Here is a 57393-nt window from a genome sequence, read left to right as displayed (position 1 = left end):
CACCGGTATCACCAATAGCGTATGATTGCTATTACAAAAAGCTTCACACTTAATTGTGTGAAGCTTTTTTGTGTTCATGACACTACAAGATCAAATAATTTTCCATTACTCAAGAATGAAGGAAAAGTGAAACGAAGGAGCAAACAAAAAATCATGGGAGTGATTAAGGGTATTAGGATATCATGTGATACACTGTGACAGACGCCTATTGAAGCTACAAAACGATACATGAATTATCCATTAAGGAACATGTTTGTTACTACGATTAAAAAAAAGAAACGAATGGTCAAAGAGTATTAACTCTGCCATTCGTTTCGTTAACTTTGATAAATGATTTAGAATTCAATATTCATAGCATTCAAGTCTGCTTCGGTATAGCCAGAAGCGGAGAGTGCGATTTCAATTCTTTCAGCAGCCTTATAATCAAATAATTTGAATTTAGACATTAATGCGAAAGCATTTTGATTTTCGATCGCCAAGGCAACAGCCTCCACGTCTTGCAGTAACTTCAGGTCTTCAATATAGAATTGAGCGGTTCTCATAGCTAAATACTCATTCGTTGTAGTCGAACTGTAGAAAAGCCTTGTTAAAGTGGCGATTGCGTTAGGAACGAAAATCTTATTCATAATTACCCCTCCACTATTCATAATATTCTGTCACCCGAGTCATTACTAGTATGAGTCACTCTAAAAATGTTGTCAATCTTTATCTTTTGAGCATTTTTACTCACCAGTTGAAAGTAGGTATATATTGAAATTGAGTAATAAAATATCTGAGACTTTTCCAAAGGCAAAAATCATTGCACCGGGTGCACGACGTAGGCGAAAGAATGAAGTTTGTTTACGAAACGAACCAAATTATATGTACCATGTTGATTCAAGCTTGATCGTTATGTCTCATGTTCGATCATAACCAGTTGGATTATATACTTCATCCATTTACTTTATTCAACAAATGGGCCATTTTTTTTTAGAAATTCTTTCAATGATGGGATCGTTTCTGTGCTCGAAAATTTTAAAGGGCTTATGAAACAACAGATCCTTATAAACTGTAAAGAAGGCGGGCTTCCACATTACGCAGTTCTCCAGATGAAACACTATCAGCCACAATTATTTGCATTGTTCTCGTGGTTGTCATTCGTTTGTCTGGATATTTCATTTGTAGCTGCTGTTGTATCGCTCGGAAAAGTTCATTATTTTCTGGACGGTTGGCGTTATAGATTTCTTGTAAACTTTTTGATTTTCCCATGACTTTTCCTACTTTCCATCAAGTGTGAAATACATATAAAAGATAATATTCGTATGGTCTATATTTCCGTCTGATCGCTTCTAATTCCTTCTTTTTTCAATTAAATCTTTAAAGAACAGAGAAGTTGCCCCTGTTTTTCTACAAGGCGTTAGCTCACCAGTCTTACAGCTTGACTATTGTTATATATGTTGTTGTTTTTCTTTATTCTTTAAAAAAGAACCTTTGCATTAAACAGGAGGGAGGACTAGGAAGAAATCCAAGACCAGGAAAGTAGCCGTTTCGCAGTTTTATAAATAATATCGATGGAATATGGCAATAAATAAAAAAACACTATCTAGGAACGCTTCACAAAAACATATTTTCTAAGGGGCGGAAAATTGTGAACAATATGGGATGTCAATGCAGGTCCAATGACGAATTACAGCAACTGGTTGATGAGGCAAAAAAATATACGAGTGACGGGACAGTGGCAGACTATATACCGGCTCTTGAAAAGGCTAATCCTGGGGATTTGTCTGTTGCTATTTACTATCCTGACGGGAAAGGATATTGTGCGGGGGATGTAAGCGGTAAAATGACCCTTCAAAGCATATCAAAAGTTTTGACACTTGCTCTTGTGTTAATGGAAAAAGGGGAGGATCATGTTTTTTCCTATGTAGGAAAAGAACCCACTGGCGATCCTTTTAATTCGATTGCCAAGCTAGAGACAAACAAGCCATCCAAGCCGTTAAACCCCATGATCAATGCAGGAGCATTGACTGTGACCCACATGATTGAGGGGGCCAGTGTAACCGAGCGATTTGAACGTATTTTACATTTTATCCGGGAATTGACGCAAAATCCGAATATCGGCTTTAATGAAGATGTTGCCCGGTCAGAATATAATACAGCAGACTTGAATAGGTCGTTAAGTTATTTTTTAAAACAGCATCAAGTAATAAATGAGGATGTGGAGGATTTAATCGAATTGTATTCTAAGCAGTGTGCCATTGAAATGGACAGTCAGGATTTAGCGAGGATAGGCTGTGTGCTGGCCATGAATGGTAAAGATTTGCTGACGGGAAAGCAAATCATCCCAGGGGACATTGCCCGTATTTGCAAGACATTCATGGTTACCTGTGGCATGTATAACGCATCAGGTGAATTTGCCATTAATGTTGGCATACCGGCTAAAAGCGGTGTGTCAGGGGGAATCATGGGGGCCGTCCCCGGAAAATGCGGGATTGGAATTTATGGTGCAGCGCTGGATGAGAAGGGGAACAGCGTTGCCGGGATAAAAATCTTGGAAATGATGGCGAAAAAGTATTCCTTAAGTATGTTTAATTTGTAAACATGGAAACCAGTACCGAGTCAGTCGGATGTTAATTGAGTTCAGTGTAAAGCCTTAAGGAAACAAATCATTTACCTTCAAGGCAAAAAAAAGACCTCTGCACATAAGGGCAAGGTCTTAGGACTATTTCATAACAAGTTGGAGAAAAGGGATACTTTTTTATATAAAGCATTTACCTCTTTATTTCGATGTTCCCCGATTTCATTTTTTAGCTGGCCTTCCATATCGGTCATTAGATCAGCTAACTTCAATGCCTTTTGTCTGTCGGAAATATTGCTGCGAATGATAGATTCATATTTTGCATTGTATTCAGTCAGTGACATTTCTTCCGTCCTCCCATAGTGTAAAGTCATATAAGCTGCCCTCTGTTCCTTCATCAGCAACCCCAATGTACTTAAGTGTAATTACAGGGTGTGAATGGTTAAGGATCATTTGTAACTCAGCGAGGTTCTTACTTCGTTTATAGTGCCAGTACCCGAATGTTTTCCGCATGGTATGTGTACCGACGCCCTCGATGTCCACCATGTCAGCCGCTTTATTAAGCTGTCTGTAAGCTTGTATCATACTTATTGGCTTATCTCCCTTGCGTGAGGGGAATAGCCATTCACCATCAATGGTGGCTATATAGGCGGCCAATTCATTACATATAGTATTGAGCTGTATCATTCTTGGCTTTTTTGTTTTCCCTTCCTTGATGATGACCTCCATCTTGCCTTCAATGTCCTTTATCTTCAGCGATAATAGATCAGTCACCCGTAAGCCGGTATTGATGCCTAACAAGAATAATATGTAGTCTCTCTCGCTGCAATGTCTTTTCAATGACCATTTCATATCATCTAATTTTTCCGAAGATCTGATTGGTTGAACGTCAATTAAATGTTCTTTTGGCAAAAGTGATCACCCTTATTTCACGCCAATGGAATCAGTATTTTGAATGTATACTTTTAAGAGTAACACTGAAAAAGGAGGGAAGTCAATTTGAGGGTATATTGATATTTTTTGGACTGTCCATTTTATAGGGTTCGGAGTATTTTTAGTTGTTTATTGAATAATGGCAATAAAAACTTCTGGAACTTGATATAATGAAAATAGTAATATTTTTCTAAACTAGTGTTATTGATGGATATTTAATAGATGAATTAATTCATTCTGAATGTAATATGCTTTAGCAGGATTGGGGAAACCACCATGAAGAGAGTTTTGGCTATATTGAAAAAATTACACCCTATAATGTCAAGGGTGATAACCATGGCAATTATGGTTTTGGTTTTTTACTGCATGTTCATGTTCGCAGACCTGGATAATGATAGTTCAGACAGCGAGCGTCATAACGAGCGGTCGGTGAATTTTGAAGAGATGAGCGATCAAGAGTCTGAATCTGAAGAAAAGCCAGCAGGGTCTATGGTGAACTATTGTAAAGATAGCGCTAATGAGAGTCGCTCCTCCAGTTGGTTTGGTATGGAAGTAAACGAAATGGAACCTAGCGAATACACGGTCGAATGCATTGAACACTTAGAATAGCAGCAGAGTTCCTATGGATCGAATTCAGGATTCACACCATGGACATCAGGTACGTTACATCCAAGCTTCTGGCTGGCTTATTGGAATGAAGCGGAATGCACGGGAGTAATGGTCTACACTGAAATGATTGGTGATGAACCGGGTACACAGCGGGGGAGGCCTATATTAGCCTGTTTGGATCTTAACCAAACAGGTTTTTAGTATGAAAGGAAATCCAATGGAAAAAATGGAATAGAATATAATGAAGCATGAAGGAAAATTTTTCACCCCCATATCTTTTTCTCTTTCTGAAACGTTTAGAGGATAGAGGGTGTTGAAGGAGTGAGAAAAATGATAAATAAATTGAGGGAAGATATTTCTGAAGAAAAGGATAACGGTACAATTTTGCGTGAAGTTTATCCTGAATTGATTCGGTTTTGCCGATTTCTGACCCAAAATAATTGGGATGGGGATGATTTGGCTCAGGAAACGATATTGAAGGCAATGCAGGGCTATGGGAAAAAAACGGTGATAACCACAGCTTTATTGAAGACGATAGCCCGACATTCCTGGATTGATACGATACGAAAAAGGAAAAAAGAATCTTTAGACGATCTGTTGGATACCGAACAACTGGGGGCAGTTGGGGGAAATGTCTTTGAAACGGTTGAATATATAATAAAATCCCTTACCCCGAAACAAGCGGTAGTGTTCATATTAAAGGAAGGATTCCTCTACCGGTCAAAAGAAATCTCAGATTACTTGAACACCACGGAAACGGCTGTAAAGGCAATCTTGAACCGTGTGAAGAAGCGTTTTGAGAATGACGTGGAAGATCGTAGGTTGTCTTGCGTGGAAGTTTGGCAGGATGAGGAGGAGCAGCGTCTCATGTCCCTGATGACACAGGCTTTAAAAGCCCAAAATCCTGATATCCTCATTAGAAGCATCCCATCTTTCAAATCCCTGAACAGTGAGTCGATGATTCCAAAACTGATGAATCGTTCGAATCTTTCCAAATCAAGCTTCACTCCTTCAAACACACTCTCAATGGCTGCATAGCCAATATTATTGTTAGGAGGAAGAAGAGATATGACCACCATTCCATATGTAATTGAGCAATCCAGCAAGGGTGAGCGCTCGTACGATATTTATTCCAGACTTCTAAAAGACCGTATCATCATGATTGGGGAAGAAATCACCGATCATTTAGCCAATAGTGTGGTTGCCCAATTGTTATTCTTGGCAGCAGATGCACCTGATAAAGAAATTACCATCTTCATAAACAGTCCGGGGGGATCGACCAGTGCCGGTTTCGCCATTTATGATACAATGCAATATATTAAGCCTGATATTCGGACTGTATGTACGGGGATGGCCGCATCATTCGGTGCCATGCTTTTATTGGCGGGTACGAAAGGGAAAAGGTGCGCTTTGCCAAATAGTGAAATCATGCTTCATCAACCGCTTGGTGGGGCGAGGGGGCAAGCAACGGAAATCGAAATTTCTGCCCGAAGGATTTTGAAGCTAAAGGATCATATCAATCAAATCATCTCCGAAAGGACCGGTCAGCCTATCGAAAAGGTGGCGAAGGATACAGATCGCGATTACTTCTTAAGTGCAAATGAGGCGAAGGATTACGGTATAATCGATGAAATAATCGTTCAGGATAATTAATTCCGATAAAGACGCTGGCTGTACGAAAACGAAAAGAAACTGCTGTTAGATTGGCAGTTTCTTTTACCTTTTTACATTACTCCATATATTTATCCACCCCCCCCCCTACCTTGTTCCAATACTAATCCAAATCCACTAACTCCGCTTCACAATGCCCGGCACCCGGTATTATCAATTTGTCTTTGTCTACTGTTGCTGCATTATATGTGTCACCAAGTATGCAATGAGTGACGAATGAATCTTCTTAAAAAAATGGAATGGTATGTTGGGTAATTATCGATATCTGGGTTGGATGTCTTCCTTTTCTGGATAGTCCATCCATTTAATATGTTAAAATAAATAGTATCTGACATTATCAATCTTGGAGGAAGTTTTTATGAAGAAACCGCAAAAGGTTTTACTTATTAGTGGAATCTCTGCTGTTGCATTATTCGGGGTGGGGGTTGCTTCCTTTAAAATCATGGAGAACTCCAATGAGTACGAAAAAGCTCAACTCGTAATGGAAGCCAGGGAAGCCAAAGAACAAATTGAAAGAGAAAGAGAAGATGAAAAAATCGAAGCCAAAAGAGAAGCGAAAGCTAAAGCTGCGGAACTTGAAGCGAAAACGGCGATATATGATGGGATTGAATTTGAAACAGGACTTGATGAGGGCTCAACCGAAACGGAAGTCATGGACGTCATGCATAAAATGACTCATCAAAAGGTTCGTTCGCAAGATAAATGGGGAGCTATACCGATATCCCCTAAGAATATAGAAGAAGTTTATAAAATAGTGGATTCAAGTGATTTTCAGCATAGAGATAGATTGCTGTCCATCGCTGCCCGGTGGCGAGATTTTGATTTTAGCACGATCGTTCAGGACCATAACTTCTTTTGGGAAGACAAAGCAGGCACCGTTGGAAAAGCCCATGGAACATTAAGTCGGGCAGAAGAGGCTGAATTCATTGAAGTTAATTTTAAATGAGGGGACAAAGTACTGAAAATGCCAAAGGGCGAGTTGGCTAGTCCTACTCAATAAAGAAAACACTCAAACTTCCTGCAATAAGGCCGTTTGAATGTTTTCATTCGCTTATGGGGCAGTCAAGTAATGGAAGCTTACCTTCGATACAGGAGTTTTATTTCTTAATAATTAGTCTGCTGGACTCGTTCTCCTTGTTTACGGGAACGTCTTTTCCTACAGTGACCCTGCGAACGACGCGGTGCTGGTTCCCGTAATCGGCAATAGCGTAATGCTGCGTGGCTAGGTTATCCCAAATGGCCACGTCGCCTTCACTCCATTGCCAACGCACGGTATTTTCTAAGCGCGTGACGTATGAATCGAAGATGCTTAATAATCTTTCGGATTCACTTGTTGTATAGCCTTCCACTCTACCAGCAAAGCCACCTAATAACAAATGCCTTTTTCCGGTTTCGGCGTGTACGTGGACGACTGGGTGCCTTGTTTTATAAATGGTCGATTCGAATATATCACGATACTTCTTTTTAACCTTATCATCAATGTTTTCGGCTGGTTTAAATTGAGCATAATCATATTCATTTGTATGGATAGCCCATAGTCCGTCCGCTAATTTCTTCAATCCATCCGGCAGGTCCTCATATGCTTCATTCGTATTGGCCCAAACTGTATCTCCGCCGACATCAGGGATGGTCACCCCTCTTAAAACAGAGTATTTAGGAACCTCTGGAACGAAAGTGACATCAGTGTGCCAATGGTTTGCTTTAGCACCGCGTTCGGAGTCAAGCTCGAAAATATAATTAGTATTGTCTTTGACCGGTACTGTAGGATGTGCATAAGGTTCACCCAATAGTTTGGCAAATGCTTCTTGGCTGGCATCGTCCAAATGATTTTGACCTTTGAAGAATATGACTTTATGATCGTTTAACGCTTGTTTGATTTCATTGAAAATAGTTAAATCCAAGTCTCCGCTTAATTGCACTCCTTGAATTTCCGCTCCAATCCTTCCTGCTACCGGTACCACTTTCAATTGTTGTGTTTTAGTTTCCGTCATAATCAATCTCCTCCTGTAAGGTTAGTTTTTTATTTTTTAAAGGCTTTCTCAATGTATTCATTGTTGATGTGATTTTTAAAATTAAATGATTTCTTGATATAACCCACACCAGCTAAAGTATCGATGGATTCTTGTTGTGCTTTGATGGCATCTTCGGTAAAGAAGATATTTGGTTCTTCGGCCGTTATTATTGTCTTGACCGTACCGACTGGCAATTTAGTTTCTTTGGAATAAATTTCAGATGCTTCATCTGGATTTTCAATTTGCCAGTCGGCTGCTTTTTTATAAACCTTTAAATAGGCCTCGACAATTTCAGGATGCTCTTCGGCAAAGCCCTTACGTGCAATGATTGCACCAGGAGCTAATATTTTTCCTTTTACTTTAAGTGCGACAGCATTCCCTTTTTCAATATTATTAAGGTAATAAGGGTTCCATATTGCCCAGGCGTCCAATTTTTTGGTTTCAAAAGCCGCCTGAGCATCATCTGGTTGCAAATTGATGAGTTTAATGTCATCAGTCGTTAAGCCATGGGCTTTCAATGCCTTGATTAAATACACATGACCCGTTGTCCCCGAGGCAACACCGACCGTTTTTCCTTTTAAGTCTTCAATCTTCTTTATGTTACCTTCTGCTTGAGCCAGGATCCGGACAGATGACTCACCCCGTCCTGTTTGTGCAATCACTTCGAATGGCAGATTCTTATCAATGCCGGCAATCAGTGCACCATCCCCTAAAAAAGACAGGTCAACCCGATTGGAAGCGAGGGATTCCAAAAGCGGGGGACCACTCTGGAATTCACTCCATTCGATTTGGGCATCCAGTTTAGAAAACTCTTCGTTGAACAATCCCTTTTCCTTTGCAATGACCAATGGTCCCATCTTGCCATTTAAGGCAATATGAACTTTCAGTGAATCACTTTTCCCGGAAGCTTTGCCGGCATCGGAATTACAGCCTGCCAATACAGCGATGCTAATGATGGCAAGTAGTACTGCGGTTAGATATTTACGATATTCCTTCATGAATTCCCTCCTTTTATACAGCTATACACATCTGGATAGTCAGACTAATGACGAAAAAGAGATTCAACGAAGAGTTTGCTTGGTTACTCTTCATTGAATCTCCGGTAGTCCAGTTGATTCACATGACCTTTATTTAATTGGCTCCAGTGTGAAGCGGATTTGTGTATGAATGCATCTTAACAGCTGTTAGAATTATCTGTCAATTATTTTTTTGCGACTAATCCGATAAAATAAATTGGTATTAGGTGTTGATTATAAATAATCGATAAGTTAATATAAAATGAAATATTGAATCGACTAGTTAACTAGAGATTCAGCAAAGGGACAATATGTGCCTTATTGCTGGATCTCTATTTTTTTAATTAAGAAAGGGTGAGGGGATTGGTTGCGACGTTAGAAATTAATCAAGTAAGCAAAACATTTAAGAATGAAAATGAAAGTGTCCATGTTTTGGATCATTTAAATCTGACCGTCAACAATGGTGAGTTCGTAACCATCATTGGTCCGAGCGGCTGCGGGAAAAGCACATTATTAAAGTTGATCGCAGGACTTGATTCAGACTTTGATGGCACGATCATGGCAGGGAATCTTAAGGTTAGCGCCCCATCTAAAGACCGTGGTTTCATTTTTCAGGAGCACCGATTATTTCCATGGCTAAACGTGGAGAAGAATATTGCAGGTAACCTTCCATTAAAGAAACCGGACATTCGAAAAAGGGTGGATGATTTGATATCACTTGTTAAACTAAAAGGTTTTGAGAAGGCGTATCCACGCCAATTATCCGGAGGAATGTCGCAGCGTGTGGCCATTGCCAGGGCCTTATTGCGAAATCCTGAAGTTTTATTGCTGGATGAGCCATTCGGTGCATTGGATGCATTCACGCGAACGCATCTTCAAGAGGCTTTACTGGAAATATGGGAGAGGAATAAGACAACGATGGTGCTAGTCACCCATGATATTGATGAATCCATCTTTTTATCGAGGAAGGTGGTCGTCATGGATGCAAAGCCTGGACGGATTAAAGCTATCGTTCCGATTGATTTGCCATACCCAAGAACCCGAACAAGCAAAGCGTTCCAGGAATTCAGGTCCGTCATATTAACCCAACTTGAACATCATCCAGCAGAGGTGGAAGATTGGAGCATTTAATTGAATTTTTGAAAAAGGAAGGATGAAAATTATGTCTACACAGACCGTTGCACAAAACAAGCACCTTGTCATAAGGGAAACGACAAAACAATCCAAACTTGCCAAATCGGCATTGCGGGGTTCGGTCCTTCCCGTTGTCGTGCTGATTGCATGGCAAGCATTAGGTTCGGTTGGCATCCTGCCTGCCCAATTGTTCTCATCCCCTTTATTGATCGTCATGACGTTCATTGATCTCGTCCAGTCGGGGGAAATGGGCATGCATTTACAGATCAGTTTAACGCGGGCTTTTCTTGGCTTTGCCTTAGGAGGGTTTTTAGGCTTATTGTTTGGAGTCATCGTTGGGATGCAAAAAAAATCCGAAGAGTATCTTAACCCAAGCATTCAAATGTTACGAACGGTTCCTTTACTCGCGATCACGCCTTTATTCATTATGTGGTTCGGGTTTGGTGAACTATCAAAAGTGCTGCTTATTGCTTTAGGTGCTTTTTTTCCTCTATATCTACAAACTTTTTTGGGTCTTCGGAATGTGGATAAAAAACTCTACGATGTTGCCCTAATCTTGGAGTTTAGCCGTCGGGAACAAATAACGAAGCTCATGATCCCGGCAGCATTGCCTAACATATTACTTGGTATCCGTTTAGCCTTAAGTGCGGCTTGGATGTGCCTGGTCGTCGCTGAATTGCTTGGTGCGGATAGAGGGGTGGGCTTCATGATCCAGGATGCCCGTTCATTCATGCAAACGGACGTCGTATTCGTAGGCATCATCATTTTTGCCCTCGCTGGTAAAATCTCAGACTCGTTAGTCCGCCTTTTAGAAAATCATTTGCTGAAATGGCAAGATAGTTTTAAAGCCTAATTGAAAAAGGATGACCGCCCGGTGATGGGTGGTCATCCTTTTTCTTATTAGGTATGTATGTTTAATCTATTTCTTTATATAAGGGCAAATAAATGGTGAACGATGTTCCTTTGTTCACTTCGCTCTGTACCGCGATTTTCCCTTTGTATTTTTGAACGATGGAATAACAAACGGTCAGACCGATACCGGTTCCCCTATCTTTAAGCGAGTAAAATGGGGTGCCGAGTATTTCAAGCTGTTCTTTTGATAAGCCTATTCCTGTATCCGTTATTCGTATTTTTGCCATAGTGCGTTCCTGCTCTGTTTCCACCTTGATGAATCCGGGTTTGTTCATTGACTCAATTCCATTTTTCATGATATTGACCAGTATCTGTTTAAGCTCGATGGGATTCATGTTAATGTGCAGGTCGTCACGGAAATCGAGAAGAAAGCCGATGTTGCGATTATTGGCAAAACTGGTCAATAGGTCGGAAATCTTTTGGATTTCATCATTTAAAGGAATGACCTGTACATTATCCGTTTGCGGTTTAGCTAAAGACAAATAGTCATTGATAATCACTTGTGTATATTCAAGTTCCGTAAGCATGGTCTGTACATAAAATTTTTCCGTTTCATTCAGTTCTTTCTCTTGATCTAATAGCTGGGCAAACCCTTTAACGACCGTAATCGGATTACGTATCTCATGTGCAATGGTGGCAGCTAGCTGTCCGACTGAGTTCAATTGCTTGGCCTGCTGTATTTCCTTATGAAATGCATTATTGGACTCCATCCTATTGTTGGTTCCTATGAATACGAATACCAATATGATTTGAATAGCGATGAAATTAAGCGTGTTGCCGAAACTGTCCAAAGCGACATATTCATAAGTGTGTTGAAGATCCGTTTTTGAAATGATCAATATGGAAGCGGGACCTAATATGATATTTAAAGTGGCCACAATATAAAACCCGATCTTATCAAAGAGAAAAATGGGAAACAAGGGTGCTATAGCAAATAAGGCCAGCATGATGGCAGTATCCGGGAATATCCAAAACTTGCTATAAAAATAAACAGTAATTAAGAAAATGAATAGGGTTTTATAAAAATTGACTTCTGTTTTTAAGAAAAATAACAGAGAAATTATCATCCCCGATATTAAAATGACCTGTAATGTCATCTCGTAGGGATTATCTTTCCAACTTATAGGTGATACAGAAATCCCAACTAATAGTAAAAAGGATATCATTGCCATGAAAGCCTTCAGTATAAATCGGTGTTTGTTTTGATAATATTGATAATTTTTTAACATAATTCCCCTTAGTATTAATATTCTGTTTGCTTAATAGTAATATGATACTAGTTTTTTGTAAATCAGAAAAAGATAGATTTTGTCATCGATAACCTTTATATCTATATTTTGGAAAGGTAAAGGATTTAAGGAAAACATCCTGTCCGGGCCACAAAGGTGTGTCAACATCGGTACATCCTATCTAATATCTGGAATTTAGCGCCTATAAGTTTGGTTTTATTATAGGCATGGAAGACTTAAATTGTTTGAATAAGAAGCATGACTTGCATAAAAGCGGAGTAAGGAGTTAAGAAATGCGGAGGGTTTGGAAATATTTAGTTATAATCATTTGGACGATCGTTTTTTTCTACCATTTCAATATGTACATGCCAAGAAACATTTTATATTTTTTTAGAAAAAGAGGCTTTTAGGAGGCTTCTTCCCATTAATCAAACAATAAAGTTTTCATTCAACTTTTTGGTTGGGTAGAACGAACTGCATGAATGCCCTGCTTTTGATAGGTTATTTTAACCATTTTAACTACTATATTATTTCTTTACATTATATTCGCTGTAGATTCACATTCCCCTTTTAAAATAATGGTAATAATAGGAGGGAGAGAGGGAAATGAAAACGAATCTAAAGAAATTCGGTTTTTGTATGATGAGTGCGGCCTTTATATTGCAGGCTACTTCAATGGGGGCCTCCGCTGCAAATGGAAGTCATTCCAATTCATCTATTCATGAGAAAAAAATTGTGAATGTCGCACATAGGGGAGCTTCTGGTTATGCACCTGAACATACCATTCCCGCTTATCAAATGGGAGAACAAATGAAAGGCGACTACATAGAAATCGATCTTCAAATGACCAAGGATGGTAGATTGGTAGCAATGCATGATGAAAAAGTGGATCGTACAACGAATGGTACTGGGCTTGTGAAGGATTTAACGCTGGCAGAAATCAAGAAACTGGATGCCGGTACTTGGTTCAATGAAAAATATCCACAATTGGCAAAAGAGGGATATGAAGGGTTAAAGGTCCCTACTCTTGAAGAAGTCTTTAAGAAGTTTGGAAAGAAGGCCAATTACTATATCGAAACAAAGTCCCCTGATGTGTATCCAGGGATGGAAGAAGAACTTCTGCAGGTTCTCGAAGAATATAAAATGGTGGATTCGAAGGGCCGTACAAAGAATGTATTAATACAATCGTTCAGTAAAGAAAGCCTTATGAAGGTTCATGACTTGAATCCAAGGTTACCTCTTGTGCAACTTTTTTCTTACAAGAACCAAGCAACCATTTCCGATGAAGAATTGGAATCCATAAAGGAATATGCAGTTGGCGTTGGCCCGAACTTCAGTAAAGTTGACGGACAATATGTGAAGATGGTTCGAAACCATGACCTCCAATTCCATCCATATACAGTAAATGAAAGAGCCGATATGAAAAAGGCGCTTGAGTGGGGTGCAACGGGGCTGTTTACGAATTATCCCGATGTGTTCAACGAGGTACTAAGTGAGTATAAGCACAAAGATAATGGAAATAAAGTTACTAAATAAATGGTTTCAAATGTGAGTTCCGGTTTCCGGGGCTTTTTTTTTGTCATCCAGGTGCAGCATAATGGGCGATTAATTCTTGCGAAAATTAGATGTCCATAGGCTTAGTAGTCTTTCGGACGGGTATATAAAATAAATCAAGAAAATTTTAGGAGGTTGATTATGAAGGCTGTAACTTTTCAAGGAGCAAAAGATATACAGGTAAAACAGGTTGAAGATCCGAAACTTCAGGAAAAGGATGATATTATCGTCCGAGTGACTTCAACAGCTATATGCGGGTCCGACCTTCATATATATCAGGGGGCTTTGCCGACGCATAAAGATTATGTCATTGGCCATGAACCGATGGGCATCGTCGAAGAAGTGGGTCCGGAAGTGACAAAGGTGAAAAAAGGGGACAGGGTTGTCCTGCCTTTCAACATTTCTTGCGGGCACTGTTATTATTGTGAACATGATATGGAGAGTCAATGTGATAATTCCAACCCTAATGAAGCGGTGGATACAGGCGGGTACTTTGGTTTTACGGAACGATATGGGAACTATCCAGGCGGGCAGGCAGAATATTTAAGGGTACCATATGGAAACTTCATGCCGTTTGTCATCCCAGAGTCATGTGAACTAGAAGATGAGTCGCTTTTGTTCATGTCCGATGTGCTGCCAACCGCATATTGGAGTGTAGAGAACGCTGGCGTCAATAAAGATGATACGGTAGCGATATTGGGCTGTGGACCGATTGGCTTGATGGCTCAGAAGTTCGCTTGGATGAAAGGAGCAAAAAGGGTCATTGCCATCGACAATCTACCTTATAGACTCAATAAGGCTAAACGGATGAATAAGGTAGAGGCGTATAACTTCGATGAATATAACGATATGGGCATCTACATTAAGGAAATCACTTCAGGCGGGGCCGATGTAGTCATAGATTGTGTGGGAATGGATGGGAAGAAATCGACGATAGAGGCGATTGAGCAAAAGCTGAAACTTCAGGGTGGAACGTTAAGTGCGATCGAGATTGCCCTTAACGCCGTACGTAAATTCGGCACGATCCAACTGACTGGCGTATACGGTTCGAAATATAATATGTTCCCATTAGGCAATATATTTGAGCGGAACATTAACCTGAAAATGGGACAAGCACCGGTCATTCACTACATGCCAAAGCTTTTTGATGAAATCACGGCTGGAAAGTTCGACCCCACGGAAATCATATCCCATAAAGTCCCTCTCGAAAAAGCGAGTGAAGCTTATCAAATCTTTAACGATCACGAAGATGAATGCATTAAAGTGGTGCTAAAGCCATAATGTGATGGCATACTTACAATAAGGCAGTTCACGTTTGAAATGAAAAATATTCACAGTTAGCTGTCTTATTTTCCTTGTTCTTGTTCTTTGCTCTTCCCCCAATAACCGTCAATGATGATAACTAAAATATTAAATGAATGGATAGAATTAATATACCTATAAACTTCAAAAAGGCTCTTAACTAATAAGAGCCTTTTTCCATGCATAATTACTCTATATTCAAGTAAGGCTGATTCTTCCTTTTTTGAATCGATTGAGACCGGGCTAGATAATCCCATAGGTGTTAACCTTAATAATTAATTTTATGGTAACTCAAATGCTTAAAAGATACTATAAAAATAGACCAACAATAATAACTCAATCAATTATTTTGAAAAGATTTCTTTTGCATTGTCCAAGGCCATTTTATTTCCTAGTGCTGAATAGTCAAGCCATGGCTGGTCCGGAACTACGTAAACATGTTTTCCTTTAACTGCTTTCAACCCTTTCCAAATGGGTGTATCTTCTAACTGCTTAAAAGCTGTCTGAGACTCATCGTCACCGTTGACAATGACAAATATAGCATCTGCATCGAAATCTGGAAGAACTTCTTGAGATATGACTTCGTAAGGCAGATTTTTATCAATGTCTTCAACACCATTAGCAGGTTTAAAACCTAAATCCTGAAATAAGATAGGTCCCATTGGTCGTTTAGTACTAAATACTCGTAATTCCTTCGCCGTAACGCGCATTGCCATAACTTTACTGCCTTCACCAAGTTTATTTTCAATTAAATCTTTCACTTCTTTTGTTTGTTTTTCATAATCTGAAATGAACTTTTCTGCTTGCCGTTGACGATCGACAAGTTTACCTACGGACTTTAAATGATCTCTCCATGTTCCTTCATCAAGATTAAATACATGAGTCGGTGCGATTTTTTCATATTTTGATACATCTTGTCCTGAAAATTCCTTATCAAGATAAATCACAGAAGGGCTTAGTTCAATCAACGCTTCCATATCTGGATCTTTCACAGGTCCAAGCTTTTCCGTATCTTTTAATTGATCCTTCACATGAGGCAGAAAATCCTTTAATTCTCCACCAATAACAGAACCAACTGGAGTTATACCTAATGCAAGCAAATCATTTGTTAGGTGAATGGAAAGTGAAGCGATTCTAGGTTCTTCGCTCCCAGGTTTATTTTTTTGTGCTGATTTACCATCATTTGAAGAAGTTTGTCCGCAAGCCGACAAAATAAGAATTAACATAATGCCATATAAAATAGTAAGTTTCTTGTTCATTTTTTTCCCCTTATTGAAAATTTATTTTGTTTTTGTGAGCAAATAAAGAAAATACGGAGCCCCTATAGCAGCGACCACTATACCAGCTGGAATAGCATTTGGCTGAAATATGGACCGACCAATGGTATCCGCAAGCACCAAAATAATGAGCCCTATAAGTCCTGCAACAGGAAGGAAATGTTGGTACATTGGGCCAACAAGCCGACGGGCAAGATGAGGGGCGACGAGACCAATAAATCCAATACCACCGGCCATCGCTACACTTGCACAGGACAAACCAACAGCAGTTACTAGCATCAGCAAACGCTGTTTTTGAACGGAAGCACCAAGTCCGGCTGCTACGTCATCACCAAGGGATAAGGCATTTAATGTGTTGGATTGGAACCAAGCATAAGGTGCTAAAATAAGGATCCACGGAAAAAGGGCAATAACATGAATCCAATCTCTTCCCCATACATTTCCAACTAACCATCTTGAAGCAAATGAGTAGGTTTCTTCATCAAGACGAAGAGACAGAAAAAGTGTAATAGCACTAAAACCAGCAGAAATCGCAATTCCAACGAGAATAAGTCGAATGGGCGGTATGCCTTTGTAACGATCAAAGGCAAGTAAAACAATAAGAAAAGCAGTTAAGACTCCGCCTGAAAAGGTAAATAACGGTATAAGAATTGATGCTTTTTCATCTAATGAATGAAAATATGTAACAAAGATAATGAGACCAAAGGACGCACCTGCATGTAAGCCTAAAATTCCTGGATCTGCCAAAGGGTTACGTGATAAACCTTGTAAGATTGCACCAGAAATTCCTAATCCAACTCCCGCCAACATGGTAATCAAGATTCGCGGCATACGGTAATCAAACAGTACAGTAGAACTTTTAAAATCACCGTAGCCAAAAAGCGTTTGGATTACTTTTAAAGGTGAAATCCGCAATGTACCGGTATTCAAGCTTATCAGTACTGCAACTATACTCATTAAAATAAATACCATGGTAACTGTATATGCCCTCTTGTTGTCTGCATTCATAAGGTATTTCACCTATAAGTTCCTCCCTACTTTACGAGCAATATAGAGAAAAAAAGGAACACCGACAAGGGCTACCATTATACCAATAGCCAGCTCTCTAGGTGGGTTCAACGTACGTGCTCCCAGATCAGCCAGTATTAACAGTATCGAACCCAGTAATGCTGACATTGGGATGATGAGCTGATAATATCCTCCAACCAATTTTCGTGAAATATGTGGGATTACAAGTCCAACAAAACCTATTGAACCAACGGCCGAAACAGAAACTCCTGCCAGAATAACCGCTATTATCATTCCGAGTATTCTGATACGATTCGTATTCACACCAAGATTGGTGGAAATATCGTTGCCCATGGAAATAAGTGACACAGACCGCCCTAACGATATTGCCCAAAAAATAGCGATAAGAATGATAGGAACTAATACTTTCAAATGATTCCACTTTATCCCCGCAACACCTCCCGCATACCAAAATGCTAAATCTTGACTCAAATCATAATAAATAGCCACTCCTGAACTAAGTGAATGTAAGAGAGCTGCTATCACTGCACCTGAGATTGTTAATCGAATGGGTGTTAATCCTCCTGGCACAGATGATCCAATAACAAAAATGCATAATGTACTCAATACAGCTCCAATAAATGAAAAAAGCATCAAAAGAGAATATGGAATGTTTGGAAAGAAAGCAAAACTAAGGGCTACCACAAACATTGACCCTGCGTTAATTCCAAGTATTCCTGCATCAGCTAAGGGATTGTGGGTTACTCCTTGCATTAATGCACCTGCAACTGCAAAAGCTGCTCCGACTAATGCTGCGCCAATAACCCGTGGAAGCCGTAGTTCGTGGATAATCTGTTGCTGTGTCAGTGTGGGGTTATAATTAAAAACCGCTGACCACACGGTATTGAAGGTAACCTCTTTTGCCCCAAATGTTACAGCCAAAAACATGGACACCACCAATCCAAGAATCACCAGGATGAATAAACACATTAACAGAAAAACATTTGAACGATTTTTAAATTCCTTTAGCGAGAGAGTATGTAACATTCGTTAGTTCATCCTTTACTTTTCAATAAATGAAATTGATAATCATTTTCAGGATGAGTATAACTTTACTCTTTGTTGAAATCAAACTATTTTTCAATATATTAAAATATTGAATGATTGATATATGTTTCCATAGCGCTTCTAAAGACAGTAGAATCCCATGGAAGAATTGAAGATTTGTAGATGATCAGAAGTACAAAAATAAGCGGATGAAACATTCAAAATCTATTATTATGATAAGGGGAAAAGTGAGTTGATGTTCTAAAAAGACACGTTGCAAAGTGATATTGAATAAGGGTTTTTGGTAAGGGAATGGAGTATTTATATTATATAATGATAATGACAAAAGGAGGATGTTTCAGATGTTATATAACTCGGCAGCAGAACTTTGTGAAGGGTTTGGTTATCCGCCCGTTCACGTTAAATTGACGATAGAGATCATCGATAAGAGATTGGGACCTGTAAAGGCAGAAGCGGAGATTGCCATCAAGCCTGTTAAGGCAAAGGAATATCTGGAAGTATTGGTGGAAGAGTTGGAATCGGAGCATATCTTTGCCGATGAAAATGGCAGTATCTATGGCAGCTTCGGCATCGATCAAAGCATCCAGATATATGATGAAGTCCTGACTACCATTCCGTTCGAAGAGATAATGGGAAATGAAAATTGGAAAGAGACAGTTGAGGAATCCATCACGGCGGATAAACTAAAGGAACAACTGGGGAAATCCCTAAATGATTATCAATTCAGTGATTTGAGCGGGAAATATAAATTCAGGAAAAGATGTACGATAACAGAACTCCAATTCATAGATTAAACGAAAGGAGAAGGCGATATGCTTTCTCTTTTTTACATATGGCCATAATATTTTTCCTTATGATAATCAAATTCTTGCAGTGACACAATCGGTGAGAACCTTTAACCTACACAAGGGGCGCTCAGTAGGTTTTTAATGGTTTCAACTTGTATTTATTATATAGCTTTACATAGGTTAATATATTGTTAAGGGCTTTTATAAGAAATAGAAACGAATATTTTAAAAGATAAGAAGGAGAATATATGAAAATTGGTTTGGTTCGGCATTTTAAGGTGGCGCATGAATTTCCTACTGGGAAATCTGTAACGGCGGATGATATGAAGCAATGGTTTGTGGACTATGATGCAGCGGATATTATTTATGGAACGACTTTATTTGGCGTGGAGGAATGGCAGGAATGTTATTGCAGTGATATGTCGAGAGCCGTCAAGACAGCGGAACACATCTTTCCAGGCACGGTTCATCAGATGGAGGAGCTGCGGGAAATACCTTCTCCCCCTCTGAGAGGAAGGATGAAGCTGCCGTTCATCCTTTGGGCCATCTGGATTCGCTGCTGCTCGGTGATCAACAAGCAGACAAGGGCGGAAATTAAGTTTGCTGAGCAAAGAATCAATAAAGTATTGGATGAAGTCTTTGCAAAAGGGGAAAGGAATGTTCTGATCGTGAGTCATGCCGCCCTCATGGTATATATGAGGAAAGAGCTGATCCGACGGGGGTTCACCGGTCCAAAGTTCAAGATTGCCAGTAATGGAAAACTGTATGTATTTGAAAGTGGAAAAGGGAAATGAATATATGGTTCCCCACCGGAAAAGATAAGCCATTTTGTGAAGAAAGAGGCATGCATTTTCCGAATAGTTATTCTTTTTTTATTGGTTGTGGTTTATTATTGTAATAGTGTAATTTTTACGAATTCAATATTGGGGAAAGAGGGGTGGACATTTTGCTGAAGGCAGTTTTTTTTGATTTAGATGATACATTACTATGGGATCAGAAAAGTGTAAAAGAGGCTTTTGTGGCCACATGCGAAGTTGCCAAGGAGAAATATGGTCTGAATGTCGACGAGTTTGAAGAAGCGGTGCGGAAGGAAGCGCGTGATCTTTATTCTTCTTACGATACATATGCATTCACTCAAATGATCGGAATCAACCCATTTGAGGGACTATGGGGGAATTTTCAGGATGATCATGATGAATTCCGGAAGATGGCCGGGATTGTACCGGCTTATCGGAAAGAAGCGTGGACGAGGGGCTTGAAGGCATTAGGGATCGATGACCCGGAATTTGGGCTTGAACTGGCAGAACGTTTCCCGGCCGAAAGACGCAAAAAGCCATTTATCTATGAAGAAACATTCCGTGTTCTGGATGAATTAAAAGGGAAGTACAAATTGCTATTGCTAACGAACGGATCTCCTGAACTGCAAAATACCAAACTTGAAATAACGCCTGAACTGGTTCCTTATTTCGACCAAATCGTGATTTCAGGCGCATTTGGACGAGGTAAACCGGATGCCTCCATTTTTGAGCACGCTTTGGAAATCATGGAGCTTGATAAGGATGAAGTATTGATGGTTGGCGATAATTTAATGACCGATATCCTTGGAGCATCACGGGTAGGCATAAAGTCGGTTTGGATAAATCGCCATGATAAGGAACGGAATGAAGTGATTCCAACCTACGAAATCACGCATTTAGAAGAGCTTTTCCCTATCCTTGAGAGCCTGGGGAATTAATTGGCGGTCCTCCTCCAAATAACAAATTTTTAGATGATTGCAGAGAAAATACTAGGTCTTTTAAATTATTTACAGAATGAAAAGGGTGAGATATAGTTACCCTGTAATCAATTAAATTATTCAGACTAGGGGTGTCCAATAAAAGTTGGGCTGAGAGAGAAGCGCTTAAGCTTCTTAACCCTCAGGACCTGATCTGGTTCATACCAGCGTGGGGAAGTTAGAAATCTACTAAACGATGACCTTTCAATTGGTCATTCCTGTAGTCATACTAACGTTAGCCGGGTCTTAAATATGAGACCTGGCTTTTTCGTGCGAAATGGATTGGATTTTGTCCTTTTTAAATGAACTTAAAAAGGAGAAATGAAATCATGAAGAGTAATTCAGTAAATGACATGAACGTTTCAATTATGTCCAGTTTTGCCGGGAGTAAAAAAGTGTATGTTGAGGGATCTAGACCCGATATTAAAGTACCTATGCGTGAAATTGAGCTAAGTCCGACGACAGGGGCATTCGGCGAAGAGGAGAACCCGCCTTTACGTGTATATGATACAAGCGGCTTCTATACGGATTCAGAATATCCGATTGATATTCATAAAGGCCTTGCCCCGATTAGACGCAGCTGGGTTCTGGAACGGGAAGATGTTGAAGAGTATGAAGGGCGTGAAATAAAGCCGGAAGATAACGGATATAGAAAAGTGGAGTCACAATCCAATGCCGAAGTTTTTCCGGGATTGAAAAGAAAACCATTGCGTGCGGTGAAAGGGAAAAACGTAACCCAGCTCCATTATGCCCGCAAAGGGATCATTACTCCAGAAATGGAGTTCATTTCGATCAGGGAAAATGTAGCTCCTGAGTTTGTAAGGGAAGAGGTAGCTAGCGGGCGGGCAATCATTCCGGCAAATATTAACCATCCTGAAAGTGAGCCCATGATCATCGGACGTAATTTTCACGTGAAGATAAATGCGAATATTGGAAACTCAGCTGTCAGTTCATCGATCGAAGCTGAAGTGGAGAAAATGACTTGGGCTACACGATGGGGTGCAGACAACATAATGGATCTTTCCACAGGAAAGAATATTCACACGACGCGGGAATGGATTATCAGGAATTCACCTGTGCCGGTTGGGACGGTTCCGATATATCAAGCATTGGAAAAAGTGAATGGGGTCGCGGAAGATTTAAATTGGGAAGTATTCCGGGATACATTAATCGAGCAGGCTGAGCAAGGTGTCGATTACTTCACCATACACGCTGGTGTGCTTTTGCGATACATCCCCATGACAGCAAAGCGAGTTACGGGTATTGTTTCCCGGGGAGGCTCCATCATGGCACAATGGTGCTTGGCCCACCACCAAGAAAGCTTTCTCTATACACACTTTGAAGAGATTTGTGAAATCATGAAGACGTATGATGTTTCTTTCTCATTAGGTGACGGTCTCCGTCCGGGATCCATTGCAGATGCAAACGATGAGGCACAATTTGCGGAATTGGAAACACTTGGGGAATTGACGAAGATTGCTTGGAAGCACGATGTTCAAGTCATGGTGGAGGGACCCGGTCACGTACCGATGCATTTGATTAAAGAAAATATGGATAAACAGCTGGAAGTCTGTCAAGAAGCACCATTCTATACCCTGGGACCATTGACGACGGACATAGCTCCTGGATACGACCATATCACTTCTGCGATTGGTGCTGCCATGATTGGATGGTTTGGAACGGCCATGCTTTGCTATGTGACACCGAAAGAGCATTTGGGACTTCCGAATAAAGAGGATGTTCGGGTAGGGGTCATTACTTATAAAATTGCAGCACACGCAGCTGATCTTGCAAAAGGCCATCCGCAGGCAAGAAAACGGGATGATGCCCTTTCGAAGGCTAGATTCGAATTCCGTTGGAGAGATCAATTCAATCTTTCCCTTGATCCTGAAAGGGCGGTTGAGTATCACGATGAAACTCTTCCGGCAGAAGGGGCCAAAACAGCCCATTTCTGTTCAATGTGCGGACCGAAATTCTGCAGCATGAGAATCTCTCAGGACATCCGTGATTTGGCGAAGGAAAAGGGTCTGGGTTTTGAGTCGGTAATCGATGAAGGGCTTAAAGAAAAAGCGAATGAATTTAGGAAAACGGATGGGGAAATCTATCAATGATTCCGACGAGAGGGAGAATTCGATGAATCGGGTAATCCAGATAAAAGTTGAAATGAAACAGTTGGAAACTCAATTGGAGCAGCTGAAAAGGGAGCTGAACATTTTTCGGGAGAATTGCAACCATGAATTTGTGAAAAATGATTATAGTCAACAATGTACAAAGTGCCACTTGATCGAAAGTCTTCAATGGTAATGATTCCTTAATCGTCCTTATGGAATGAATCCCTTAATCATGTTGATTCGATTACAAAACATGATTAAGGGGATCTATCATTACTATTTACATACTTGTATGAAGAGGAGGAGGGACAAGCCATCCTTTTTCCTTATTCAATCTAAGGAAGTCAGCACCCAATGCAGCTTTGTTGGTATGGAATTGCGCAAACATCTGTGCAATATCTTCGCGGATGCATTGACCCATCATTTGGCTGCAAGCAACTAATCCTGCATTAATATCGATTGATACTGAAGCGGAGATTTCAGGATCTTGAAGACGTGCCCCGACGGGAATATCCTCCAAATTAGCTTTAGGCCTTTCAGGTGGTGAGGGAGGCAGTCCTACGTTATTTTCTTTTAATAATGATTCAAGTTGGTCATGTTCCTGTTTCCCTTGATTGATCACTTCAACAAGCAATTTATGCAGGTCCTTGTCGCCAGTATGATTAAGCATGGTTTGATGACAGGCAATCAACCCTTTTGTAGTTGTTAGAAATGCCCATGTTCCAAAAACCTCTCCGTAATGCATAGGCTCATCTTTCGGATTTCCGCTTAAAATTCCCATAACCATCCTCCTTGAAATTCATTAACGAATTTAAGTTACCCTTAATTCATCCAAGCATGCATCGTTGGTGTTTGGGAAATGTTAGAGGGCTTTTAATGCTTACCCTTTTATTCCTTGCAGCCATTCTTGATAACATTCATCACACAGCATTTCATTTCTATCCGTGTCAGTAACTTGAAATGTTACGACATGGATTTTTTTTTCTTCCGTGACATCACTACAATAGAAGCATTGATGTGTCATTAGAAATCCTCCCATGTATATAAAGTGTTTATAGTTTAAAGCGCCACGGTTTTTTTATACAGAAAAAATGGTGCTTCAGCTTATTGGTCTTCTTGGAAGAGTTTAGATGGAATAATCCGGTTGGGGTTTAACATACTAAACGTGTTCGCTTGATTGATAAAATGAGGAGGGAAATACAATGCAAAACCAATTTCAACAAGGTCAAGTACACCAGAACATGCAAACGGGTGCCATCCCCCCACAATTGAATCACGGTGGTCACGAAGTATTCGATGTACATGAAGTGCTGTCGGGAGCGATCGGTACTTTAAACACGTATACTCTTTTGCGTCAGCATGTCCAAGATCAGGAATTACTCGACATTCTGGATCGTCAATATCAGTTCATCCAAGATGAATATAATATTTCATTGGAGTGCTTCCAAACGGGCCAGGATCCTTCTAAACCAACTCAGAGCTACAAAATGAATCAAGGTAACGATTTTATATATGGATTGACACCAACTCAGCCAAAAAAACCTTTGCAATCCGTATCGGAAATTACGGATGAATGCATTTCAGGCTTGATGCTTGCGGCTGTTAAGTCTGCAGCATCCATGAAGGCGATGGCAGCGCTTGAAATAACGAATCCGGTGGTTCGCCGCGTATTTGCAGATTCCGTTCCGAACTGCATTGAAATGGCCTATGAGATTTCGATATATCAAAACAAACATCACTATTACCAAGTTCCGCAGCTTGCACAGCAGGATATGCAGCAAATGATGAATTCGTATGCTCCCGCACAAGGGAATAACAACAACATGAGTCATTAAAAGCATTTATTAATAACATAAAGAAGGGATAGGACTGATTCTCCTATCCCTTCTTTATCATTGTTTCATCTGATTTATTTCCTGAATGCATTCCTGGACGAGGGTAACAGCCTGACTCATGGTTGCTCCTCCGCCAAATGCCGCGGTCACACCAATGGCTTCAAGAATTTCTTGTTCGGAACAGCCTTGATCAAGACATCCTTTTGTATGATAGATAATACAGTATTCATCTTGTGAATATAAGCTTATTCCTAGTGCGATAAGCTGTTTTTCTTTCTTGGACAATTGACCTTCTTTAAAGCACTCTTCCGTAAACGAATTGAATTTCTCAGCAAGATCTGGCATTTTATGCGTAAAGACACCGATTCCAGCTTTATAATCACGAAGAGCATTTTCAGTAGAATTATTCGCTTCATATTCCATTTTTGATTCAGCTCCATCCAAAATTTTTTCATCAAAAATTAGTATGAGCTAAATGTTGGACGATTAAACAGAAACGCAGGAGTTTACCGAAGTAATCATGGAACCGCCTTCCTACAAGGCAAGTGACCCCTTGGGCCGGGTGACTTTGAACCATTGATAGCAAAGGATGCATATAAGTGCAACGTCAATGGCATCACCGGCATAGTACATTAACATTCCGCCATTTTCCGCTTGTTCCTTTGTGACTCCGCTTGGAGGATGGGCAAAAATATACTTAGAAAGGATATCATGGCCTGCCAGTGAAATTGTAAATACGATAGCTCGAAACATGAAGCTGAACCTGTGGGGTGCAGGGTCCATATAAATCATAGACGCAGTGAATAGATAGCCCGCTATGAACACGTGAAAATGCACTAATGCATGCAGAAGGGCATTCTGATGCATCAACCCGTACAGACCAGTCGTATAAAGGATCCAAAGCCCTCCAATATTAAGCGCAGAGGCAGTGATTGGATTGCTTAAAAATCGCAGCGGCCAACTTTTCAACACCTTTGAAAGGCGTCTTGCTGATTGTACATTAAGTGTTCGCAGTGCAAGCGTAATGGGTGCAGCAAGCACGAGCAGGATGGGTGCAATCATTCCAAGCAGTAAATGACCAACCATATGCGCCGTGAAGTCCATATGCGCACGATTGGCTATTGGGCCTATGATTGCAGAGGCTGCACAGAGAGTGCCAAGAATCCAAAAGAAGGTACGGTATAATGGCCATTTTTTATAGCGGCGGTTCGAAATGATGACAGCTGCGATATAAATCACTAAACCCGGCATGAGTAGCATCAATAAAATCGGTTCAAAACCAGTTCCGTTATCATGAATATGTCCATTACTGTGCATTGCTGGCGTCTTCTTTCATTTTAAGTAAGCTGCGCCTTGTTTGAATGACGAGGGTAATACCGATCAAGATCATGATTGTGGCGGCAATGTTCCAAGTCAAGTCGTATGGGAAAATATCGACATTGTAACGGATTTGATGGAGGCGCATGAGCTTGTGCTGGATGATTCCGTCATATAACTGGAAAGAACCTGCCCCGAGCAAAACTCCCCCTATCCACCTTTTCAGCCATAATCCCTTTCGACGGCGAAGGTCAGCGAACATGAATAACGACCCGACCGTTGCGAACCAGCTTAGGGCATGAAATAAACCATCCGAGATAAGCCCGATACTGGTTGTGGACTTGTCATAGAAATGGTGCCAATGTAATAGTTGATGAAAGATGGCTTCATCGATGAATGCAACCAATCCGATCCCGAATAGAAAACCGGACCATAGGTTACGAGCGGAATAAGTATAACGTAATTCTGAAATGGATTGATCTTTTTGATTTCGAGGCTTGAAATCCATTTTCCATCCTCCTTTTCCTATATATGGTTCTTTCTACTTTACCCTGTATTTTAAAGTTATAGACAGGTAAATGGACCTTTTATATATCTTATTTATTGAGCGATTCATAGCACAAAGAAAATCCTTGGCTTATTAGTTCAGTCATCAATGTTAATGGTATGTAAATTTCTTCTAATTATTGTTCATTATAACTGAATTATGGTTTTAAGCATGTACAGGCGGGTAATAAAAAACCGTACATCATATAAAAAAAGGAGGAGTTAATATGTTTCGCCATCAAAAAGAATTGCAATTTGAAGTTAAGGTAGATCGACCAGATCCGATGCTTGCCCGTCAAATTCAGGAAGTGTTAGGCGGACAGTTTGGGGAAATGACTGTCATGATGCAATACCTTTTTCAGGGATTTAACTGCCGTGGAGAAGAAAAATACAAAGATATGCTGATGGATATCGGTACAGAGGAAATTGGACATGTAGAGATGCTTTGTTCACTCATTAGTCAATTGCTTGATGGCGCTTCTCCGGAAGATCAAGCAGAAGCCGCAAAAGATCCTGCTACAGCAGCGATCATGGGTGGTATCAATCCCCAGCATTTGCTCGTAAGCGGTCTTGGCGGACTGCCAACCAACTCGAATGGGGTGCCTTGGAACGGATCTTATATCGTAGCCAGCGGAAATTTATTAGCAGACATGCGATCCAATCTGCATGCTGAAAGCCAAGGACGCCTTCAAGTGGCCCGTTTATATCATATGACAAAAGATGAAGGGGTACGTGCTACCTTCCGTAAAATGTTAGCCCGTGATCGTTACCACCAATATCAATGGATGGCGGCCATTGCAGAACTTGAAGAAAAAAATGGCGTGGTTGTTCCCGCATCATTCCCACCGGAAGCGGAAATGGAATCTCAACCGGAAGCGTACGAATTCTGGAACTTATCGGAAGGTAATGAATCGGCAGATGGCCTATGGGCAACAGGAAGCGCCCCGGATGGTACGGGAGATTTTGTTTATGTAGCTGAACCAGTCGCAAAAGGACAGATTCCTAACCCTAAGGTTCCGGCAGCACAATTGCATCATGACCTGGATAGAAGTCAATCGCTTAATAAAAGGTAATATAAACTTTTCAAAAAAAGCTCGATGGCCCCGAAAGGGACATCGGCTTTTTTTATTCTATCTTGTTTTCCAAAACCTAATTATTTGCTTGTGGATATTTTTTGGAGTAGGATAGTTTCCATCTTCAAGACAAACCATTTTAAAAGGATGGTCACTAATTTAATGGTAAGGAGTGGGGCAAATGAAAGCAGTAGTGGTTAAAGAACCGGGTGGTGCAGAACAATTACTATTTAAAGATTTTTCAAAGCCCGTTCCCGGTAAAGGGGAAATATTAATAAAGGTTAAAGCGTCTGCGATAAATAGAACGGATATTGTTTCCCGGGAAGGGAAAACCGGTTATATGGCCAATCCAATATTGGGGATTGAAGTTTCCGGGGAAGTGGTGGAAACAGGGGAAGGTGCAAATATACAAACGGGGACGAGGGTGATGGGCCTTGTAAATGGCGGCGGTTATGCTCAATATGCCTTGATGCCGGCTGATCGTGCAATGAAGATACCGGATAACCTGTCATTTGAAGAAGCGGCAGCGATTCCTGAAGTATTCTTGACTGCGTACCAAACCTTGTTTTGGTTAGGTGAATTGACGGATCAAGAAACGGTATTGATTCATGCTGGCGGAAGCGGTGTAGGCACAGCAGCTATCCAACTGGCAAAAAAACTGACAAAAGCGAAAATCATCACTACAGCCGGCTCAAAGGAAAAATTGGATTTCTGTCACTCACTAGGAGCGGATATCTGTATCAACTATAAAGAACAAGCTTTTGATGAGGAAGTACTAAAAGCTACAAATAATCAAGGAGTGGATGTTATCCTGGATTTCATCGGTGCTTCTTACTGGGAGAAAAACCTTAAAAGCATTAAAACTGATGGACGGTGGGTACTGATAGGCATTCTAGGCGGAACTGTAGTCGAGAAGGTGAACCTGATGGAACTTCTCTTAAAAAGAGTTCAATTAAAAGGCACTCTACTAACTCCCCGGAATGATGAATATAAAAAAGAGTTAACGGAAGAATTCGTTAAAAAGGCAATGCCGTTGTTCCGCAAAAATGAAATCAAGGCAATTGTGGACCATGTCTTCCCTTTTGAAGAGGTACAAAGGGCGCATGAACATATGGAAGCCAATAAGAATGTAGGTAAAATAATCTTACAGGTAAATGAATGATTAAAGAAAAACTGCCTCGGTGCATGAATGGGGGAGGTTGCCCAGGATTAATACATGATTGGGCGACCTCTTTTCAGGTGATAAGCAAAAGGTGGAGCTGATGGCAGATTGATTGAAGGATGAAATATGGACAAAGTATAATGAATATATACAAAGTCAAGATACGCTTCACCGGTATCTGTCTAAGGGGGGAATCTTAATGAATGAACTGAATGCATTATTCAGGAAAAGAATAGGGCTCCAGGAAGATGTGAAACTGACATTTGAGAAATTAGACGAAATTCTCGATAAGACAGCGAAAACCATTCCTTTTGAAAACTTATCAATCATGGCATCCCATCTGAGTGATATCAATAAAGCGAATATCATGAACAAAGTCCTCCTGAGGAATGAGGGGGGATTATGCTATGAATTGAATTCAGCCCTTTATTTTTTCCTGTTGGAAAATGACTTTGATGTATCTTTGGTTCGTGGTGTCATCTATAATCAGGGGTGGATGACCATAGGAAGGACACATGTCACCATTCTATTGAACCATGAGGGCCAAACCTATTTGATCGATACGGGTTTTGGCGGGAATCTGCCATTAAAACCAGTTCCGTTGAACGGGCAAACGGTCGTTTCCCGAAATGGCGAATTCAGGATAAAAAAAGAAAGTACCGTCCACGGAGATCATATCCTTGAATTAAAACTGAAACATAAAGATCGCGATTGGAGAATAGGCTATGCTTTCGATTCTTCACAACCCGTGGGAAATGTAGCGGAACTTAATGAGGTCCAAACGATCATCAGGGAAAATCCCCAATCGCCATTCAATAAACATCCATTAATCACCCGTTTGACAAACAGCGGGAACGTCACTTTAACCGATACTTCCTTTACACAGTGGGAAAATGGAAAAATGACGAAAGAAGAAATAGATGGAACACGATTTAAAGAGTTAATGAAACAGCACTTCGATAGATAGTATAAAAAAATCTGATTATCAAAGGCATCCTTATCGAAAGATTGTCCATCCTCGACAGTTTTTTTAATGAATAGAATGGTCATTCCATAGGATGTCATGGATATGCAAGACTTAGAAAACTATTACTATATTAATTTGCGACACTCCTGCCGAATAGTTGGCCGGTAGAGAACCCGCTGAATGCTTTTTGGCGGAAAAGTAGCGAATTTCTGAGAACACTTGAAAACTGTAGGCAAACTGTCTTTCTACGAATTTGTCTACAGTCTGAAACATCCATTATGGATGTTTTACTATTTATTCAATAGATTCGAATTCAGTGGGGTGAGAAGGATATGGAGAAGAAGAACCGATTGGTTTTTACTAGATCGAATGCAGCTGCTAAACGAAAATTCGATGAAGCCATCACCATTTTGGAATATAGTGTAATGCTTGTTGAATTCTTTGGATTACAAGAATTCAACAATATAATTGCCGGACAGTTAAGGCTGATTCTATGTGAAACGAAGAATACGCGCATAAAGCGGGAAAAGGTCACAATTGACCAATCCTTAATAAAGAAAATCAATCCTAACCCGAAATTGTATCCCTTTAAAGACTCCAATCAAATGAGCAAAGATCATGATCATATTACGGAAGAACTCTTCGATTATACTAAACAAAGGATTGAGCTAAAGCTTTGGAGAAATCAAATTATTTATAAAATCGATATCGAAGGAAAAACCCAGGAAATTAAAGTCATTGATTTTATTAAGGAAACAGCTAATAAAATTGGCGGTGCATATGCTGAATCAAGTTTCCCTAATAAGTCCATTATTTCGGATGGACATACGAAAATCATGTTAATAGGTATAGCGAAAGGGTTATTCAAATCCATAGGCAGGGATTATAAAAAACATGCCACCATGAACCTTTCACATATCATGCAAAAAATCGAACAATCAACTTTGGAAGACTAGACAGAGGAAGGACTTTTGACCAAGTCCTTCTTGCTTGATTTCCAAGCACCCGGCAGGATTGAATACCTCTAATAACCACTATCACTAAACCATTCTTTTTCCTCGTTAAACCACGCTCGATGGCTGTTCACTTTTATCCAAAACGCCATCAGGTTAAATTCAGTCACGAGTGTACTCCATATTTTCTGCATATTTAATTGGTAAGATGGGTGTAATCATAAAGGAGGTTTTATTCAATATGAAAAAAAGAACAAAATTGCCTACCATCTTATCCCTATTTGCGGCCGTGTTTTTAGTCCTTGGAGCATGTTCCAACAGCGATGATAAAAACAAAGAAGAGAAAGAAGTAAAGGAACATAGCGAAATGGACATGAACCATTCTAGCTCGGGTGATGTTCCGGAGGGATTAAAAGCGGCAGAAAATCCAACTTATGAAGTTGGAAGTCAAGCGATTATCGAATCAGGTCATATGGAAAGCATGAAAGGGGCGGAAGCAACAATAGTGGGTGCCTTTGATACGACTGCTTATGCAATTTCGTATACGCCTGCAACTGGCGGAGAAAAAGTGGAAAATCATAAATGGATCATTCACGAAGAAATCAAAGATGCTGGTGAAGTGACGTATGAACCCGGAGCGGAGGTTACAGTAAATGCTTCTCATATGGAAGGGATGAACGGGGCAGTCGCTGAAGTTGAATCTGCTGAAAAAACGACTGTTTATATGGTCGATTTCACACCGACTACGGGAGGAGAAAAAGTGAAGAACCATAAATGGGTAACCGAAAGCGAATTATCTGCGTCTAAATGATTTAACATCATGAGTTCAAAAACAGAAGAAAAAAGGATTGGAAACTCCTTCAGTTTGTGACAAAAGTGGATTCGGAATAGTCTCATCCTGAACTATGATTTGTAAAACAAGACTAGATGATCATTGATGTTCTTTTACTGTAAGCCTCATTGGATTGAAGAGATTTTCGACATTCCAGCCCAATAACTGGCTAGCCGAGACCCCACAGGCGCTTCTGCCTAGGAGGCTTGGCAGGAAAGTCGGCGGAAAGGGAGCGGATTTCCGAAAGAGGGTATGTGTAATGAGTTCCACTCCAGGCACTCGCTAGCCGCGGGCGGTCCGGGAGCCGCCGCGGCGCTCGCCTGCGGCGTCTCCCTGGCCACGCTTTTCCCGCAGGAGTCTCGTACCTTCCGTTCCAATCAACTGGAATTTTATAAAAGTAATATTGTAGGGAAACTGTCTCTTTTCCAATTCCTCTACAGTCTGGCTGTTCCATCAATTTTTTTGACAAAAGGGAGTTCGAATTGGTCCCACCCCGAACCATGAAATTAAAACAAGATTAGATTATCATTGATGTTTTTTTTCTTGTAAGCCTCATTGGATTGAAGAAATTGCGACAGCCCAATAACTGGCTAGCTGAGACCCCACAGGCACTTGCGCCGAGGAGGCTTGGCAGGAAAGTCGGCGGAAAGGGAGCGGATTTCCGAAAGAGGGTATGTGTAATGATTTCCACTCCAGGCACTCGCTTTCCGCGGGCGGTCCGGGAGCCTCCTAGGCGCTCGCCTGCGGGGTCTCCCTGGCCACGCTTTTCCCGCAGGAGTCTCGTACCTTCCGTTCCAATCAACTGGAAACTTCTCTTTTTAGAAATATTTTAGGAAAACTGGCTCTTCTTCTCCAATTCGTCTACAGTCTGGCGGTTCCGCCAATTTTCCGGCAAAAGGAGTTTTGAATTGCTCTCGCCCCGAACCATGAATTTAAAAGAAGACTAGAATATCCTTAATGTTTTTTTTACTATAATCCTCATTGGATGGAAGAAATTTGCGACACTCCTGCCGAAATACTGGCTAGCCGAGACCCCGGAGACGCCTGAGTCGAGGAGGCTTGGCAGCCAGTCGGCGGAAAGGGAGCGGATTTCAGAAATCAAGCTGGAACGTCTTTTTTAAAAAAACTGCAGGTAAACTAGTTCTATATGGTTTTTTATTGTTTTAATGAACTCTTGTTGGATGGAAGAGATTTGCGACACTCCTGCCGAATAACTGGCTAGCCGAGACCCCAGAGCGCTTCTGCCTAGGAGGCTTGGCAGAAAGTCGGCGGAAAGGGAGTGAATCTCTGAAATCAACTGAACTATTCAAATAAAAATGCAGGCAAACTTGATTTTCATTGAGTGTGTCTGCAGTCTGAAGGAATGGTAGACAAAGCCATTCCTTTTTTGTATGAATGAATTTTCTTGAAAATTTCTTTACTTGGAGTGTAAAACATTATTTCTGTTAAAATGGCTTTATCAGAAATATGAAAATGGGGTGCAAGTATGATGGCTGGATTAATTATTAGACCTTTTATGGAAACTGACCATGAGGCGCTGAGCAATTATTGTTTACCTATAGAACAAGCAATCTATACTTCTATACCTTTAAAAGTTATCGAAGACTTCAGAAAGGATAAATATAACCTCCCCATGGTCATTTATTTAGATGAGGATTTGATTGGTTGCTTTGCCTTATATACGGATAAAGCGGGAAATCAATATACAAGTAATGAGAATGCGATCCTTCTTAAATCATTCTCCTTGGATTTGCGCCATCAAACAAAGGGGCTAGCTTTTAAGGCGTTAAAAGTGCTGCCTGATATGATCAAACTAAGTCATCCAGATAAAGATGAGATTATTCTAACGGTGCATCATTCGAATGTCCCAGCGATAAATTTGTATAAGAAAGTTGGATTCATTGACAAAGGATACAGATTTAATGGGGAAGAAGGGGAGGAATTCATTTTCCACTTTGCTCTGGATTAAGGGGAATTTAGCTAACTTCTGGAGTGCTTTGTCCCGGTAGGAAAAGCATGTAATTAAACGACAGTATACAGTCAGCTTAAATATGATGAAGTGGTTAAACGCAAAATAAGCATCAAAACGATGCTTATTTTTTTGGAAGGTATTCGAAACGATATGATTAAGAATTCATGGAATCCATCCTATAATTTCTAAAATTGTCAGAAGGATCTCAAAGACAATGAGAATTACAATGATCCATTCAACGAATAGTCCCCTGATTGAATGGCTGATGTTAGAAAACCCATCCATGATGTTATATAAAATTTCGGTTTTACTTTTCAGGATTTTATACCGATCATTCAATTCAAAAAATTCAAGCATTCTATCATAAAATTCGCCGGCAATGCTGCTTGTCCATGTAATATCAGGTTTATCCAGAATCATGATATATGCCAGGGTATTGTACTCGTGACGTACGATTTTTGCCGTCGTCCTCGCTAGTTCCTTGTTACCGATTCTCAGCTTGCCTTTTTCCAGTCGGTCAATCATGGCTTCAAGCTTGTCGTGGATTTTCCCTAGTTGTTCCTCAGTCTTTTCAAGTGCCACCGATTTTGCGAGAATGGTGGAAATTAATTCAGGGTAGAAAAATTCATATTTAGGAACAACTACATATTCGTCTGTCAAATTGATGTTTTCAGTTTCGCTGAAGTGAAGGCTGTAATCATCCGTATATCTATCTGCATTGACGAGATCAATGTCCGGCTCGAATGAATGGATAAAGGAGGAAAATGCCTTGATCTCATCCGGGTGTGAGTAATTGATGAAGACGATGCTGCCAAAAGAAAAAACCAGCACCTGCTGCGATTCGTCCACATTTTTATAAAGGATGGAACGTAGAATATCGCCTTTAAGAATTAAAGGCTCTTCCCAGGTGAATTTTTTGGGGATGCCGCAATGAATGGCGATTTTGTTCAAATCGATTTCATTAGTGATTGCACATGCTTTAAAGGTAATTGCTTCCATATATATCACTCTCTTCAGCAAATTGGTCTTTTTTCGATTCTATTCTATTCTTACAAAAACATGCTTGAATAATTCTGGAAGGTAGAAAAAAGTTTACTGACTGTTCCAGTTGATAAACAAAGTGATACTGATGATCACGTAACTAAACAAATAACTTCCATTAAGGATATAAAAAATATTTAACAACAGAAAAATATGAATTCTACTGTATTCAAATAACCAATATTCCATAAATTTCTTCAGACGGTATATGGATAAAAGATGAAAGTTTTGTAGAGATGTCATGAACATAAATCCCGCAATCTAGCAATATGTTTGTATGATTTTTTAATAAAACCGGTATATGTCTACTCTCACTTTGGCCAATAAACATCGTTTGATTTCTAACTGCTAAACCGCGGGTATAACCAAGACATTTAAAAATATCTTCCTCATTTCTTTTTACTAGGAATTCACCTGAAACACAATAAAACATCTTATCATCATAATGAAGTACGCTGTGAGGCTGGAGTAATTTATCATGACAAATCTTAACCACTTTTCTTTCCTGTAAAGAATACTCTAGAATGACACCTTGGTAAATTTTATTATCGAAATAACTAGCGAAAGAGAGGGAATTTTTCCTTGGAGGATATGAAAACATTGATACATATAGCTTATCATTTGCTATATACAGATCGTTGACGTGGCAAACATCGTCATTTTCAGGTGAAAATCTAATTTCATCGATTCTTTCCAAATTGTTTTTCAAATTATAAATACCAATTGAATTAGTTTTGGTTTCAATAATATAAGCTTTATCATTATCTATTGCTACACCATGTAAATCTAATTCTGTAGATAAAGCCTTATTCATTATAACCTTTAAGTTTTCATCCAAAATGAAGATTCCGTGAGAATTTGAAATTACGACAAAAGAGCTTCCGTATTTTGTAATGCCTGTACATCCAACATTTAAAATCTTTTTTATTTCAGGTTGTTGTTGTTTGAAATGGACTAAATAAAGACCACCTTTATGATTGCAGCATGAAATTAATAATTTACAATCATCTATGGGTATCATGAAGATTTCACCTCTTTTTCTTATATAGTATGAATTTTAATTGTAATAGTGTGGACAAGTTATGGAGGATGATAGTGGACTTTTTATAACGGCCTAACAGGTGTGTTCATTTTGAAATGGGCTTTAGGCCCTAAACTCCCAAGCCCTATTAATAGACTTAATATATAATAGTTTATATGCAAGAGGGCGATTCCGGTAACTGGATCGTCCTTCTTTATTTTGCTTGTTTATACACACTGAAACTTTACAAAAACATATAAAAGTTCATGAAAACTTTACTTTTATTTACAGAATTCTCACATTGGTGTCAATATTCAGTAATACATGTTTGTTATAATCGATTGACGGTTTTAATAGTGGTTGGAATAGGATCTTTTAAAATCCTTCATTTACAGATAAGTAGCAGGCTGATTGAAGATGACTGAATAGTAGGAGTGAACAAAAATGGAGGAATCTATAAATCTATATGAGCTTACATTTAGTGAAAAAGATAGATATGTGATCATTACGAATGCTTATCCACATGAAGATCAGCTATATCGGAATGGGTTTATCCACCGAAGAGTCAAGGCTTATCTGGATGAGGGTTTGAAGGTGGATGTCTTTGTTTTGCATCCTGCCTATAAAAAAGCGGAAAAGTATACGTATGAAGATGTGCCTGTTTATCGAGGAACTGAACAGCATTTGCGCATTTTCTTAAATCATAAAATACATAAAAAAGCGCTCATTCATTTTGTTAATCCAAAAATGGTACAAGCGATAAAAGAATCGAATACGGATTTACCGATTATCACCTGGATACATGGATTTGAAACGGAGGCATGGCATAGAAGATGGTTTAATTTTCTTGAAAGCCCTGAAAGCTTGAGGAAGATACTTGAAATGTCGGACGACTATTATGTATCACAGCTTTCTTTTATGAATTGGTTTTATCAAACGAAAGAATTGGATACAACCTTTGTTCATATCTCCAAATGGTTCAAAGAGCATATAGCGGAATGTGATGCAAGAGCAGAATCGAAAAATTCAGTAATCATTCCTAATGTCATAGATGACAATCTGTTTACCTTTATTGAAAAGCCAGCTGAAATGCGGACAAAAGTCCTTTCAATCAGGCCATACGCTTCACGAAAATACGCCAATGACCTATCGGTGAAAGCAGTGCTGGAACTATCGAAGCGACCATACTTCGATAAGTTGGAATTTGCATTTTATGGCGATGGAAAATTGTTCGATCAAACCGTTGACCCAATCCGGGATTTTGAGAATATAACGATTCATAAAGGTTTCCTATCTCAGGAGAAAATCGCTGCATTACATAAGGAGTATGGAATTTTCCTTTGCCCGACCCGTTTGGATTCTCAAGGGGTTTCCATGTGTGAGGCAATGTCGAGCGGACTAGTGCCGATTTCAACAGATATTACGGCAATCCCGGAATTCGTTATACATGACGTTTCTGGCCTTCTAACAAAACCTGAGTCTCCTACCGATATTGCCGATGCAATAGAGCGCTTATATTACAACTCGGACGTATTTTTAAGAGTGTCAAAACAAGCTTCTCAGTCGATTCGGGAAAAATGCGCTGTTGATGTTGTTATAAAAAGAGAATTGGAGATCATCCAAGGTTAATGGAGGGGAGTTTTTTCAATATGGACGAACGAAACGAATATTGGAAAACGATGTATGAGGAACTCGAATTACAAATGAAAGACATGATGTCCATGACATTGGAGCTCATAGAGAGCAATGGCATGGAAAAACAAAAAACCATTGAGAAAGTTACTAAAGAAAATAATAGGCTGCGAGAAGAATTAGAAAAAAGTAAGATGGCCCAAATGGAAAATATTAAGCTTAACAAAGAAATACGAAGACTTAAGTTGTTAGAACACAAATTCAATGTTACATATGCAGGGAAATTCACATTAAAATATCTTGCGCTTAAATCATCTATTAAAGAACAAATAAAGAAATAAAAATTCATATCAGATTTCAGTCATTGGAGTGAAAACTTTGAATTCACATGAACTAGTTGAAAACAGAAAAATGAAGGTACTTCTATTTGGCTTTATTGACATGAATTCAATGGATGGATCTGCAGTATTTTTATCTTCCTTAGCATCGACCATTGCGTTAGATTCAAACATCGAAGTTGACTTACTTTTAGCTAGCCCGGTCAAACGTGATATCTTAATTCAGCCACTTGAGAAATTTGATAATATAACCATTCTTAATCCTTTTGTCGATCCTTTTTTTAATGCCGCCGGTGATGAATGGGTAAAAAAAGGTGTCATTGATTTCGATGTAGCTGAAATGCTCATTTCTCATTATTGGAGTCAAAATGACTATGATTGGCTATTTGTCAGAAGCATTGAGACTGTTGAAAAAATCGCAAAGCATAAGCAAATCATAAAGAATACATTAGTTTATGCTACAGGATTGACTCACATAGGTCAGGATGTTAATGAAGAAAAATTCGAGAGCATCAAAAATATATATGATCAGTGTGCGTATTTCTTATGTCAAACAGAAGAGATGTGCGAATTTGTCATTGAGATCCTTAATTTGAATAAAGAAAAAAACAAAGTTTCCCTGCTTACCCCGATGATACCAAACGTTGAATCAGCGGAAGGGCAGACCCGGTTAAAAAACAAACTTGTATATACAGGGAAATTCGACCCGGATTGGAAGACCATTCCCATAATTACTGCTTTTAAAGAATTAAAACGTGAGATCCCGAATCTATCACTTGATGTGGCGGGGGATAAATTCAAATGGGTTAAAGATGACTCTCAGTTTAAGGAAGAAGCGGCATACCTCCTTAAAAATACGGATGGGCTTACATGGTACGGTGCTTTGACAAGGGAGAATGCCCAACAATTAATCGTGAATAGTGATATTGGGATAACCTGGAGAAGTGAGGAAATGGACAGCAGTCTGGAACTGTCTACAAAGCTATTGGAGTATGGGATTTTGAGGAAGGCTGTAATAATGAATCCAACCAAAATGCATATGAAGCTTTTTGGCGAAGATTACCCGTTATATGCCGTTACAGAGAAGGATTTCCGTGACGCTGTCAAATTAGCATTATGTAATAAGGATATATATGAGTTTGCGGCACAACGAATGTATCAAGTTAGCAGGCAGTTTTTATTTTCGGAAGCAATAAAAAAACTGCAAGGACCATTATGGAGCAAGCGCATTACCGATTATGTGAATGAAAGTGCGAATATGTTTTATATTGATGAAGATGACTTTGATGAACTGATTAGGCATACATCATTAAAAAAAGTGAAAATATTGCCTGCGCAGTTTAATGTTGACGAAGTTTTCACCTATATTGTCAAAAACATACCTGAAGAAATAAAACGAGTCGAAAAACTGTTTAAACTGTCTGGGTATGGTCAAATCATTTCAGCAGAAAAAGCTGGGTGCTATACATTTCTCCACATCCATAAAAGGTATGGAAACTTTGAACGAAATTTTCAAAATAACATCCCCTATTTAAAAACGATAGGATTTGAAACCTTTGGCAATCCTAAATTAAAACCAAAAGATGTGGAGATTTCAATCAAAGAACGGGCAATTGTTGATAAAGAAAAATATGATATGAAAGGGAAAACTAAAGAATTAGCTAAAGAAGTAAAGCAATTAAAAAAACTGAACACAGTTCAACTTAAACAAATTACTAAGCTAGAAAAACAAAATCAAGCACTTGGACGTAAATATGATTCACTTTCGAAGTCGAAAATGGGTAAAATGACATTCAAGTATTGGGATTTAAGAAAAAGGCTTAACTTTTAATAAGAAGGTAAACACTTCTTAACTCTATATCAGTTAAAGGAAAGCTCCTGAATGCTTCTGGCTTACAGGGGCCTTTCTCAATTATATGGAGTAAAGGAGCAGTGATTCTTGCAAACTTTTTTTCGATTAAAGCTGCCTCAGGTTACTATTCTATGAAAATTAAAACTTGATAGTAGGCTCAATAAAGATTCATGGAATTTCAAAAAACTAACCTTTCAGCATGTATCCAAATAGACCCCTTATTCCTTAATGGTGTTATAATATTCTGAAAAAGGGGGGAGAGATGATGGAGGAGAATATGATAAAAGCGATTCAAGATGATTATCCAGATGCATTTGCATGGTGTTATGGATGCGGTCGCTTGAACAAAGATGGTCATCATTTTCGAACGGGTTGGCAAGACGAGCAAACAAGGACTATCTATACACCACGCCCAGAGCATATTGCAATTCCAGGATTTGTTTATGGCGGCTTGATTGCCTCTTTAATTGATTGTCACGGAACAGGTTCCGCTGCATTGGCTTTACACCGTAAAAACGGTCATGAAGTTGGAGATGGAGTGGAACCACCCAGGTTCGTGACTGCGTCACTGAATGTGGAGTTCGTAAAGCCAACCCCAAATGATGTGCCATTAATGGCCATTGGGACGATTCATGAAATTCATCCTAAGAAATGGAGAATCGAAACAGAGGTATTTGCACTCGATAAACTTTGCGCCCGTGGAGAGGTAATCGCTGTGGTGATGCCAAGTACTTTTACAAGCAAAGAGTGATCTTTATTAATGTAAACGCATCGAATCCGGATCGAATCCGGAATTAGATGTACTATAAAAGGGCCGTCCAATTATTTGGACGGTTATTTAGTGTATCAGAGTATCCATTTCAAGCATGTTATCGTAATAAAGTGGCATGTAGCTGGAAATTACAAGCGAAATAGTAAGATATTAATATACTTACATTATAGGCAAAGGGAGGTTGCATGGATGAAAATAAACGTAGAGATAGATGAGGAGATCAAGGCGATAGAGGTGCTTATCCGCAATCATGAATGGAATGAGGAAGTGCAGGAATTGATGGAGCGCTTGAAGGAGAGGAAAAGACCGTATCTTGCCGGCAGAAAAGGAGAAATGCAGCATGTTTTCCGGGCAGAAGAAACCTTTTGTTTGTTCACATAGCAAGATTCCATAATGGTACGGACGAAACAGGGGATTTTCGAAAGCTTTCTATCTCTACTTTCGCTTCCAAGTGAAAAATAATGAATGAAGGAATTGATAAGAAGGGATTGAGAAGGATCGGCACAGAGGATTGATCAACCGAGTAAATTGGAAGGGGGCATCGGGCTTCTACTGGAGAGTTTGGAGCGAATATCGGGAGTTTGGTGCTTTTACAGGCGAGTTTGGAGCGAATACTCGTGAGTTTGGAGCGAATACTCGTGAGTTTGGCGCTTTTACTCGTGAATTTGGAGCGAATACTCGTGAAACACAGAAACGAACATGCTTTTTTTCATTGTCATTACAATGCATCTTGAATTCAAAGAAGAGTTCGTTGTATTGACCTGCCAGCTTCATGATACTTTTATGAACTGATTTAGGTTCAATTGTAAAAGCTGCAAAACGGTGATTTAACTCCATTGTGAGGGCCATAAGGAATAATGGGAACAGATGCCATGAATCCTCTGGAATTTCGATGAAAGCCCTTATACCTGCTCGATCTACAGTCATTTCATTTTTCCTGAGGTATTCATCCTTGCCTTGGAATGTAAATAAAGAGACACCGCTTCCTGTTGCATCGGAGTCTCTTAATATTTTATCAATTTTGTATCATTATCATTTCATCGTAGATTAAGTTTTGTCTAATCTCAGTTGCTGTTTGTATGGATATTTGCTCATCTTCAACCATTTGCGCAATGATATCACGTTCGATTTGCATCGCATTCAACTGAAATTGACTTACCATCTCTTCAAAGCGTTTTGCTTCTTTTTCACTTAATGTTCCGAACGGATTCAAATAACGATTATATCTTTGGATGACAAGCATGACTTCATGGCGGTTTTCAGGTGCAGTTTGTTGTTTGATCAATAAAATGGCTTCCTTTGAAGCTTCTTTTTGTGCTTTACGAAACTCCCTGATCAGGTCCGCATTTTTAACGATGGAGTCCTCTAATTTCGCTTCCCATTTCTTATCCCATTTGACATTGATCTTTTTCTTGAAAAGAATAGCCTGCAAATTGATCCAAGCCCTTTTCAGGGAGGATTTTTGCATATAATTCGAGGTTCTTGAAAGATACACTTTATATAGTTCAAAGGCTGTTTCAGATATAGTCCCTTTTTCGACTAATCCAGAAACGACTTCCAATTCTTTATTGGCTCCTAGCTCCACTAATTCGCGTATTGTCCGATCATCCGGTCGATTCGTTATTCCCCGTTCCAAATCTATCAGTTGTTCATTTAAATCTTCCATTACTTGATGGACCGCTTTCTGATTCTCGATGGTTGCTTCTTTGCTCAGTTGATTGATCGTTTTATTTAAAACAATTTTATAAGCCTCCTCAGAGGTTAGACGCTCATCTTTGAATTCAATCGGTGTCTTTACCAGTAATGGCAAGAGAACCGTAGCCAAGGTGACGCTTAACAATATAACGCAAGCTGCGATAAACAAGACTGTATTACGCATCGGGAATAAAGTGTCATCCCGCATGAAATATGGTATGGATAAAGCTGTAGCTAATGTAATGGTTCCATGAATGCCGCAAACGGATGTCAAAAATGCAAATCGGGATCTTGAAACATTCTCCTCATCGGTGTCATTGCTATCTTCTGGATGAACCCTGGACATAATGAATTGCTCTAATGGATTCACTCTGTTTTTCGTAAAAGTATCATGCAGGATGTATACCCATATAAAACGGATCACCAATAATAAAAGAACGATCAAGACACTTATCCCAAAAAGAATGCCCCTATTTAAGTTGGACTCAATTTCCTGATAAACACTCGGCAACATAAATCCTAACAAAGCAAATACAAGTCCATTCAAGACATAACCTAATACAGACCATGTATTAGTTGATACAATTTGCAATTTAGTCGTGGAACTCTGAAGGCGATCCCGCTCGATGCCATGAATTACACCTGCAGCAACAACTGCCAAGATTCCGGAAACATGGAATTCTTCAGCTGCCATATAGATGGAAAAAGGCGTAATTAGTTCAATGACAATAGACATTGGGATTTCTTCAAGTCCATGAATCCGTAAAAATAATCGTAATTTAACGATTAAATAGCCCAATAGGATCCCTATAAAGATACCGCCTAAAGCTACAAATATAAAATTAAGCGAAGCATCTTTTATAGAAAACACTCCAGTTAAGGCAGCTGCCAGGGCAACTTTAAAAGCGACGATTCCGGCAGCATCATTGAAAAGTGATTCACCCTCAAGGATGGGCATCATGTTTCCAGGCAATTTCAATCCTTTTGTAATCGATTGTACCGCTACCGCATCCGTAGGGGTAATTGTTGCGGCTAAAGCAAAAGCCACAGCCACCGGCATATCAGGTATTAACCAGTGGATGAAATAGCCTCCTGCAAAAACCGTCACAAATACTAACCCAAAGGCTAATAACAGAATGGGCTTACGCAATTCAAGCATTTCTTTACGAGACGTATTTTTTCCTTCTGTAAAGAGCAGCGGAGCAATGACACAGATCATAAATAATTCTGAATGAAAATCAAATGATAATTGAAATGGTAATAATGAGAACACTGCTCCCATGGATATCTGATATATCGGAAGTGGGATACGAGGCCATATAGCATTTAATATTGTAGCGATTATTGTGGACACCAATAATCCGAGCAATGTGATTAATAATGACATAGAATCTCCCTTATCTTCTAATGTTTTAGTCGATTGCCCATGAAAGTTATAAAAAAGGTATTTAAAACAATATCCATCCTTTAAAAAGTAACCCCTATTTTATGGTCCTATGTAGCGTGTTCAAAAAACAATGCTTAGCCAGAGACAAATTTTCTATTAATATGTAGCCTCGGTTTTTGATATACCCCTTAGTTATTAATTACAAACAGGATATCACAAGAGTTTACGGTTTATTCAAAATCAACTTATGACATGGCTTTTCCATGAAAATTAGTTCATGCCGGACACAGGATTTTCTGTATAAAATACCCTAAATGAAGAAACATAGAAAAATGGAGTTAGAGCGACCTGCAAAAAAATGGGGGTAACCAGCTTGATTCGTAATGTGGGTAGATTATTAAAGAAAACGAAAGAAAAAAAATCCAGTGTACAGAATAATTACCAAGATTCTAAGCCTGCAGATGCACTTGATGCGAATTTCAGTCTAAATGTAGAAACACTTCGTTCTGTTTATGATAATTGCTCGGATGTCATGTTCCGTTCGTTCTTACTTTTCGGAAAGACGAGAGCCATGCTTATTTACATTGCGGGACTCTCAGACATCGAGGCGATAGAGCAGTATGTTCTATCTCCACTCATGCAAGAGTCATCAAAAGAGCCACAGCCATTAAATGAGTTTATTGAACATAAAATGCCCGTTCCTAAAGTGGTAAAAGTGAATATGTTGGCGGATTGCATTGAATCGATTTCCACTGGAAACCCGATCCTTCTATATGAAGGGGAAAGCGATGGATTTTCTTTAGGATTGTCCAAATGGGAAAAGCGGGCGATTGAAGAACCTATGGCAGAGGGGGGAGTTAGGGGGTCACGAGAGGGATTTATTGAATCTCTAGAGGTAAACACGTCCCAATTGCGACGTATTATTAAAAGTCCTGCCCTTAAAATACAATCGATGAAGATCGGAACTTATACCAGGACGAATGTTTCGATTGCTTATATTGATGGACTTGCGGATAAAACACTGATTGAAGAGATTACAACTCGGTTGGAACGAATTAAAATAGACGGTATTTTAGAAAGCGAGTATATCGAGGAAATGATTGAGGACAATCCGTATTCACCTTTCCCTCAAATCATGACGACAGAACGGCCGGATGTAGCCTGTTCTTGCTTGCTGGAGGGACGGGCTGTCATTCTTGTAGAAGGAACCCCTTTTACTTTAATTGCACCAATATCCTTCTTTTCTTTGATTCAATCACAAGAGGATTATGCTCAACGTTTTTTGGCAGGCACTTTTATCCGTTGGTTGCGTTATTTTTTTATGGGATTATCTCTTTTGCTTCCGTCCCTATATGTTGCTATTTTGACGTTCCATCATGAGGCGGTCCCAACCGCACTCTTGCTAAGCAGCGCGGCATCACGGGAAGCGGTCCCTTTTCCTGCAATAGTAGAGGCATTGGCTATGGAAATTACCTTTGAAGCACTAAGAGAGGCAGGGGTTCGATTGCCGAAGCAGGTAGGTTCTGCTGTCAGCATTGTTGGAGCGCTAGTGATTGGTCAAGCTTCCGTACAAGCGGGGTTGGTTTCAGCGCCAATGGTCATTGTAGTTGCGATTACGGGAATCGCTTCTTTTATGATGCCTCGTTATATTGCCGGAATTGCTTTCCGGATGCTCCGTTTTCCAATGATGCTGCTTGCCGGTACATTAGGACTGCTTGGTATCATGATGGGGATCATTGCCATAGTCATACACTTATGCAGCTTGCGTTCCTTCGGCGTTCCCTACTTAACTCCACTGGCACCGTTAAAAGGTCAAGAGCTGAAAGATGTGCTGTGGAGGGCTCCTTGGTGGAAGATGGATACACGCCCGCGCCTTACAGGCGATTCTAATGTATACCGTCAATCCTCGGAGCAGGGACCAAATCCAAAAAGGGGAAGTGAAACGGAGTGAATAATGGTTGGAGGAGAACAAAGATATTGGAGAAAGTAAAGAGGCGTCATTTCATGAAAAGCGTCCTTCTTTTGCTCGGTATTAGTGGAACAACCCCTTTTCTAAGCGGTTGTTGGGATCGAATAGAAATCACTGATTTGGCGATTGTCACAGCAGCCGCCATCGATAAGAACGATAATGATCAAATCGAACTATCCGTCCAAGTTTTTATTCCAAGTTCAATAAGTAGTGGAGGCGGCGGTCAAGGAGGAGGGAGCAGTCAAGGAGGGGGTGCGGTTACGACATTGGTGAGATATGAAAAAGGCTCCAATATTTCAGATGCATTGTCTAAGCTTCAAAGCAAGCTTCCGCGAAAAGTATTTTGGGGACATTGTAAAATATTTGTATTCGGTGAAAAGTTAGCGAAGGAAGGAATTCGAGAGCAGCTGGATTTTTTGCTGCGCCATCCGCAGCCAAGAGAGAAAGCAAATGTGTATGTCAGCAAGGGGAAAGCGAAGCCTATCCTTGAATCTCTACCACCCCTGGAAAACTATTCAGGGGAAGTGCTTAGGGAACTATCTGATTTACATATTGGGATGCTGGTCACTATGCAGGATTTAGATGAAATGTTAACGGGTATACCTCAAGCGGCTGCACTTCCATTCGTTAAAATTTTACCACCAGAGAAAGGGCAAACGAAATTACAGGGAATTCCTTACATTGCCGGGACAGCCGTGTTCAAAAAAGATAAAATGACTGGGATGATGACGGAAAAAGAAACAAGAGGGCTATTGTGGTTAAGGGATGAAGTGGAATCATATACGGTGACCATAAAACCCAAAGGGGTAAAAGGGGAGATATCTTTAAGTCCAGTGTCAGCCAAAGTCAAGATCATTCCGCAAATTATCAATGAAAAATGGAGATTATCGGTGAAGGTAATTACAGATGGAGCTGTTATACAGAATGGAACGAATTTAAACCTTTCAAATCCTAAGTCTCTAAATGCTGCAGAACGAGCATATCAAAAAGATATAGAAAAACGCATCAAGATGGCTTTTCTGAATACCCAGCATAAGAAAGCGGACATTTTAGGGTTAGGTAAAGATTTCTATCGTAAATATCCTAAACAGTTTAATAAGGTCGATAACCACTGGGATGAGATATTCGCGGAAATGGAAGTGGAAGTCGATGTTGCGGCCCATATTCGAAGACAGGGTTATATAAACAAACCGGCAGGATTGTCTGAGGAAGAGGTGAAGGACAAATGAGATGGGGAGCTTTTTTTTGTACAAGCGTGGTTGTAGTTCTAATCATTTTGTATGAATGGCCGAAAATGAAACAAAATCCTAAAAAAGATAAAATGGCATTTCTTACACTGCTCCTCACTGGCTTGGTTCTGTCCATGTTCAACCTCCCACAGATGTCAGGACCCACTCAATGGATCGAAACTCTTTTCAGGCCATTTGGAGAGTTTATGGAAAAATGAGTCTGTTAGTGGGTGTTGCGTTACTCAATTCATCCTATTAATGAAAGGAGGAAGCAGATGGAGAAAGGGAAAATTTCATCATTACAGATGGCATTCATGATGTATCCGACTATTGTGGCAACGGCTATTATCGGGGTTCCCAGCATCACAGCGAAGTATGCCAAAACTGATTTATGGCTGTCCCCCATTTTTGCTGCGCTCATAGGGTATCTTACGGTTTATATCGCTTATAAACTGCACCAACTTTATCCACAACAAACGGTGATCCAATTCACTGAAAAGATCATTGGTCGGATTCCGGGGAAAATTTTCGGTTTTTTACTCATATTTTTTTATATCCAGAACACGGGGCTAATCCTTAGAGGCTACGCAGAATTTATTGTCGGCTCTTTTCTGGTACGTACCCCGATTAGTGTGATCATGGCATCGATGGTGCTTCTGTGTGCGTTCATCGTACGCGGGGGAATAGAAGTGTTGGGGCGAGCTGCTGAATTGTTTGTACCTGTTTTCATTTTTCCAATCTTTATCTTAATCCTCTTGCTGATTCCTGATCTTGAATTCAAGAATATATTCCCGGTATTGGCGGATGGTGTAATGCCCCCAATCAAGGGTGCGATTGTACCCGGGGGATGGTTCAGCGAGTTTTTCCTGATCATTTTCCTTCTTCCTTTTTTGGCAGATATGAAAAAAGGGATGAAATCCGGTATGAAGTCTGTTTTTGCCGTGATGATGACGTTAATTGTGGTGAATCTTACGGTTCTTTTTGTACTTGGGTCAACAACGTCCACAAAGCTTTACCCCTTGATGAATGCATCTCGATACATCAGTTTGGCCGACTTTTTTGAACATGTAGAATCCGCTGCCATGGCGGTATGGATAGTGGGGGCGTTTGTGAAAATTTCCGTTTTTTATTATGCATCTGCTTTAGGTACAGCACAGTGGCTGAATCTCTCCGACTATCGTCCTGTTGTATGGCCGATAGGGATTTTGATTGTCATTTTCAGTTTGTGGTCGTTGCCTAGCTCTGTGGATGTCAGTCGTAATGATATCAACGTCTTCCCTTTACAAAGTATTTTGATGCAAACGATTATTCCTCTGTTATTGTTGCTGATTGCTATTGTAAGGAAAAGAAATCGTAAAGGAACCGAAACTAGCTGACTGGGCATTTTTAATAAATATCCTATCGTTTAGGTGCTACACAAGTTCGTACTCGCGCAGTGGGCAGGACGTACTGAATGGATTAATCTCTTTATTAATGCCGTTTGAAGAGTTTATGAAAAAGTAATTCTATCAGTCGGTTGCGTGATTTCAGATTTACATACTATCACAGAAAGGAGGAAGATGATGGAGAAAGGGAAAATTTCATCTTTACAGATGGCATTCATGATGTATCCGACGATTGTGGCAACGGCTATTCTCGGTGTTCCAAGCATCACAGCGAAATATGCCAAAACTGATTTATGGCTGTCCCCCATTTTGGCGTCTCTCATCGGGTATGCGACGGTGTATATCGCTTATAAACTGCACAAACTTTATCCGAAACAAACGGTTATCCAATTCAGTGAACAGATCATTGGTCGGATTCCGGGGAAAATTCTCGGTTTTTTATTCTTGTTTTTTTATATCCCGATCACAGGGCAAATCCTAAGAAGTTACGGAGAATATATTGTCGACTCTTTTCTGGTCAAAACCCCAATTAGCGTGGTCATGGCATCGATGATACTCCTCTGTGCCTTTATCGTACGCGGAGGGATAGAAGTGTTGGGGAGAGCTGCCCAATTGTTTGTTCCCGTTTTTATCATTCCAATCCTCCTCTTAATCATCCTATTGGGCCCTGATCTCGAATTTAAGAATATATTCCCGATATTAGGGAATGGAATTATGCCTCCAATCAAGGGTTCGATTGTACCAGGTGGATGGTTCAGCGAGTTTTTTCTGATGATTTTTCTCCTCCCTTTTTTAACCGATATGAAAAAAGGAATGAAATATGGGATGAGGACTGTGTTTGCTGTAATGATGACGTTAGTTGTGGTGAATCTTATCGTTCTTTTTGTACTCGGATCAACAACATCCACCAAGAATTATCCTCTGATGAATGTATCTCGGTACATCAGTTTTGCCGACTTTTTTGAACATTTGGAGTCCGCCATCATGGCCGTATGGATAGTAGGAGCGTTTGTCAAAATTTCTGTGTTTTATTATGCGGCTGCTTTGGGTACCGCGCAGTGGCTGAATCTCTCCGACTATCGTCCTGTTGTATGGCCAATAGGGATTTTGATTGTAGAATTCAGCTTTTGGTCGTATCCTAGCGCTATGGATGTCAGTCGTTTTGATATCATCGCCTTCCCTTTTTATGGGGTTTTGATGCAAACGTTGATTCCTCTGTTATTGTTGGTGATAGCTGTTGTTAAAAGAAATAGACAGAGAAAAAAGGGAAGCAATTCAAGCTAACCTTTTCTGTCACTGGTTTTAGAGACTTGAAAGAGTATGTAATTAAAGTCATGCCCCATTCGAAAAAAGATACTTTTCGAATGGTTTTTTTATGAGAAAAAAGAAGAATAGCTTAATATCACCAGATGTATTATACAGCAGGTTAAAAAAATTAACAGTTTTTTTCAAACCGTTTTGAAGTTTGTCCCGTTATCTATAGTACAAAGGCTTTTTAGAAGGGAGAGAAGAAAGACTTGAAAAAGGTCATTTTTGTTGGATGGATATCATTGATGCTAGTACTGTTGGGATTTTCACTTCAAATGGTTCCGAAACATGGGCAAGCTGTCAACGACGTCGTAAAAGTCTATGGACCAGGTGGACCTCTTGGACCTATCAAGGAATTGGCGGAGCAATTCACCAAAGAAACGGGGATAAAGGTTGAAGTAACAGCGGGACCCGAAAATAAATGGATTGATCAAGCCAAACAGGATGCGGATATCATTTACGGAGGGTCCGAGTATATGCTAACTCAATTTATGCATGATTATCCAGGTATCATTAATGAAAAGAGCCGCACTGAATTGTATGCACGGTCAGCCGGCATCCTGGTTAGAAAAGGAAACCCAAAGAATATACAGTCCTTGGAGGATTTAACGAAAAAGGGCGTAAAGATTGTGGATGTTAATGGAGCCGGGCAACTGGGGCTATGGGAAGATTTGGCTGGAAGAAAAGGATTGATTCCTGGAATTAGCAGGAATATTGACATTTCAGTGAAGTCCAGTGCAGAAGCTATTAATTTATGGAAGGCAAATTCAAAATTGGACGCCTGGATTACATATGAATCCTGGCATTACCGTCTGGCGGATGTGACGGACCTGGTTCAGCTCCCTGAGGAAGACAAGCTCTATAGAGGAACCCCGATAAGCATAACAAGTAAGAGTGATAACAAGAAAAAGGCAAAACAATTCATTGCTTATCTTAAAACGGAAGAATCCCATCAAGTGTTTCAAAAATGGGGATGGAAGTAAAATTTATGAGGAGTGAGAGTATATGAAAAAGTGGATGGTATTTTCAGTTTTTATGATGGTCTTAGTATTGGCGGCATGTGGAAATGAAGCGAAGGATTCACCCGAAAAGGATCAAGCTGTTAGTGGTACTGCCGATGAAAAAGCGGTAACCCTAAAATTATTGGAAAGTGAACCATTAGGCGAATACCTGGCTGATTCCAAGGGAATGACGCTTTACTTTTTCAAGAATGATAAATCAGGAAAAAGCAATTGCATGGGTGATTGTCTCAAAAAATGGCCGCCGTTCATGGAAAGGGATTTTGCTGTCCCTAAAGGATTTGAGGAAAATGACTTTGGAACCATTCAAAGGGAAGATACAGGGGAAGAGCAGGTGACGTACAAAGGATTTCCACTCTACTATTTTGCGAATGATAAGGCAGCGGGAGATGTCAATGGTGAAGGTGTTAAAAATGTTTGGTATATTGTGAATAATAAGACTATTTTTCCAAAATAAGAAAAAGGGGCGATCAGTGATGGTCGTTCCTGTTACACGTTTTTTCCAAATTTACTTGTGAGGAGTTGCAGGTGCGATTGAAAGAAAAACTTGATAAGGAATTGATGGCATTAGTCATGAAAAAGCATCGTCCTGCTCTGGAAGAACTTTATGACCGCTATATTAAATTAATCTATGGTTATATTTTTAAGTTCACAAATGGAAATGCTGAAAAAACAAAGGAGATTGTGCAGTTGGTCTTTTTAAAGCTCTGGACCACAAAAAGCAGTTACAATCCCGAAAAGGGGCACTTTGTCAGCTGGCTTTTGACCGTTACAAGAAATGTGTGTGTGGATTATGTCCGTAAAGACAGCGTTCATATCCGGAATAACAATCACATGGACATGAGTCATCCAATAGACATAGAAGATCCTAATAATGATATAGAAAATGGGCTATTACACAGTGAAATTGCCAATGCAAAAAGTAAGTTAAGCAAGCCGCAAAAAAGGCTGATTGATTTACTGTATTGGAAAGGGTACTCGTTAACGGAAATTGCCAAAATTGAAAATGAACCGATTGGTACCATCAAGAGCAGACTTCACCAGTCGCTTAAATTGTTGAAAAAGCATTTGGAAGTAGGTGGTTTGTAAATGAATACAGAGTGCGCTAACCTGCTTTCATTTTTATCGGGTGAACTGGGAGAAAAAGAAAAAAAAGCATTCACGGAACACTTAATGCAATGCTCTGAATGCAATAGGGAGTATGAACAAATGACTGAAGCCTGGAATTCATTGAAATGGGATTTCGAAGAAATGGAACCTTCTTCTTCCCTGAAATCAGAGGTCATGAATTTTGTCTTTGAGACTGATGATGAAGTTCCGGTGCGAAAGGAAAAGAATTGGAGTGTTTTTTTCTTTAAGCAGTTTACTCCAGTCACTTCTGGTCTTTTGTTGGCTGTTCTGGTTTTGGTATTTGTGCTGTTATATTCCAATATTCAACTGAAAAAAGAACTTGCAGCTATCAATCTGCCAATGGAGGTTAAAACGTCGCTATCTTTGCAGCCTGCCGATAAGACCGCTGTAAATATGAATACGGACGGGGCTGCATACATTTTGCAGCAAGGTGACGAAAGAAGGTTAATCGTGCAAATTCAGAATTTGCCTAGCCTTCAGGAGTCCGAGGTGTATCAGGTGTGGTTGCTGAAAGATGGAAAACGGAGAAATGCAGGAACTTTCAAGCCTGATGAAGCAGGTACAGGATCATTGACATACAAACTGTCCATAGATGATAAATTCAATCAAATTGGCATCACAAAAGAACCGGATTCAAATAGTACAAAGCCGAGGGGCGAAAAAATAGTAGGATCTTCATAAAAATAAGGGACTTGCCCGCAAAGGGGAAGTCCCTTATTTTTTGTTCATACCTGGACCATGGATCAGGAAGAAGAAGTCGGGATTTACAATGGAAGCCCATATGAAATGGAATACTTTCATAACTAGCAACGGATACCCGCAATGTTTCAGTTGGATTGAAATGGGAAATGATTGTCGTTTCCATGGTACCTATTTATTCATTAAGTCATCGCAGTACTCCCGGATCAATGCCGAGGCTTTCGTTTGGCTGATAGAGAGGTCCTTCGCGACTTTCCTTGATGATTTGTATGTTTGGTAAGATTTCCTGATCAATATCCGTTTCGTTTCATCAAGTGCTTTATCGAGTGAAGTGGGGAGATCAATCTGTGTGACCTGTTCAACGTTCTCGGTTATCATTTCAGGCAAGTCGGACATCAGGATAACGGAGTCACTTATTAAGACCAACCTTTCAATCAAGTTTTCGAGCTGGCGTACATTGCCGGCCCATGAATAATGAATTAATAGGTTCAAGCATTCTTCCGAAATGACTTTATTTTCATGATACCTTTCATTGAACTTATTTAAAAAATTGTACGTAAGGGGAATGATATCTTCTTTACGTTCTCGCAATTTTTCCAAGCTTTCAGTATATATTTTCGATACGTAATTAAAGGAAATGTGTTAAGTTGGACTAAAATGATTATGGGGGCAGCGATGAAATACGAAATTATTTTATTTGATGTTGATGATACTTTGCTGGACTTTGGAATATCGGAAAAGAATGCACTGCATGAAGCTTTTTTAGAGTTCGGTTTGCCAACAGGGGCGGAGGATTATGCGCGATGCTACCAAGAAATCAGTAAGGTATTATGGAGGAATTTGGAACAGGGGCATATAGATTTAACCATTCTGGGAGTGGAAAGGTTCAAGCGGTTGTTCCTGAAGCATGGGCTTGATATGGATGCGGATGCGTTCAGCCGTGCGTACCTAGGACATTTGGGAAAGGAAATACATCTTCTGCCCGGGGCTATAGAGGTTTGCGAGAAGCTTGGAGGATGCCGGCTTGCTATTATAACAAATGGCTTCACGGCGGTGCAGACAGCAAGGATCGGCGGGTCAGCCCTTTGCAATACCTTTGAGACCTTGATAGTTTCCGAAGAGGCTGGGTTTCAGAAGCCTGATAGAGGGATTTTTGATTATGCATTTTCCAAGTTAAAGATCACAGATAAATCGAAAGCGTTGATAGTGGGTGATTCCTTGACATCTGATATACAGGGCGGCTTGAATTATGGATTGGATACATGCTGGTACAATCCCCATCAAAAGGATAATGATCTGGGAATCAAGCCCACCTATGAAATCCGTACGCTCACTGATCTTTTGGAGATTGTAGGAAGTAAACAAGTATAGGGTGGTATATGCATTGTAAAAAAAACAGAGGCCGCTTGTCCGAGTGATAGGACGTGCAGCCTCTGTTATTACTCATGCCAGAGATTTTAGAATCAGTTCAAATCCAGCTCATGTGGTTTGAGTGTTTGATCCTTTTCTTTCCTTCTGCTGAAATGCGGGGATAATATACAAAGCGCCAGGGAAATCGCGAGACCTGCCATCATGAACCCGCCAAATACCAAAGGGGATGGGCCATATGATTCCGCCATGGCGGTCCAGATGAGCGGACCGAAACCTGCAATGGCCGCCGCGACCTGATAACCGACGGATAATCCTGTATAACGGACCTTGGCTGGAAAGAGCTCCGAGAATAATGTCCCTTGTGTGGAAAAAATGGCTCCCCAGATGACGCCGAGTACAACTGCCTGCATCATGTAGAACCAGCCAACCCCACGCCCAATCATCGTGAAATATGGGATTGCCAAGACGAAAAGGAGAGTCAGGCCCCCAAAATAGATGATTTTTCGATCGATGAAATCTGAAATGTAACCAATGACAGGAATGGTAATCAGCATTGTAGCGCAGCCAATCGTTAAACCGGTAAGAGCTGAATCTTGGGAATAACCAAAATACAGTGTAGTAAAGACGAGAACATAGGACATGATGAATACATTGAAGAAGCCGTCCCCAATTTTTAGTCCGATCACTTGCAGCACACTTCTCCAATCGTGTTTCAACGTTTCAATAATGGGAACTTTCGCGAGATCGCCGCTATCTTTCTGTGCTTTAAATTCCGGCGTTTCTTCAATGCCACTCCTTACCCAAATTGCCAATCCGATCAGTACACCGCTTAAAAGGAATGGAATCCGCCAACCCCAAGATAAAAATTGGGCATCTGTTGTCAAGGAACTGATAAGGGTAAGGCTGAACGAACCGGCAACCAAGCCGATGGGGACTCCTAGTTGGGGAATGGATCCATATAACCCACGGACACCTTTAGGAGCAGATTCCGTTGCCAATAGGATGGCTCCGCCCCATTCACCTCCCAAGGAAATTCCTTGAATCAACCTCAGCACCACCAAGATGGCGGGGGCGGCCAACCCAACCTGGGCATAAGTGGGCAGAACACCGATTAGCATTGAACTCCCTCCCATACCAATAAGGGTGAACATGAGTGCTGCCTTCCGTCCGATGCGATCACCCATATGACCGAACAGGATGCTGCCGATTGGACGGGCCGCGTAACCAGCCCCGAATGTGACAAAGGCAAGAAGAAGTGAAATCGCTGGATCATGATTGGGAAAGAATAGCGTCGTAAAAACCAGGCCCGTTGCTGTCCCGTATAAATAGAAATCGTACCACTCAATGACGGAACCCGCTAAACTAGCGAAAAGAACTCGACTTTTTTTCATGATAAATGCTCCTTTAATACTAAGTTTTTCATCAATATTGTTTTCAACAATAAGTAAAGCCGAAATGAACAAAATTGATGGTAAATGAATATAAGTAAAAAACTGGATTATTTAGATTATTTTAGAGGGCTTATCCATACCGGTCAATATATTTCTGACTTTTCTGAAAAAATGAAGCGAATAACTTAGCTCCCTTCACCTGTAATGGTATATAATTAATTCTAAAGTAATGGAAATAAACGATCCGATTTTCCCGGGTAAAATGACTAAGTGAATAAAAAGAAAATGTGTTACTGATTAGAAATCCGAATATTTAGAAATATTTGTGTATAGAAGAGTGACAAAGTGGAAATCATGTGGATAAGGAAATGAAAAATGAAAAAGAGGAAAGGATAAGATTTTAATAAATAATAATAATCTCCAAGTTATTTAGTATAATAGAAAAAAGGTTAAGGAGTTGGTTTCGTATGGAGAAGCAATTGCCAGGAACATCGCTTGAACCTGAAGAGATGGCTGAAATGGTTTTAAAAAAGGCCCTTAGTGATTACCGGAAAGCCCAAATCGAAAAAGAAATCGATGACTCATTAAGAAATCGTGATAAGGAAGAGTTCCTGCGTCTAACTGAAATATTGAAGGGCATTTCCTGAAATTTTATTCTCTGTGAACAAGACAAGTAGTTATGATATGGAATGTACACTGAAAAGCCAGCACAGCTGATAACCATAAATATGCTGAAGAGAAAACTTCATTTACCTGGAACATACTAAGTAAATAGCAATCTATAGTATTATAATATTTTACATTGTAAGCGCTTTCTTGTATAATCAAATAAAGAAACGATGGAGAGAAGCGTGTAAGTGCGCTAATGGCGGGATTCACAGGTATTAGTTGCTGAAAAGTTCATGCACCGGGATAAAAACTAAAAGGGGGAAAAAGTTATGAAAAAGAATGGAGTGTCTTTAGTTGAATTTGTTCAGGAGGATCGATTCGAACTCAGCTCCTACATTACTTCTTTATTTAACAAACTGAATGACTATGTTCCCAAAAGTCTTAAAGATAAAAGGTGAGTGACAATAAAAAATGGATCAGGAAGATATGCAAAACTTCCTGATCCATTTTTTATTTTGTTTTTGGGAATCTGAGTCTTAAGTAGTGCACTTAAGTAAAAGTCTCATTAATTGACAATGAGAATCGTTATCGAATAAAATTATTAAAATACAAGTATATCGATTGGAGTTGTTCATATTGTTCGTTCAGATGAGAAAAATGGTGGTAAAAGAAGGTAATGCAGAACAGGTAGTAAAACGGTTCAGCGGGGAAGGGATCATAGAAAAGCAGGAAGGGTTCATCGATTTAAGTGTAATGGTGAAAAAAGTGCGACGCGGGGATGAAGAGGTCATCATTATGATCAATTGGGAGTCGGAGGCGCATTGGAAGCAGTGGGAAAAGAGTGAAGCCCATATCGCAGGCCATAAAGCAAACCTAGGGAAACCAAAGCCTGAATATATCGTCAGTTCGGAAGGATCATTATATGAAGTGAAGGCCATTAAAAAGGCAGTGAAATAACTGACCTTAAACTAGCCTGTTTTAAATTCCGTACAAATAAGTAACTGGGTGGAATATCCCATTTCTCAATCATCTTGTTAGCATAAGGATACGGAATGGTTAACATTCACATATAATAGCTTACCTTCACTAAAATTCAGGCTCCCATTATGGGTGCCTCTTTTTATTGATGAAATCTCGGGATAGGTTATGTAACTCCAAGTCTGTTGATATAGTAAAATATCATTTATTTTCATTGAAATGGAGACATTCATGGAAATATAAAGAAAAGGGGAGCAGGAAGGTAGTCTGAAAAGTTTATATGAAAAACTAGGGATATTATTGTTAGCTGGAATTCCTATGATAAAGTCAATTGAGTTTAGGAATATTAATATATCTAAATACCACTAACGATATCAATAAAGTATTGGTCAGTTTTTAAAACCGCTGAAGATGTTTTTTTATTAAATAATTCAGCATATTCCCATATTTATCAATTTTTTGAAACGTGAAGAAGAGAGAATATTTCAAAAAATACAAAAAAAGTGTTTACAGGGAAAATTTTTCATTGTAGTATTTCCTTATAAAGTAAATGAAATCGATTTCATCCCGAATCAAGGTTATGTACAGGCTATAAATTAAGGGGGAGTGGATTGGTCCTTACTTTTTCTTAAGGTGGACCCCTGAAATAAATGAAATCGATTTCATTCGCAGAATATATTCTTGAATATTAGGATTGAGCTAGAAAATTTATTGATTAATCCTAGGAAAAACATGGAAGGATTTCTTCCATTGTCAAATGAAATCGATTTCATTGACAGCGATGGTTATACTGGCTTGATGATCTAACAAAATACTTTATTTTAAGGAGGAAAAAACATGTCTTCAGTAACACATGAGGTGAAAAAATTAAAAAACTATATAAATGGGAAGTGGATTGAGTCCGCTTCAAAGGAAACGGAAATTGTATTCAACCCTGCAACTGGTGAGGCAATT

59 protein-coding genes and 1 riboswitch (1 of these 60 running past the window's edge) are annotated in these 57393 nt (G+C 39.8%); of the genes, 38 read left to right on the top strand and 21 right to left on the bottom strand.

From position 1 onward, the window contains the following. Positions 1-335 precede the first annotated feature (335 nt). Both A6755_RS22935 and A6755_RS22930 read right to left on the bottom strand, forming a co-directional pair. A complete protein-coding gene (locus tag A6755_RS22935; protein WP_053533810.1) occupies positions 336-626 on the bottom strand; it encodes a hypothetical protein in 291 nt (96 codons plus the stop codon). A gap of 415 nt (positions 627-1041) precedes the next feature. Continuing rightward, positions 1042-1248, bottom strand: coding sequence for a hypothetical protein (locus A6755_RS22930; protein WP_063592081.1), 207 nt, complete (start codon positions 1246-1248; stop codon positions 1042-1044). A gap of 388 nt (positions 1249-1636) precedes the next feature. Between A6755_RS22930 and glsA the strand changes: the two genes are divergently transcribed. Then, positions 1637-2578 (top strand): glutaminase A, encoded by a 942-nt coding sequence (gene glsA, locus A6755_RS22925; RefSeq protein ID WP_063592670.1) that lies wholly within the window; start codon positions 1637-1639, stop codon positions 2576-2578. A 128-nt stretch (positions 2579-2706) separates the two neighbouring features. Here the strand turns inward: glsA and A6755_RS22920 are convergent, their stop codons facing one another. Both A6755_RS22920 and A6755_RS22915 read right to left on the bottom strand, forming a co-directional pair. Further along, positions 2707-2901 carry a hypothetical protein gene (locus tag A6755_RS22920; RefSeq protein ID WP_053533812.1) on the bottom strand — a complete coding sequence of 65 codons (195 nt, stop codon included), beginning with the start codon at positions 2899-2901 and terminating at the stop codon, positions 2707-2709. Further along, entirely contained in the window at positions 2888-3409 is a 522-nt protein-coding gene (locus A6755_RS22915; RefSeq protein ID WP_063592669.1) for a tyrosine-type recombinase/integrase, read from the bottom strand. Before A6755_RS22915 ends, A6755_RS22920 begins: the two co-directional genes overlap by 14 nt. Before the next feature lie 417 nt (positions 3410-3826). Between A6755_RS22915 and A6755_RS22910 the strand changes: the two genes are divergently transcribed. From A6755_RS22910 to A6755_RS22895, 4 genes are all read left to right on the top strand, one after another. Beyond that, positions 3827-4099 carry a hypothetical protein gene (locus A6755_RS22910; RefSeq protein ID WP_134402178.1) on the top strand — a complete coding sequence of 91 codons (273 nt, stop codon included), beginning with the start codon at positions 3827-3829 and terminating at the stop codon, positions 4097-4099. A gap of 330 nt (positions 4100-4429) precedes the next feature. Then, complete coding sequence (locus A6755_RS22905) at positions 4430-5137, top strand: sigma factor (RefSeq protein ID WP_052137180.1); 708 nt, start codon at positions 4430-4432, stop codon at positions 5135-5137. A gap of 30 nt (positions 5138-5167) precedes the next feature. After that, the gene (gene clpP / locus A6755_RS22900) at positions 5168-5752 is read left to right on the top strand and encodes an ATP-dependent Clp endopeptidase proteolytic subunit ClpP (protein WP_034305312.1); all 585 of its coding nucleotides are present in this window, start codon (positions 5168-5170) and stop codon (positions 5750-5752) included. Positions 5753-6128: 376 nt separating this feature from the next. Beyond that, on the top strand, positions 6129-6716 hold the full coding sequence (locus A6755_RS22895; RefSeq protein WP_063592079.1) for a DUF6241 domain-containing protein: 588 nt from the start codon (positions 6129-6131) through the stop codon (positions 6714-6716). Between the two features lie 151 nt (positions 6717-6867). Here A6755_RS22895 and A6755_RS22890 read toward each other — a convergent pair whose 3' ends face one another. Together A6755_RS22890 and A6755_RS22885 are read right to left on the bottom strand one after the other, a co-directional pair. Then, positions 6868-7761: a TauD/TfdA dioxygenase family protein gene (locus A6755_RS22890; RefSeq protein WP_063592078.1), complete on the bottom strand. Its 894-nt coding sequence runs from the start codon at positions 7759-7761 to the stop codon at positions 6868-6870. A 29-nt stretch (positions 7762-7790) separates the two neighbouring features. Beyond that, positions 7791-8780 (bottom strand): ABC transporter substrate-binding protein, encoded by a 990-nt coding sequence (locus A6755_RS22885; protein ID WP_063592077.1) that lies wholly within the window; start codon positions 8778-8780, stop codon positions 7791-7793. Between the two features lie 381 nt (positions 8781-9161). Between A6755_RS22885 and A6755_RS22880 the strand changes: the two genes are divergently transcribed. Both A6755_RS22880 and A6755_RS22875 read left to right on the top strand, forming a co-directional pair. Next, positions 9162-9929, top strand: coding sequence for an ABC transporter ATP-binding protein (locus tag A6755_RS22880; RefSeq protein ID WP_063592076.1), 768 nt, complete (start codon positions 9162-9164; stop codon positions 9927-9929). Positions 9930-9951: 22 nt separating this feature from the next. Next, a complete protein-coding gene (locus A6755_RS22875; RefSeq protein ID WP_063592075.1) occupies positions 9952-10785 on the top strand; it encodes an ABC transporter permease in 834 nt (277 codons plus the stop codon). 61 nt (positions 10786-10846) lie between these two features. Here the strand turns inward: A6755_RS22875 and A6755_RS22870 are convergent, their stop codons facing one another. Then, the gene (locus A6755_RS22870) at positions 10847-12016 is read right to left on the bottom strand and encodes an ATP-binding protein (RefSeq protein ID WP_174878763.1); all 1170 of its coding nucleotides are present in this window, start codon (positions 12014-12016) and stop codon (positions 10847-10849) included. A gap of 663 nt (positions 12017-12679) precedes the next feature. Between A6755_RS22870 and A6755_RS22865 the strand changes: the two genes are divergently transcribed. Next, complete coding sequence (locus A6755_RS22865; protein WP_034305298.1) at positions 12680-13609, top strand: glycerophosphodiester phosphodiesterase; 930 nt, start codon at positions 12680-12682, stop codon at positions 13607-13609. A 159-nt stretch (positions 13610-13768) separates the two neighbouring features. After that, the gene (locus A6755_RS22860; protein WP_063592073.1) at positions 13769-14908 is read left to right on the top strand and encodes a zinc-dependent alcohol dehydrogenase; all 1140 of its coding nucleotides are present in this window, start codon (positions 13769-13771) and stop codon (positions 14906-14908) included. 365 nt (positions 14909-15273) lie between these two features. Here A6755_RS22860 and A6755_RS22850 read toward each other — a convergent pair whose 3' ends face one another. From A6755_RS22850 to A6755_RS22840, 3 genes are read right to left on the bottom strand one after another with little or no spacing between them, the layout of a single operon-like run. Then, positions 15274-16188: an iron-hydroxamate ABC transporter substrate-binding protein gene (locus tag A6755_RS22850; protein WP_063592071.1), complete on the bottom strand. Its 915-nt coding sequence runs from the start codon at positions 16186-16188 to the stop codon at positions 15274-15276. A gap of 21 nt (positions 16189-16209) precedes the next feature. Then, positions 16210-17214, bottom strand: a complete 1005-nt coding sequence (locus tag A6755_RS22845) for a FecCD family ABC transporter permease (RefSeq protein WP_371748484.1) — start codon at positions 17212-17214, stop codon at positions 16210-16212. Between the two features lie 12 nt (positions 17215-17226). After that, positions 17227-18204, bottom strand: coding sequence for a FecCD family ABC transporter permease (locus A6755_RS22840; RefSeq protein ID WP_225989166.1), 978 nt, complete (start codon positions 18202-18204; stop codon positions 17227-17229). Between the two features lie 419 nt (positions 18205-18623). Here A6755_RS22840 and A6755_RS22835 point away from each other — a divergent pair, with 419 nt between their 5' ends. The 5 genes from A6755_RS22835 to A6755_RS27325 all read left to right on the top strand — a co-directional run bounded on the left by A6755_RS22835 (position 18624) and on the right by A6755_RS27325 (position 23148). Beyond that, positions 18624-19076 (top strand): hypothetical protein, encoded by a 453-nt coding sequence (locus A6755_RS22835; RefSeq protein WP_063592068.1) that lies wholly within the window; start codon positions 18624-18626, stop codon positions 19074-19076. Positions 19077-19318: 242 nt separating this feature from the next. After that, positions 19319-19864 (top strand): histidine phosphatase family protein, encoded by a 546-nt coding sequence (locus A6755_RS22830; protein ID WP_063592067.1) that lies wholly within the window; start codon positions 19319-19321, stop codon positions 19862-19864. Between the two features lie 152 nt (positions 19865-20016). Then, positions 20017-20805, top strand: a complete 789-nt coding sequence (locus A6755_RS22825) for an HAD family hydrolase (protein WP_063592066.1) — start codon at positions 20017-20019, stop codon at positions 20803-20805. A 117-nt stretch (positions 20806-20922) separates the two neighbouring features. Beyond that, positions 20923-21037: riboswitch (TPP riboswitch) on the top strand. 136 nt (positions 21038-21173) lie between these two features. Next, positions 21174-22955: a phosphomethylpyrimidine synthase ThiC gene (gene thiC, locus A6755_RS22820; RefSeq protein WP_048684249.1), complete on the top strand. Its 1782-nt coding sequence runs from the start codon at positions 21174-21176 to the stop codon at positions 22953-22955. Positions 22956-22977: 22 nt separating this feature from the next. Further along, positions 22978-23148 carry a hypothetical protein gene (locus A6755_RS27325; RefSeq protein ID WP_153246124.1) on the top strand — a complete coding sequence of 57 codons (171 nt, stop codon included), beginning with the start codon at positions 22978-22980 and terminating at the stop codon, positions 23146-23148. Positions 23149-23235: 87 nt separating this feature from the next. Here the strand turns inward: A6755_RS27325 and A6755_RS22815 are convergent, their stop codons facing one another. Then, positions 23236-23736, bottom strand: a complete 501-nt coding sequence (locus A6755_RS22815) for a DUF3231 family protein (RefSeq protein ID WP_063592065.1) — start codon at positions 23734-23736, stop codon at positions 23236-23238. A 99-nt stretch (positions 23737-23835) separates the two neighbouring features. Then, positions 23836-23979: a hypothetical protein gene (locus A6755_RS27320; protein ID WP_174878762.1), complete on the bottom strand. Its 144-nt coding sequence runs from the start codon at positions 23977-23979 to the stop codon at positions 23836-23838. Between the two features lie 178 nt (positions 23980-24157). Here A6755_RS27320 and A6755_RS22810 point away from each other — a divergent pair, with 178 nt between their 5' ends. Next, a complete protein-coding gene (locus A6755_RS22810) occupies positions 24158-24790 on the top strand; it encodes a spore coat protein (RefSeq protein ID WP_063592064.1) in 633 nt (210 codons plus the stop codon). Between the two features lie 57 nt (positions 24791-24847). Here A6755_RS22810 and A6755_RS22805 read toward each other — a convergent pair whose 3' ends face one another. The 3 genes from A6755_RS22805 to A6755_RS22795 form a co-directional block, all read right to left on the bottom strand. Beyond that, positions 24848-25213: a carboxymuconolactone decarboxylase family protein gene (locus A6755_RS22805; RefSeq protein ID WP_034305272.1), complete on the bottom strand. Its 366-nt coding sequence runs from the start codon at positions 25211-25213 to the stop codon at positions 24848-24850. A gap of 111 nt (positions 25214-25324) precedes the next feature. Further along, entirely contained in the window at positions 25325-26107 is a 783-nt protein-coding gene (locus tag A6755_RS22800; protein WP_063592063.1) for a cytochrome c oxidase assembly protein, read from the bottom strand. After that, positions 26097-26615 carry a DUF2243 domain-containing protein gene (locus A6755_RS22795; protein WP_063592062.1) on the bottom strand — a complete coding sequence of 173 codons (519 nt, stop codon included), beginning with the start codon at positions 26613-26615 and terminating at the stop codon, positions 26097-26099. The genes A6755_RS22800 and A6755_RS22795 overlap by 11 nt, the downstream gene beginning before the upstream one ends. A gap of 265 nt (positions 26616-26880) precedes the next feature. On the opposite strand from A6755_RS22795, the gene A6755_RS22790 reads away from it, so the two are divergent. From A6755_RS22790 to A6755_RS22765, 6 genes are all read left to right on the top strand, one after another. After that, a complete protein-coding gene (locus tag A6755_RS22790; protein WP_034305265.1) occupies positions 26881-27726 on the top strand; it encodes a manganese catalase in 846 nt (281 codons plus the stop codon). 181 nt (positions 27727-27907) lie between these two features. Beyond that, complete coding sequence (locus A6755_RS22785; RefSeq protein WP_063592061.1) at positions 27908-28888, top strand: NAD(P)H-quinone oxidoreductase; 981 nt, start codon at positions 27908-27910, stop codon at positions 28886-28888. Between the two features lie 199 nt (positions 28889-29087). Next, on the top strand, positions 29088-29855 hold the full coding sequence (locus A6755_RS22780; RefSeq protein WP_063592060.1) for an arylamine N-acetyltransferase family protein: 768 nt from the start codon (positions 29088-29090) through the stop codon (positions 29853-29855). A gap of 332 nt (positions 29856-30187) precedes the next feature. After that, positions 30188-30811: a hypothetical protein gene (locus tag A6755_RS22775; RefSeq protein ID WP_063592059.1), complete on the top strand. Its 624-nt coding sequence runs from the start codon at positions 30188-30190 to the stop codon at positions 30809-30811. Between the two features lie 238 nt (positions 30812-31049). Then, a complete protein-coding gene (locus A6755_RS22770; RefSeq protein ID WP_063592058.1) occupies positions 31050-31619 on the top strand; it encodes a YdhK family protein in 570 nt (189 codons plus the stop codon). A gap of 1507 nt (positions 31620-33126) precedes the next feature. Further along, the gene (locus A6755_RS22765) at positions 33127-33609 is read left to right on the top strand and encodes a GNAT family N-acetyltransferase (protein ID WP_063592057.1); all 483 of its coding nucleotides are present in this window, start codon (positions 33127-33129) and stop codon (positions 33607-33609) included. 165 nt (positions 33610-33774) lie between these two features. On the opposite strand, the gene A6755_RS22760 is transcribed toward A6755_RS22765, so the two are convergent. Together A6755_RS22760 and A6755_RS22755 are read right to left on the bottom strand one after the other, a co-directional pair. After that, a complete protein-coding gene (locus A6755_RS22760; protein ID WP_063592056.1) occupies positions 33775-34611 on the bottom strand; it encodes an RMD1 family protein in 837 nt (278 codons plus the stop codon). Between the two features lie 211 nt (positions 34612-34822). Further along, positions 34823-35674, bottom strand: coding sequence for a DUF4915 domain-containing protein (locus A6755_RS22755; RefSeq protein WP_063592055.1), 852 nt, complete (start codon positions 35672-35674; stop codon positions 34823-34825). A gap of 444 nt (positions 35675-36118) precedes the next feature. Here A6755_RS22755 and A6755_RS22750 point away from each other — a divergent pair, with 444 nt between their 5' ends. From A6755_RS22750 to A6755_RS22730, 5 genes are all read left to right on the top strand, one after another. Then, on the top strand, positions 36119-37303 hold the full coding sequence (locus A6755_RS22750; RefSeq protein ID WP_063592054.1) for a glycosyltransferase family 4 protein: 1185 nt from the start codon (positions 36119-36121) through the stop codon (positions 37301-37303). A gap of 20 nt (positions 37304-37323) precedes the next feature. Then, a complete protein-coding gene (locus A6755_RS22745) occupies positions 37324-37647 on the top strand; it encodes a hypothetical protein (RefSeq protein ID WP_134402175.1) in 324 nt (107 codons plus the stop codon). A gap of 37 nt (positions 37648-37684) precedes the next feature. Further along, the gene (locus tag A6755_RS22740; RefSeq protein WP_063592053.1) at positions 37685-39475 is read left to right on the top strand and encodes a glycosyltransferase family protein; all 1791 of its coding nucleotides are present in this window, start codon (positions 37685-37687) and stop codon (positions 39473-39475) included. A gap of 286 nt (positions 39476-39761) precedes the next feature. Next, positions 39762-40247: a PaaI family thioesterase gene (locus A6755_RS22735; protein WP_063592052.1), complete on the top strand. Its 486-nt coding sequence runs from the start codon at positions 39762-39764 to the stop codon at positions 40245-40247. A gap of 210 nt (positions 40248-40457) precedes the next feature. After that, positions 40458-40649 carry a hypothetical protein gene (locus tag A6755_RS22730; RefSeq protein ID WP_063592051.1) on the top strand — a complete coding sequence of 64 codons (192 nt, stop codon included), beginning with the start codon at positions 40458-40460 and terminating at the stop codon, positions 40647-40649. Between the two features lie 168 nt (positions 40650-40817). Here A6755_RS22730 and A6755_RS22725 read toward each other — a convergent pair whose 3' ends face one another. Then, positions 40818-41195 carry a hypothetical protein gene (locus A6755_RS22725; protein WP_063592050.1) on the bottom strand — a complete coding sequence of 126 codons (378 nt, stop codon included), beginning with the start codon at positions 41193-41195 and terminating at the stop codon, positions 40818-40820. Between the two features lie 88 nt (positions 41196-41283). Beyond that, complete coding sequence (locus A6755_RS22720; RefSeq protein WP_063592049.1) at positions 41284-43350, bottom strand: Na+/H+ antiporter; 2067 nt, start codon at positions 43348-43350, stop codon at positions 41284-41286. A gap of 358 nt (positions 43351-43708) precedes the next feature. Here A6755_RS22720 and A6755_RS22715 point away from each other — a divergent pair, with 358 nt between their 5' ends. From A6755_RS22715 to A6755_RS22675, 8 genes are all read left to right on the top strand, one after another. Then, entirely contained in the window at positions 43709-45301 is a 1593-nt protein-coding gene (locus A6755_RS22715) for a spore germination protein (RefSeq protein WP_063592048.1), read from the top strand. Between the two features lie 26 nt (positions 45302-45327). Beyond that, on the top strand, positions 45328-46548 hold the full coding sequence (locus A6755_RS22710; RefSeq protein WP_134402174.1) for a Ger(x)C family spore germination protein: 1221 nt from the start codon (positions 45328-45330) through the stop codon (positions 46546-46548). 275 nt (positions 46549-46823) lie between these two features. After that, positions 46824-47924: a GerAB/ArcD/ProY family transporter gene (locus A6755_RS22700; protein WP_063592045.1), complete on the top strand. Its 1101-nt coding sequence runs from the start codon at positions 46824-46826 to the stop codon at positions 47922-47924. A 186-nt stretch (positions 47925-48110) separates the two neighbouring features. Next, positions 48111-49217 carry a GerAB/ArcD/ProY family transporter gene (locus tag A6755_RS22695; RefSeq protein WP_063592044.1) on the top strand — a complete coding sequence of 369 codons (1107 nt, stop codon included), beginning with the start codon at positions 48111-48113 and terminating at the stop codon, positions 49215-49217. A gap of 233 nt (positions 49218-49450) precedes the next feature. Continuing rightward, positions 49451-50224 (top strand): extracellular solute-binding protein, encoded by a 774-nt coding sequence (locus A6755_RS22690; protein WP_084738067.1) that lies wholly within the window; start codon positions 49451-49453, stop codon positions 50222-50224. A 22-nt stretch (positions 50225-50246) separates the two neighbouring features. Beyond that, positions 50247-50717 (top strand): COG4315 family predicted lipoprotein, encoded by a 471-nt coding sequence (locus A6755_RS22685; RefSeq protein ID WP_063592043.1) that lies wholly within the window; start codon positions 50247-50249, stop codon positions 50715-50717. A gap of 77 nt (positions 50718-50794) precedes the next feature. Next, positions 50795-51349 carry an RNA polymerase sigma factor gene (locus A6755_RS22680; RefSeq protein ID WP_063592042.1) on the top strand — a complete coding sequence of 185 codons (555 nt, stop codon included), beginning with the start codon at positions 50795-50797 and terminating at the stop codon, positions 51347-51349. Then, positions 51350-52072: an anti-sigma factor gene (locus A6755_RS22675; RefSeq protein ID WP_063592041.1), complete on the top strand. Its 723-nt coding sequence runs from the start codon at positions 51350-51352 to the stop codon at positions 52070-52072. Positions 52073-52261: 189 nt separating this feature from the next. On the opposite strand, the gene A6755_RS22670 is transcribed toward A6755_RS22675, so the two are convergent. Further along, entirely contained in the window at positions 52262-52681 is a 420-nt protein-coding gene (locus A6755_RS22670) for an AAA-type ATPase lid domain-containing protein (RefSeq protein WP_063592040.1), read from the bottom strand. 84 nt (positions 52682-52765) lie between these two features. Between A6755_RS22670 and A6755_RS22665 the strand changes: the two genes are divergently transcribed. After that, positions 52766-53461, top strand: coding sequence for a YjjG family noncanonical pyrimidine nucleotidase (locus A6755_RS22665; RefSeq protein ID WP_063592039.1), 696 nt, complete (start codon positions 52766-52768; stop codon positions 53459-53461). A 92-nt stretch (positions 53462-53553) separates the two neighbouring features. Here A6755_RS22665 and A6755_RS22660 read toward each other — a convergent pair whose 3' ends face one another. Then, positions 53554-54852, bottom strand: coding sequence for an MFS transporter (locus tag A6755_RS22660; protein WP_034315234.1), 1299 nt, complete (start codon positions 54850-54852; stop codon positions 53554-53556). A gap of 467 nt (positions 54853-55319) precedes the next feature. On the opposite strand from A6755_RS22660, the gene A6755_RS22655 reads away from it, so the two are divergent. The 3 genes from A6755_RS22655 to A6755_RS22645 all read left to right on the top strand — a co-directional run. After that, positions 55320-55499 (top strand): IDEAL domain-containing protein, encoded by a 180-nt coding sequence (locus tag A6755_RS22655; protein WP_034315231.1) that lies wholly within the window; start codon positions 55320-55322, stop codon positions 55497-55499. Between the two features lie 598 nt (positions 55500-56097). Next, the gene (locus tag A6755_RS22650) at positions 56098-56418 is read left to right on the top strand and encodes an antibiotic biosynthesis monooxygenase family protein (protein ID WP_053533860.1); all 321 of its coding nucleotides are present in this window, start codon (positions 56098-56100) and stop codon (positions 56416-56418) included. A gap of 858 nt (positions 56419-57276) precedes the next feature. After that, positions 57277-57393, top strand: partial view of a CoA-acylating methylmalonate-semialdehyde dehydrogenase gene (locus A6755_RS22645; RefSeq protein ID WP_063592038.1) — the start only. 1353 nt of this gene lie beyond the right edge of the window; only the first 117 of its 1470 coding nucleotides appear in the window; it begins with the start codon at positions 57277-57279; its stop codon lies beyond the right edge, outside the window.

Source organism: Peribacillus frigoritolerans (assembly GCF_001636405.1).
Lineage (GTDB): Bacteria > Bacillota > Bacilli > Bacillales > DSM-1321 > Peribacillus > Peribacillus frigoritolerans.
Note: the sequence above shows the minus strand (reverse complement) of the source record. Positions and strands in the feature narration are given on the sequence as shown.

What these genes read in the sequence shown, in the direction of transcription:
- A6755_RS22675 (WP_063592041.1), top strand. Translation starts at nt 51,350, where the DNA reads ATGAATACAGAGTGCGCTAACCTGCTTTCATTTTTATCGGGTGAACTG.
- A6755_RS22845 (WP_371748484.1), bottom strand. Translation starts at nt 17,214, where the DNA reads ATGAATGCAGACAACAAGAGGGCATATACAGTTACCATGGTATTTATT.
- A6755_RS22850 (WP_063592071.1), bottom strand. Translation starts at nt 16,188, where the DNA reads ATGAACAAGAAACTTACTATTTTATATGGCATTATGTTAATTCTTATT.
- A6755_RS22780 (WP_063592060.1), top strand. Translation starts at nt 29,088, where the DNA reads ATGAATGAACTGAATGCATTATTCAGGAAAAGAATAGGGCTCCAGGAA.
- A6755_RS22800 (WP_063592063.1), bottom strand. Translation starts at nt 26,107, where the DNA reads ATGCACAGTAATGGACATATTCATGATAACGGAACTGGTTTTGAACCG.
- thiC (WP_048684249.1), top strand. Translation starts at nt 21,174, where the DNA reads ATGAAGAGTAATTCAGTAAATGACATGAACGTTTCAATTATGTCCAGT.
- A6755_RS27325 (WP_153246124.1), top strand. Translation starts at nt 22,978, where the DNA reads ATGAATCGGGTAATCCAGATAAAAGTTGAAATGAAACAGTTGGAAACT.
- A6755_RS22660 (WP_034315234.1), bottom strand. Translation starts at nt 54,852, where the DNA reads ATGAAAAAAAGTCGAGTTCTTTTCGCTAGTTTAGCGGGTTCCGTCATT.
- A6755_RS22810 (WP_063592064.1), top strand. Translation starts at nt 24,158, where the DNA reads ATGCAAAACCAATTTCAACAAGGTCAAGTACACCAGAACATGCAAACG.
- A6755_RS22805 (WP_034305272.1), bottom strand. Translation starts at nt 25,213, where the DNA reads ATGGAATATGAAGCGAATAATTCTACTGAAAATGCTCTTCGTGATTAT.
- A6755_RS22745 (WP_134402175.1), top strand. Translation starts at nt 37,324, where the DNA reads ATGGACGAACGAAACGAATATTGGAAAACGATGTATGAGGAACTCGAA.
- A6755_RS22730 (WP_063592051.1), top strand. Translation starts at nt 40,458, where the DNA reads ATGAAAATAAACGTAGAGATAGATGAGGAGATCAAGGCGATAGAGGTG.
- A6755_RS22920 (WP_053533812.1), bottom strand. Translation starts at nt 2,901, where the DNA reads ATGTCACTGACTGAATACAATGCAAAATATGAATCTATCATTCGCAGC.
- A6755_RS22830 (WP_063592067.1), top strand. Translation starts at nt 19,319, where the DNA reads ATGAAAATTGGTTTGGTTCGGCATTTTAAGGTGGCGCATGAATTTCCT.
- A6755_RS22870 (WP_174878763.1), bottom strand. Translation starts at nt 12,016, where the DNA reads ATGGCAATGATATCCTTTTTACTATTAGTTGGGATTTCTGTATCACCT.
- A6755_RS22790 (WP_034305265.1), top strand. Translation starts at nt 26,881, where the DNA reads ATGTTTCGCCATCAAAAAGAATTGCAATTTGAAGTTAAGGTAGATCGA.
- A6755_RS22755 (WP_063592055.1), bottom strand. Translation starts at nt 35,674, where the DNA reads ATGATACCCATAGATGATTGTAAATTATTAATTTCATGCTGCAATCAT.
- A6755_RS27320 (WP_174878762.1), bottom strand. Translation starts at nt 23,979, where the DNA reads ATGACACATCAATGCTTCTATTGTAGTGATGTCACGGAAGAAAAAAAA.
- A6755_RS22750 (WP_063592054.1), top strand. Translation starts at nt 36,119, where the DNA reads ATGGAGGAATCTATAAATCTATATGAGCTTACATTTAGTGAAAAAGAT.
- A6755_RS22910 (WP_134402178.1), top strand. Translation starts at nt 3,827, where the DNA reads ATGGCAATTATGGTTTTGGTTTTTTACTGCATGTTCATGTTCGCAGAC.
- A6755_RS22700 (WP_063592045.1), top strand. Translation starts at nt 46,824, where the DNA reads ATGGAGAAAGGGAAAATTTCATCATTACAGATGGCATTCATGATGTAT.
- A6755_RS22765 (WP_063592057.1), top strand. Translation starts at nt 33,127, where the DNA reads ATGATGGCTGGATTAATTATTAGACCTTTTATGGAAACTGACCATGAG.
- A6755_RS22935 (WP_053533810.1), bottom strand. Translation starts at nt 626, where the DNA reads ATGAATAAGATTTTCGTTCCTAACGCAATCGCCACTTTAACAAGGCTT.
- A6755_RS22905 (WP_052137180.1), top strand. Translation starts at nt 4,430, where the DNA reads ATGATAAATAAATTGAGGGAAGATATTTCTGAAGAAAAGGATAACGGT.
- A6755_RS22930 (WP_063592081.1), bottom strand. Translation starts at nt 1,248, where the DNA reads ATGGGAAAATCAAAAAGTTTACAAGAAATCTATAACGCCAACCGTCCA.
- A6755_RS22885 (WP_063592077.1), bottom strand. Translation starts at nt 8,780, where the DNA reads ATGAAGGAATATCGTAAATATCTAACCGCAGTACTACTTGCCATCATT.
- A6755_RS22760 (WP_063592056.1), bottom strand. Translation starts at nt 34,611, where the DNA reads ATGGAAGCAATTACCTTTAAAGCATGTGCAATCACTAATGAAATCGAT.
- A6755_RS22915 (WP_063592669.1), bottom strand. Translation starts at nt 3,409, where the DNA reads ATGAAATGGTCATTGAAAAGACATTGCAGCGAGAGAGACTACATATTA.
- glsA (WP_063592670.1), top strand. Translation starts at nt 1,637, where the DNA reads ATGGGATGTCAATGCAGGTCCAATGACGAATTACAGCAACTGGTTGAT.
- A6755_RS22875 (WP_063592075.1), top strand. Translation starts at nt 9,952, where the DNA reads ATGAAAATTATGTCTACACAGACCGTTGCACAAAACAAGCACCTTGTC.
- A6755_RS22685 (WP_063592043.1), top strand. Translation starts at nt 50,247, where the DNA reads ATGAAAAAGTGGATGGTATTTTCAGTTTTTATGATGGTCTTAGTATTG.
- A6755_RS22895 (WP_063592079.1), top strand. Translation starts at nt 6,129, where the DNA reads ATGAAGAAACCGCAAAAGGTTTTACTTATTAGTGGAATCTCTGCTGTT.
- A6755_RS22720 (WP_063592049.1), bottom strand. Translation starts at nt 43,350, where the DNA reads ATGTCATTATTAATCACATTGCTCGGATTATTGGTGTCCACAATAATC.
- A6755_RS22715 (WP_063592048.1), top strand. Translation starts at nt 43,709, where the DNA reads ATGGGGGTAACCAGCTTGATTCGTAATGTGGGTAGATTATTAAAGAAA.
- A6755_RS22890 (WP_063592078.1), bottom strand. Translation starts at nt 7,761, where the DNA reads ATGACGGAAACTAAAACACAACAATTGAAAGTGGTACCGGTAGCAGGA.
- A6755_RS22785 (WP_063592061.1), top strand. Translation starts at nt 27,908, where the DNA reads ATGAAAGCAGTAGTGGTTAAAGAACCGGGTGGTGCAGAACAATTACTA.
- A6755_RS22840 (WP_225989166.1), bottom strand. Translation starts at nt 18,204, where the DNA reads ATGTGTTTATTCATCCTGGTGATTCTTGGATTGGTGGTGTCCATGTTT.
- A6755_RS22665 (WP_063592039.1), top strand. Translation starts at nt 52,766, where the DNA reads ATGAAATACGAAATTATTTTATTTGATGTTGATGATACTTTGCTGGAC.
- A6755_RS22735 (WP_063592052.1), top strand. Translation starts at nt 39,762, where the DNA reads ATGGAGGAGAATATGATAAAAGCGATTCAAGATGATTATCCAGATGCA.
- A6755_RS22775 (WP_063592059.1), top strand. Translation starts at nt 30,188, where the DNA reads ATGGAGAAGAAGAACCGATTGGTTTTTACTAGATCGAATGCAGCTGCT.
- clpP (WP_034305312.1), top strand. Translation starts at nt 5,168, where the DNA reads ATGACCACCATTCCATATGTAATTGAGCAATCCAGCAAGGGTGAGCGC.
- A6755_RS22770 (WP_063592058.1), top strand. Translation starts at nt 31,050, where the DNA reads ATGAAAAAAAGAACAAAATTGCCTACCATCTTATCCCTATTTGCGGCC.
- A6755_RS22725 (WP_063592050.1), bottom strand. Translation starts at nt 41,195, where the DNA reads ATGACTGTAGATCGAGCAGGTATAAGGGCTTTCATCGAAATTCCAGAG.
- A6755_RS22860 (WP_063592073.1), top strand. Translation starts at nt 13,769, where the DNA reads ATGAAGGCTGTAACTTTTCAAGGAGCAAAAGATATACAGGTAAAACAG.
- A6755_RS22815 (WP_063592065.1), bottom strand. Translation starts at nt 23,736, where the DNA reads ATGGGAATTTTAAGCGGAAATCCGAAAGATGAGCCTATGCATTACGGA.
- A6755_RS22865 (WP_034305298.1), top strand. Translation starts at nt 12,680, where the DNA reads ATGAAAACGAATCTAAAGAAATTCGGTTTTTGTATGATGAGTGCGGCC.
- A6755_RS22655 (WP_034315231.1), top strand. Translation starts at nt 55,320, where the DNA reads ATGGAGAAGCAATTGCCAGGAACATCGCTTGAACCTGAAGAGATGGCT.
- A6755_RS22795 (WP_063592062.1), bottom strand. Translation starts at nt 26,615, where the DNA reads ATGGATTTCAAGCCTCGAAATCAAAAAGATCAATCCATTTCAGAATTA.
- A6755_RS22835 (WP_063592068.1), top strand. Translation starts at nt 18,624, where the DNA reads ATGTTATATAACTCGGCAGCAGAACTTTGTGAAGGGTTTGGTTATCCG.
- A6755_RS22695 (WP_063592044.1), top strand. Translation starts at nt 48,111, where the DNA reads ATGGAGAAAGGGAAAATTTCATCTTTACAGATGGCATTCATGATGTAT.